The 56,245-nt window shown below is 66.2% G+C and carries 54 protein-coding genes, 1 tRNA gene and 1 riboswitch; of the genes, 36 read left to right on the top strand and 19 right to left on the bottom strand.

Features of this window, described 5'->3' with window-relative positions; all coding sequences use genetic code 11:
- The first annotated feature begins 193 nt into the window (after positions 1-193).
- Complete coding sequence (locus tag PCK14_RS08845; RefSeq protein WP_269938116.1) at positions 194-739, top strand: DUF6560 family protein; 546 nt, start codon at positions 194-196, stop codon at positions 737-739.
- Between the two features lie 107 nt (positions 740-846).
- Here PCK14_RS08845 and PCK14_RS08850 read toward each other — a convergent pair whose 3' ends face one another.
- A complete protein-coding gene (locus PCK14_RS08850; RefSeq protein WP_442864689.1) occupies positions 847-1,944 on the bottom strand; it encodes a Gfo/Idh/MocA family protein in 1,098 nt (365 codons plus the stop codon).
- 160 nt (positions 1,945-2,104) lie between these two features.
- Between PCK14_RS08850 and PCK14_RS08855 the strand changes: the two genes are divergently transcribed.
- Positions 2,105-2,752 carry a DNA alkylation repair protein gene (locus tag PCK14_RS08855; protein WP_269938309.1) on the top strand — a complete coding sequence of 216 codons (648 nt, stop codon included), beginning with the start codon at positions 2,105-2,107 and terminating at the stop codon, positions 2,750-2,752.
- A gap of 7 nt (positions 2,753-2,759) precedes the next feature.
- Complete coding sequence (locus tag PCK14_RS08860; RefSeq protein WP_269938117.1) at positions 2,760-2,993, top strand: hypothetical protein; 234 nt, start codon at positions 2,760-2,762, stop codon at positions 2,991-2,993.
- A gap of 109 nt (positions 2,994-3,102) precedes the next feature.
- On the opposite strand, the gene PCK14_RS08865 is transcribed toward PCK14_RS08860, so the two are convergent.
- The 5 genes from PCK14_RS08865 to PCK14_RS08885 form a co-directional block, all read right to left on the bottom strand.
- Positions 3,103-3,945, bottom strand: coding sequence for a carbohydrate ABC transporter permease (locus tag PCK14_RS08865; protein WP_269938310.1), 843 nt, complete (start codon positions 3,943-3,945; stop codon positions 3,103-3,105).
- A gap of 50 nt (positions 3,946-3,995) precedes the next feature.
- Entirely contained in the window at positions 3,996-4,901 is a 906-nt protein-coding gene (locus tag PCK14_RS08870) for a carbohydrate ABC transporter permease (protein WP_269938118.1), read from the bottom strand.
- A gap of 93 nt (positions 4,902-4,994) precedes the next feature.
- Positions 4,995-6,284, bottom strand: coding sequence for an ABC transporter substrate-binding protein (locus tag PCK14_RS08875; RefSeq protein WP_269938119.1), 1,290 nt, complete (start codon positions 6,282-6,284; stop codon positions 4,995-4,997).
- Positions 6,285-6,503: 219 nt separating this feature from the next.
- Complete coding sequence (locus PCK14_RS08880; RefSeq protein WP_269938120.1) at positions 6,504-7,697, bottom strand: ROK family transcriptional regulator; 1,194 nt, start codon at positions 7,695-7,697, stop codon at positions 6,504-6,506.
- 249 nt (positions 7,698-7,946) lie between these two features.
- Positions 7,947-8,465: a gamma carbonic anhydrase family protein gene (locus PCK14_RS08885; RefSeq protein ID WP_269938121.1), complete on the bottom strand. Its 519-nt coding sequence runs from the start codon at positions 8,463-8,465 to the stop codon at positions 7,947-7,949.
- A gap of 317 nt (positions 8,466-8,782) precedes the next feature.
- Between PCK14_RS08885 and PCK14_RS08890 the strand changes: the two genes are divergently transcribed.
- Positions 8,783-10,213 carry an amino acid permease gene (locus tag PCK14_RS08890; RefSeq protein WP_269938311.1) on the top strand — a complete coding sequence of 477 codons (1,431 nt, stop codon included), beginning with the start codon at positions 8,783-8,785 and terminating at the stop codon, positions 10,211-10,213.
- 30 nt (positions 10,214-10,243) lie between these two features.
- Here the strand turns inward: PCK14_RS08890 and PCK14_RS08895 are convergent, their stop codons facing one another.
- Both PCK14_RS08895 and PCK14_RS08900 read right to left on the bottom strand, forming a co-directional pair.
- Positions 10,244-11,239 (bottom strand): aldo/keto reductase, encoded by a 996-nt coding sequence (locus PCK14_RS08895; RefSeq protein ID WP_269938122.1) that lies wholly within the window; start codon positions 11,237-11,239, stop codon positions 10,244-10,246.
- Positions 11,240-11,298: 59 nt separating this feature from the next.
- Positions 11,299-12,192 carry a LysR family transcriptional regulator gene (locus PCK14_RS08900; protein WP_269938123.1) on the bottom strand — a complete coding sequence of 298 codons (894 nt, stop codon included), beginning with the start codon at positions 12,190-12,192 and terminating at the stop codon, positions 11,299-11,301.
- A 127-nt stretch (positions 12,193-12,319) separates the two neighbouring features.
- On the opposite strand from PCK14_RS08900, the gene PCK14_RS08905 reads away from it, so the two are divergent.
- Positions 12,320-13,297: a YeiH family protein gene (locus tag PCK14_RS08905; protein WP_269938124.1), complete on the top strand. Its 978-nt coding sequence runs from the start codon at positions 12,320-12,322 to the stop codon at positions 13,295-13,297.
- 103 nt (positions 13,298-13,400) lie between these two features.
- Here PCK14_RS08905 and purU read toward each other — a convergent pair whose 3' ends face one another.
- The gene (gene purU, locus PCK14_RS08910; protein ID WP_269938312.1) at positions 13,401-14,276 is read right to left on the bottom strand and encodes a formyltetrahydrofolate deformylase; all 876 of its coding nucleotides are present in this window, start codon (positions 14,274-14,276) and stop codon (positions 13,401-13,403) included.
- Positions 14,277-14,324: 48 nt separating this feature from the next.
- Positions 14,325-14,413, top strand: a riboswitch (ZMP/ZTP riboswitch).
- A gap of 81 nt (positions 14,414-14,494) precedes the next feature.
- Between purU and glyA the strand changes: the two genes are divergently transcribed.
- Both glyA and PCK14_RS08920 read left to right on the top strand, forming a co-directional pair.
- Positions 14,495-15,781: a serine hydroxymethyltransferase gene (glyA, locus tag PCK14_RS08915; RefSeq protein WP_269938125.1), complete on the top strand. Its 1,287-nt coding sequence runs from the start codon at positions 14,495-14,497 to the stop codon at positions 15,779-15,781.
- A gap of 5 nt (positions 15,782-15,786) precedes the next feature.
- The gene (locus PCK14_RS08920) at positions 15,787-16,659 is read left to right on the top strand and encodes a bifunctional methylenetetrahydrofolate dehydrogenase/methenyltetrahydrofolate cyclohydrolase (RefSeq protein WP_442864690.1); all 873 of its coding nucleotides are present in this window, start codon (positions 15,787-15,789) and stop codon (positions 16,657-16,659) included.
- 143 nt (positions 16,660-16,802) lie between these two features.
- On the opposite strand, the gene PCK14_RS08925 is transcribed toward PCK14_RS08920, so the two are convergent.
- Both PCK14_RS08925 and PCK14_RS08930 read right to left on the bottom strand, forming a co-directional pair.
- Positions 16,803-17,114, bottom strand: a complete 312-nt coding sequence (locus tag PCK14_RS08925) for a protealysin inhibitor emfourin (RefSeq protein WP_269938127.1) — start codon at positions 17,112-17,114, stop codon at positions 16,803-16,805.
- Entirely contained in the window at positions 17,111-18,181 is a 1,071-nt protein-coding gene (locus PCK14_RS08930) for a M4 family metallopeptidase (RefSeq protein WP_269938128.1), read from the bottom strand. The genes PCK14_RS08925 and PCK14_RS08930 overlap by 4 nt, the downstream gene beginning before the upstream one ends.
- A gap of 245 nt (positions 18,182-18,426) precedes the next feature.
- Between PCK14_RS08930 and PCK14_RS08935 the strand changes: the two genes are divergently transcribed.
- The 9 genes from PCK14_RS08935 (at position 18,427) to PCK14_RS08975 (ending at position 26,888) form a co-directional block, all read left to right on the top strand.
- Positions 18,427-19,572, top strand: a complete 1,146-nt coding sequence (locus PCK14_RS08935; protein ID WP_269938129.1) for a sensor histidine kinase — start codon at positions 18,427-18,429, stop codon at positions 19,570-19,572.
- Positions 19,569-20,234: a response regulator transcription factor gene (locus PCK14_RS08940; protein ID WP_269938130.1), complete on the top strand. Its 666-nt coding sequence runs from the start codon at positions 19,569-19,571 to the stop codon at positions 20,232-20,234. Before PCK14_RS08935 ends, PCK14_RS08940 begins: the two co-directional genes overlap by 4 nt.
- A gap of 201 nt (positions 20,235-20,435) precedes the next feature.
- Positions 20,436-20,732: an SHOCT domain-containing protein gene (locus PCK14_RS08945; protein ID WP_269938131.1), complete on the top strand. Its 297-nt coding sequence runs from the start codon at positions 20,436-20,438 to the stop codon at positions 20,730-20,732.
- Positions 20,733-20,885: 153 nt separating this feature from the next.
- Entirely contained in the window at positions 20,886-21,488 is a 603-nt protein-coding gene (locus tag PCK14_RS08950) for a hypothetical protein (RefSeq protein WP_269938132.1), read from the top strand.
- A gap of 66 nt (positions 21,489-21,554) precedes the next feature.
- A complete protein-coding gene (locus tag PCK14_RS08955) occupies positions 21,555-22,385 on the top strand; it encodes an exodeoxyribonuclease III (RefSeq protein WP_269938313.1) in 831 nt (276 codons plus the stop codon).
- A 17-nt stretch (positions 22,386-22,402) separates the two neighbouring features.
- The gene (gene trpS, locus PCK14_RS08960; protein WP_269938133.1) at positions 22,403-23,431 is read left to right on the top strand and encodes a tryptophan--tRNA ligase; all 1,029 of its coding nucleotides are present in this window, start codon (positions 22,403-22,405) and stop codon (positions 23,429-23,431) included.
- A gap of 2 nt (positions 23,432-23,433) precedes the next feature.
- Positions 23,434-23,991, top strand: coding sequence for a 2'-5' RNA ligase family protein (locus PCK14_RS08965; protein ID WP_269938134.1), 558 nt, complete (start codon positions 23,434-23,436; stop codon positions 23,989-23,991).
- A complete protein-coding gene (locus PCK14_RS08970; protein WP_269938135.1) occupies positions 23,969-25,132 on the top strand; it encodes a YihY/virulence factor BrkB family protein in 1,164 nt (387 codons plus the stop codon). Before PCK14_RS08965 ends, PCK14_RS08970 begins: the two co-directional genes overlap by 23 nt.
- A 241-nt stretch (positions 25,133-25,373) precedes the next feature.
- Entirely contained in the window at positions 25,374-26,888 is a 1,515-nt protein-coding gene (locus PCK14_RS08975) for a S53 family peptidase (protein ID WP_269938136.1), read from the top strand.
- A 107-nt stretch (positions 26,889-26,995) separates the two neighbouring features.
- Here the strand turns inward: PCK14_RS08975 and PCK14_RS08980 are convergent, their stop codons facing one another.
- The 5 genes from PCK14_RS08980 to sdhC all read right to left on the bottom strand — a co-directional run bounded on the left by PCK14_RS08980 (position 26,996) and on the right by sdhC (position 31,811).
- On the bottom strand, positions 26,996-28,000 hold the full coding sequence (locus PCK14_RS08980) for a type IV toxin-antitoxin system AbiEi family antitoxin domain-containing protein (RefSeq protein ID WP_269938137.1): 1,005 nt from the start codon (positions 27,998-28,000) through the stop codon (positions 26,996-26,998).
- A 278-nt stretch (positions 28,001-28,278) separates the two neighbouring features.
- Positions 28,279-29,070, bottom strand: coding sequence for a succinate dehydrogenase iron-sulfur subunit (locus tag PCK14_RS08985; RefSeq protein ID WP_269938138.1), 792 nt, complete (start codon positions 29,068-29,070; stop codon positions 28,279-28,281).
- Positions 29,070-30,869, bottom strand: coding sequence for a succinate dehydrogenase flavoprotein subunit (gene sdhA / locus PCK14_RS08990; protein WP_269938139.1), 1,800 nt, complete (start codon positions 30,867-30,869; stop codon positions 29,070-29,072). Before sdhA ends, PCK14_RS08985 begins: the two co-directional genes overlap by 1 nt.
- Positions 30,870-30,956: 87 nt before the next feature.
- Positions 30,957-31,418: a succinate dehydrogenase hydrophobic membrane anchor subunit gene (locus tag PCK14_RS08995; protein ID WP_269938140.1), complete on the bottom strand. Its 462-nt coding sequence runs from the start codon at positions 31,416-31,418 to the stop codon at positions 30,957-30,959.
- The gene (sdhC, locus tag PCK14_RS09000) at positions 31,419-31,811 is read right to left on the bottom strand and encodes a succinate dehydrogenase, cytochrome b556 subunit (RefSeq protein WP_269938141.1); all 393 of its coding nucleotides are present in this window, start codon (positions 31,809-31,811) and stop codon (positions 31,419-31,421) included.
- 313 nt (positions 31,812-32,124) lie between these two features.
- On the opposite strand from sdhC, the gene PCK14_RS09005 reads away from it, so the two are divergent.
- The 8 genes from PCK14_RS09005 to PCK14_RS09040 all read left to right on the top strand — a co-directional run bounded on the left by PCK14_RS09005 (position 32,125) and on the right by PCK14_RS09040 (position 42,238).
- A complete protein-coding gene (locus PCK14_RS09005; RefSeq protein ID WP_269938142.1) occupies positions 32,125-33,270 on the top strand; it encodes a mannose-1-phosphate guanylyltransferase in 1,146 nt (381 codons plus the stop codon).
- 176 nt (positions 33,271-33,446) lie between these two features.
- Positions 33,447-34,655: an amidohydrolase gene (locus PCK14_RS09010; protein WP_269938143.1), complete on the top strand. Its 1,209-nt coding sequence runs from the start codon at positions 33,447-33,449 to the stop codon at positions 34,653-34,655.
- 491 nt (positions 34,656-35,146) lie between these two features.
- Complete coding sequence (locus tag PCK14_RS09015) at positions 35,147-36,259, top strand: BMP family lipoprotein (RefSeq protein WP_442864691.1); 1,113 nt, start codon at positions 35,147-35,149, stop codon at positions 36,257-36,259.
- A gap of 93 nt (positions 36,260-36,352) precedes the next feature.
- Positions 36,353-37,930 carry an ABC transporter ATP-binding protein gene (locus PCK14_RS09020; protein WP_269938144.1) on the top strand — a complete coding sequence of 526 codons (1,578 nt, stop codon included), beginning with the start codon at positions 36,353-36,355 and terminating at the stop codon, positions 37,928-37,930.
- Complete coding sequence (locus PCK14_RS09025; protein WP_269938145.1) at positions 37,927-39,180, top strand: ABC transporter permease; 1,254 nt, start codon at positions 37,927-37,929, stop codon at positions 39,178-39,180. The genes PCK14_RS09020 and PCK14_RS09025 overlap by 4 nt, the downstream gene beginning before the upstream one ends.
- Positions 39,177-40,472 carry an ABC transporter permease gene (locus tag PCK14_RS09030; RefSeq protein WP_269938146.1) on the top strand — a complete coding sequence of 432 codons (1,296 nt, stop codon included), beginning with the start codon at positions 39,177-39,179 and terminating at the stop codon, positions 40,470-40,472. Before PCK14_RS09025 ends, PCK14_RS09030 begins: the two co-directional genes overlap by 4 nt.
- Positions 40,473-40,488: 16 nt before the next feature.
- Positions 40,489-40,905, top strand: coding sequence for a cytidine deaminase (locus PCK14_RS09035; protein ID WP_269938315.1), 417 nt, complete (start codon positions 40,489-40,491; stop codon positions 40,903-40,905).
- A 10-nt stretch (positions 40,906-40,915) separates the two neighbouring features.
- The gene (locus tag PCK14_RS09040; RefSeq protein ID WP_269938147.1) at positions 40,916-42,238 is read left to right on the top strand and encodes a thymidine phosphorylase; all 1,323 of its coding nucleotides are present in this window, start codon (positions 40,916-40,918) and stop codon (positions 42,236-42,238) included.
- 65 nt (positions 42,239-42,303) lie between these two features.
- Here PCK14_RS09040 and PCK14_RS09045 read toward each other — a convergent pair whose 3' ends face one another.
- Together PCK14_RS09045 and PCK14_RS09050 are read right to left on the bottom strand one after the other, a co-directional pair.
- Complete coding sequence (locus PCK14_RS09045; RefSeq protein ID WP_269938148.1) at positions 42,304-42,669, bottom strand: iron chaperone; 366 nt, start codon at positions 42,667-42,669, stop codon at positions 42,304-42,306.
- A gap of 74 nt (positions 42,670-42,743) precedes the next feature.
- Positions 42,744-42,980: a hypothetical protein gene (locus PCK14_RS09050; RefSeq protein ID WP_269938149.1), complete on the bottom strand. Its 237-nt coding sequence runs from the start codon at positions 42,978-42,980 to the stop codon at positions 42,744-42,746.
- A 360-nt stretch (positions 42,981-43,340) separates the two neighbouring features.
- Here PCK14_RS09050 and PCK14_RS09055 point away from each other — a divergent pair, with 360 nt between their 5' ends.
- From PCK14_RS09055 to PCK14_RS09065, 3 genes are all read left to right on the top strand, one after another.
- On the top strand, positions 43,341-44,213 hold the full coding sequence (locus PCK14_RS09055) for a DedA family protein (RefSeq protein ID WP_269938150.1): 873 nt from the start codon (positions 43,341-43,343) through the stop codon (positions 44,211-44,213).
- Between the two features lie 122 nt (positions 44,214-44,335).
- The gene (locus PCK14_RS09060) at positions 44,336-45,550 is read left to right on the top strand and encodes an adenosine deaminase (protein WP_269938151.1); all 1,215 of its coding nucleotides are present in this window, start codon (positions 44,336-44,338) and stop codon (positions 45,548-45,550) included.
- 23 nt (positions 45,551-45,573) lie between these two features.
- Positions 45,574-46,281 carry a MazG nucleotide pyrophosphohydrolase domain-containing protein gene (locus PCK14_RS09065; protein ID WP_269938152.1) on the top strand — a complete coding sequence of 236 codons (708 nt, stop codon included), beginning with the start codon at positions 45,574-45,576 and terminating at the stop codon, positions 46,279-46,281.
- A 16-nt stretch (positions 46,282-46,297) separates the two neighbouring features.
- On the opposite strand, the gene PCK14_RS09070 is transcribed toward PCK14_RS09065, so the two are convergent.
- Positions 46,298-47,044: a PadR family transcriptional regulator gene (locus tag PCK14_RS09070; protein ID WP_269938153.1), complete on the bottom strand. Its 747-nt coding sequence runs from the start codon at positions 47,042-47,044 to the stop codon at positions 46,298-46,300.
- A 332-nt stretch (positions 47,045-47,376) separates the two neighbouring features.
- Between PCK14_RS09070 and eno the strand changes: the two genes are divergently transcribed.
- From eno to PCK14_RS09115, 9 genes are all read left to right on the top strand, one after another.
- A complete protein-coding gene (gene eno, locus PCK14_RS09075; RefSeq protein ID WP_269938154.1) occupies positions 47,377-48,657 on the top strand; it encodes a phosphopyruvate hydratase in 1,281 nt (426 codons plus the stop codon).
- 229 nt (positions 48,658-48,886) lie between these two features.
- Positions 48,887-49,666: an FtsB family cell division protein gene (locus tag PCK14_RS09080; protein ID WP_269938155.1), complete on the top strand. Its 780-nt coding sequence runs from the start codon at positions 48,887-48,889 to the stop codon at positions 49,664-49,666.
- Positions 49,667-49,755: 89 nt separating this feature from the next.
- Positions 49,756-50,403 carry a DUF501 domain-containing protein gene (locus PCK14_RS09085; RefSeq protein WP_269938156.1) on the top strand — a complete coding sequence of 216 codons (648 nt, stop codon included), beginning with the start codon at positions 49,756-49,758 and terminating at the stop codon, positions 50,401-50,403.
- A 4-nt stretch (positions 50,404-50,407) separates the two neighbouring features.
- Positions 50,408-51,364 (top strand): Ppx/GppA phosphatase family protein, encoded by a 957-nt coding sequence (locus tag PCK14_RS09090; RefSeq protein WP_269938157.1) that lies wholly within the window; start codon positions 50,408-50,410, stop codon positions 51,362-51,364.
- Positions 51,365-51,395: 31 nt separating this feature from the next.
- The gene (locus PCK14_RS09095) at positions 51,396-52,871 is read left to right on the top strand and encodes a S8 family peptidase (RefSeq protein ID WP_269938158.1); all 1,476 of its coding nucleotides are present in this window, start codon (positions 51,396-51,398) and stop codon (positions 52,869-52,871) included.
- A gap of 104 nt (positions 52,872-52,975) precedes the next feature.
- The gene (locus PCK14_RS09100; RefSeq protein ID WP_269938159.1) at positions 52,976-54,418 is read left to right on the top strand and encodes an NAD(P)/FAD-dependent oxidoreductase; all 1,443 of its coding nucleotides are present in this window, start codon (positions 52,976-52,978) and stop codon (positions 54,416-54,418) included.
- Positions 54,419-54,518: 100 nt separating this feature from the next.
- A complete protein-coding gene (locus PCK14_RS09105) occupies positions 54,519-55,019 on the top strand; it encodes a GNAT family N-acetyltransferase (RefSeq protein ID WP_269938160.1) in 501 nt (166 codons plus the stop codon).
- A 67-nt stretch (positions 55,020-55,086) separates the two neighbouring features.
- Positions 55,087-55,162: transfer RNA gene (locus PCK14_RS09110), tRNA-Leu, on the top strand.
- 173 nt (positions 55,163-55,335) lie between these two features.
- Positions 55,336-56,178 (top strand): Bax inhibitor-1/YccA family protein, encoded by an 843-nt coding sequence (locus PCK14_RS09115; RefSeq protein ID WP_269938161.1) that lies wholly within the window; start codon positions 55,336-55,338, stop codon positions 56,176-56,178.
- Positions 56,179-56,245 lie beyond the last annotated feature (67 nt).

Below are 56,245 nucleotides of genomic sequence, written 5' to 3' on the forward strand. Positions count from 1 at the left end.
CCCCCCCCCACCGGCGTTTAACTCGACCACCGGCATTTAAGGGTGGCTCCCCGCAACACCCCTGCCCGAAATCCCGGCTTTCCGGCGCAATGGCTGTTCAATGGTAGGCGAAGAAATGCGTGTTGCAGGCGGCAGTGGAGTGGTCCATCGCCTGAGGATCGCTCCCCGAAAACTGCCTGGAAGGACGTTGGCCATGGATAACCCCGTGCTGCGTTATGTTCTCATTTTCTCCGTGATCGCCGTGATCACTTTTCTGGTATCCATGCTTGCCGTGTGGTTCAAGAAGCATCCCAACCGTTCCAAGGGGAACAAGCGGCGGATCCGCATGCCGAAAATCATTCCCATCCTTGCCTGGCCCGTGCTGGTTGTCGGGCTGATCGGCTTGCTGGCCTCCTTCGCTGCCCCGGCCGAAGACGCTGTTGCCATGCCGATCGCCTTTGGCGTTGTGACGCTGTTTGGCGGGTACCTCTTGTTCATCTACCGCAATTGGTACGTTGACGCAGGTGACGACGAAATGGAGTTCAGGACCACCTTCGGCAAGGAGCACACGCTCGGCTACCACGAGATCGCCAGCTACTCCTTCCGCGACCAGGGCTTCCAGAAGTTCTTGACCGTCCGTGGGCCCAAGGGGGAAAAGCTCGACTTCAGCATCTCCCAGTACAACCTGCCGCCCCTGATGGCCGCCATCGACTTCCACTCCAAGAACGGCCGTTGGCCGGTGCCCGGGGAGCCGCGCTAGGGGCCACAACCGCTGCCCTTCAAGTGACGGCGTGCCAAAGTTGAGGGGGCCCATGAAATTTCATGGGCCCCCTCAACTTTGGCACGCCGTCGGCGTTTGCCGATGAGTTAGATGTCGGTGCGGGTGTCGTTCCAGTAGTGCACGCCCATCTGGCGGCGGGCCTCGTCGAACAGTTCCATGATGGCCAGGGAATCATCCAGCGGCATGGTGGCGCTCTCGGTCAGGCCGGCCTGGACGCAGCGGGTCACCTCGCGCAGCTGGTAGGTGTAGCCGCGGCCCGGGTACTCGAACATTTCGGTGCGTTCGCTGTCCCAGCCCACACTGATTTTCAGGCCCTTGGGGTTGTTGACGGAGCCAACGGTCTCAATGTAGCCCAGGGAGCCTGCAACGGAAGCAGTGCGGGGCCCCTGTGCGCCGAGGTAGCTGATGAGCTGGGCTTGGGCGCCGTTGGCGTAGCTAAGCGAGAGGGCGTTCTGGGCGTCCACACCAAGATCTGTCAGCTTGGCCGCTGCGTGCAGGCTGTCCGGGCGGCCCAGGGTTCCCCAGGCCCACAGCAGCGGGTAGACGCTGATGTCCAGGAGTGCGCCGCCGCCGTCGGCCGGGGCCCAGATGCGGGCCGAGTCATCGAGCGGGGCGGGGAAGCCCAGGTCCGCACGAACCCACTGGACCTCGCCAATCTCACCGGATTCAATGATCTCCAGGGCGCGCTGGAAGCCGGGCACAAAACGGGCCCAGACTGCCTCCATGAGGAACAGCTGCTTCTCGCGGGCCAGGGCAATGAGCGTGCGGGCCTCGGCGGCCGTGATGGTGAGCGCCTTCTCGCACAGGACATGCTTGCCGTTTTCCAGGGCGGCCCGCGCAATGTCGTAGTGCTGGGCATGCGGGGTGGCGATATAGACCACGTCGACGTCGGGATCCGCCACGAGCTGCAGGTAGCCGGCACCGGCCGAGCCGTCGGGGCCGCCGTCGAAGTAGTGGGCGGCAAAGCCAAAGTCCTGCGCAAATGCGGCGGCGCTGGCCTGGCCGCGGGAGCTGACCGACTGCAGCACGGCATCCTCAAGGAGCGCCAGGTCGCTGGTGACGGTGCGGGCGATGCTGCCGGTGGCCACCACACCCCAGCGCAGGGGAGTGCCGGTGGCGGCGAGGGTTTCTGGATTGAACGTGGTGTACCAGTCGGGCCGGCCGACGAAACGTTGGATTGTCATGGCGCAATTCTGCCAGCAAGGCTGCGCTGTTCCGGCAGGCGCTGCCGAACATGACGCGGCCTGTGGCATCCCGCCTTCCGGGGCAGGCGGGTAGGCTTTTCCCACAAGCCAAGGACAGGAGCATGTGGTGGCTGAAACAAAGGAAACAGTGGCCGGGCTGATGGCCGAGCTGGCGGCGCTGGAGGACCCGAAAATGCGGGCCGTCAACGAGAAACACGGCGACGACCACGGTGTGAACCTGGGCAAGCTGCGGGCCATTGCGAAGCGGCTCAAGACCCAGCAGGAACTCTCCGTCGAACTCTGGGACACGGGCGACACTGCCGCCCGCCTGCTCGCACTGTTGATCTGCCGGCCCAAGGTGTTCACGGCGGGGGAGCTGGACACCATGCTGCGCGAGGCTCCCGTGCCCAAGGTCAACGACTGGCTGGTGAACTATGTGGTCAAGAAGAGCACCCATGCCGAGGAGCTGCGGCAGGCATGGTTCTTCGACCCCGACCCCGTGGTGGCCGCCTCGGGCTGGGCCCTAACCAGCGAGCGGGTGGTCAAGAAGCCGGAGGGGCTGGACCTGCCGGGCCTGCTGGACATCATCGAGGCACAGATGAAGCCCGCCCCGGAGCGACTGCAGTGGGCCATGAACTTCGCCCTGGCCCAGATCGGGATCGAGAACCCGGAACTGCGCGCCCGGGCACTGGAGATCGGCGAACGTCTCGAGGTGCTCAAGGACTACCCGACCCCGCCCAATTGCACCTCTCCGTTCGCGCCCGCCTGGATCAATGAGATCGTCAGGCGCCGGGAACTGGTGGGGTAACGGAACCATGTTGGCGCTGTGGCACCGCATGGGCGCCGGCCGGCGTGTCCTTGTGCTGATCATCGCCGCCTTGCTTGTGGCGGGCCTGGCCGTGTCCGCCATGACGTGGGTGGCCACCCCTCACGGCTCGGACGCGTTCAACGCCGGCTTTGCCTGGGGCAGGATCCTGCTGCAGCTTGCTGCGGCCACGGGCATCGTGGGGCTGCTGGTCATAGTCTCCCGGCCGAAGAAGCGCCGCTGAGGCTCCCCTCCTGCAGGTGGGGGACATGCGAAAGGCCCCTGGATCTCGCGGGCTCGACCACCGGTGGTCGAGCCCGTCGAGACCCAGAGGCCCAACGTGCGCTGTGGAGCTAGCCCTTGACGGAACCGCTCATCAGGCCGCCCACAAAGTACTTGCCCAACAGGATGTAGACAATGAGCGTGGGGACGGAGGCGATGAGTGCGCCGGCCATGGAGGCGGCGTAGTCGGTGAGCTGGCCGCCGGCCAGGAAGGACAGGGCGATCGTGACGGGACCGTTGCGGCCCGAGGAGAAGAACGCCGCGAAGAGGTAGTCGTTCCAGGCGGAGGTGAACTGCCAGATCAGCACCACAACAAAGCCGGGCATGGACACGGGCAGGATGACCGAGCCGTAGGTGCGCAGGATGCCTGCACCGTCCATGCGTGCCGCCTCGATGAGTTCATCGGGGACCGACGCGTAGTAGTTGCGGAAAATCAACGTGCAGATCGGCAGGCCGTACACAATGTGCAGCAGCATCAGGGACGGGATGCCCTGGGGCACGCCCAGGTCGCTGACCAGCTGCGTCAACGGGATCATGACTGCCTGGTAGGGGATGAACATGCCGAACAGGATCAACGTGAAGACAATGTTCGAGCCGGGGAACTTCCACTTGGAGAGCACGTAGCCGTTGATGGAACCCAGGAACGCCGAGACCAGCGCCGAGGGGACCACCAGCAGGACAGTGCGGCCCAGCGAGGGGGCCAGCGTGGTCCACGCCTTGACCCAGCCGTCGGTCTCCCATGCCTGGGGGAGGTACCAGGCGCGCGAGGGGTCGGCGTCGGCCGTTCCCTTGAAGCTGGTGATGATCAGCACATAGGCCGGCAGCAGAACTACGACGACGAAGAAGATCAGCAGGGCGTACTTCAGCGTGCGGTTGATGCGGCGCTTGGTGGTGCGCTTGGAATCGGACAACATGTCCTGCGCGGAACGGGCGCGGTTCTTGTTGTTTGCCATGGCGGTAGTCATTATCGCTTCTCCGCTCGTGAGGTGTACATCAGGTAGGGGATGACCACCAGGGCCACCAGCACCAGCAGGATGGTGCCGATTGCGGCGGCGTCGGCGTAGTCGCTGCCGATGTACTTGACCCACATCAACGTCGCGGGAACCTGGACGTCATAGGTGTTGGCGTCGGGGACGATGGCGCGAATGAGGTCGAAGAGCTTCAGTGACATGTGGCCGATGATGATCACGGCGGAGAGCATCACGGGGCTCAGCTGCGGGAAGATCACGTGGCGGTACAGCTTCCACTCGGTGCAGCCGTCAATGCGGGCTGCTTCGCGGAGCTCGTCCGGGATGCCGCGGAAACCGGCAAGGAACAAGGCCATGACGTAGCCCGAGAGCTGCCAGATGGCCGGAACGGCAATGGCGGCAATGCCCCATGTGGGGTTGGACCACCAGTCGTTTTGCAGTGCTCCCAGGCCTACGCTGTCCAGCAGGCGGTTCAGGCCAGTGGTGCGTTCGCCGCCGGGCTGGGTGGTCTGCAGGCTTGAGAGCAGCCAGCGCCAGACAACACCCGAGGCGATGAAGGAGATTGACATGGGGAACAGGTAGACCGAGCGGAAGAAGCCCTCGCCCTTGGCCGGCTGCTCGAGGATCCAGGCCCAGAGGAAGCCGAAGATCAGGGTGCCACCGAGGAACACGATGGTCAGGATCAGCAGGTTCCACAGCGAGTGCTGGAAGTTGGGGTCTGCCAGGAGGTTGGAGTAGTTCTGGAAGCCAACATATTTGTTGCTGGGCTTCGCCGTGTGCTGGTTGGTCAAGCTGACACGGAAGTTTTCAATGATGAGCCAGTAGACGAAGACGCCGACAAGGATCATGGTGGGAGCCAGGAGCAGTACGCCCGGGCCCCATGATTTTGCACGTTTTAACATGATTTGCCTCCTTCCGAAGAAAATCGGTACAGCATGGCTTGGGGGCGGCGCAACATCTCTGTCGCGGCCGCCCCCAGGCTCAATGCGTTGGTATTACTTGGCGAACTTCGCCGCAATGTCTGCAGCGGAGCCCTGCAGCGTTTCAACATTCTTGTCGCCGCCGAACTTGCTGACGGCAGTGCTCAGGTCGTTCAGCCAGGCAACGGGCACTGCTGCACCGTGTGCGAGGGAGGAAACGATCTTGTCCTGGCCGAAGTCCTTGATGGCGCTCTTCTGGTACTCAGAGAAGTCATCCGTCTTGGCGGTGGTGTTGGCCGGGATGGAACCCTTGACCTTGTTGAAGGCAGCCTGGCCCTCGGCGGAGCCGATCGTGGTCAGCCATGCCTTGGCGCCGGCCGGGTTCGGTGCGCCCTTGGGGAGGGTGAAGGAGTCAGCCAGGAAGTCGAAGGTGCCCGCGGTGCCCGGTGTCGGGAAGTACACGTAGTCAACGCCCGGCTTGTCGCCGTCCTGTGCAAACTTGGCTTCCGCCCAGTCACCCATGACGTTGTAGGCGGCTGCGCCGTCCTGGACCAGCTGCGTGGCCGGAGCCCAGTCGCTGAGGGAGTCGCGGTCGGTGTTGGTGTACGTCAGGGCCTTTTCGTAGGCCTTGATGGCCTTCGTGACGTCGGCGCCCTTCCAGTCAGTCTTGCCATCCCACAGGCCGTTGTAGCCGTCGGTGCCGAGGCTGGAAAGCAGGATGTTCTCGAACAGCTGGACCTGGGTCCAGGAGCCGGCAACTGCCAGGGGGATCTTGCCGGTGGCCTTGATCTTGTCCATGTCGGCGAACCAGGCATCGAGGTCTGCGGCAGGCTTCTTCGGGTCAACGCCGGCCTTGGTGAGAACCTCAACGTTTGCCCACACCACGTTGGCGCGGTGGATGTTGGAGGGCACGGAGTAAATCTTGCCGTCGACTGTCAGGCGGTCAACGAGGTCCTTGGGGAACTGGGCCGTGAGGTCGTTGTCCTTGTAGAAGCCGCTGAGGTCTTCGAGCTGGTCTGCGTCGATGTAGTCCTGCAGCTCGGCACCTGCGTGGGCCTGGAAGGAATCCGGCGGGTTGCCGGCCTTGAGCTGGGCTGCCAAGACGCTCTTGGCCTGTGAACCGGCGCCGCCGGCAACGGCCAGGTTGTCAAAGGTGACGTTCGGGTAGTCGGTGCCGAACACCTTGACCAGGGCATCCAGGCCGGCCTTCTCGGAACCGTCGGCCCACCAGGTGAACACGCCGACCTTGCCGGTTGCATCCTGGGCGTTGCCGTTGTCGGCAGGGGTATCGCCGCCGCCGCCGCAGGCGGCCAGGGTCAGACCCAGCGCTGCAACTCCGGCGAGCAAGGAAATGCGACGTCGCATGTGAATCCTCCGTGAAAAATTGTGCGGAAATGATGATTTGTGGGGGGAATGGAAATCCCCGCTATGGAAAAGTTACCTTCATCACTAGTTGCCGTCAACTATTTAACGCAACGTGTTGGTAACGGTCGGAACTCGTTCGTGTTGTCAGTCGTTGCGGCATGCGCCTTTGGGCTGCCCGGGCAGGCAAATTGGTGGCGGAAACTTCGCCGTCCGCGTGAATCAGTGGTTCCAGTGCCTGCTGCGGCTCAGGGCCAATGAGATGCCGCCGAGGGCCTCGGCGCGGTCGCCCAGCGAGGACATGACCACCGTGGTGCCCTCGCCAATGGCGGGGACCGCATGGCGCACCAGGCCCCGCCGGATGGGTGCCAGCAGTGTTTCACCCAGCGGCGCCAGCGGGCCGCCCACCACCACGATCTCGGGGTTGATCAGGTTGGCGACGTTGGCCACGGCGCGACCTACGGCCATGCCGGCGTCGTCAATCACGCGCAGTGTGGCCGAGTCCCCGGACTGGGCGCGGGCGATGATGTCCGGCACAGTCAGCTGGACGGGCTCGCCCCGGCTGAGGAGTTCCACCATGATGGCGGTGGAGGCCACAGTTTCCAGGCAGCCGCGGTTGCCGCACCGGCACACCAGGCCCTGGTCGAAGATCGTGGCGTGGCCAATTTCCCCCGTGATTCCGGTGTGCCCGTAGTACGGGGCGCCATTGAGGATCAGGCCGGCGCCGATGCCGCTGCCGATCTTCAGGAACACCAGATCCTTCACGGAGCGGTGCTCACCCCAGGTCACCTGCGCCAGTGCCCCGAGGTTGGCGTCATTGTCCGCGAAAACGGGCATGCCCAGGGCGTCCTCCAGCTGGGCCACGATGTTCACGCCCACCCACTCCGGCAGGATGGCGCCGCGGATGACTGTGCCGGTGCTGTGGTCGATGGGTCCCGGCACGCCAACGCCCGCACCCACCACGTGGCTGCGCTCGATGCCGGATTCGGCCAGAAGTTCGTTGAGCATGGCTGCAGCGACCGCGATGCTTTCGGCGGCGAGGTGGCCCACGGCGAGATTGGCCTGCCGCTCGGCCAGGACCTTGAATCCCGGGCTGGCCAGGATGATGCGCACGTGGCTGCGGCCAAAGTCGATTCCCGCGGCAACTTCCGGTGTTTCCAGCAGGGAAACGGCCAGCGCGCGGCGGCCGGAGCTTGTGGTGGGGTGGGTCTCGGCCAGCCCCTGGGCCGCCATGGCCTTGACGATGTTGGAGATGGTGGCGGTGGACAATCCGGTGCTGCGGGCCAGCTCGGCCTGGGACAGGGACCCTTGTTCGCGCAGCGTGGCCGTAATGAGCTGCTCATTGCGCCGGCGCAGGGCGGACTGCGATCCCGGCCGGGGTGCGGGGCCGGAGTGTGGGGATTGTTCGTCACTCATGTGTAGTAGCGTGCATCACATTTGCCCCTGCGGTCAAACTGTAAACGCAAAATCCGAGCTTTGATTCATTTTCAAGCAAAGGAAAAAACACAGGGCCCATGCAATCGGTTGCGTTTGCATGGGCCTGCGGGGCTGCGGCGGGCTTGTTCCTGCCCCTGATCCCGCCATATTGTGTCAAAAGTATTGAATTTGTTGGTTTTTGCGGTTCCTTGGGCGGTTATGGGCGAGGTGCGCGAGGTCCGCGCTTGATCAGTTCCCCAGGGCCTTGTGCTTGGCGGCCAAAACCACGTAGTTGGCAGCATTTTCACGCACGCCCTGCAATTCCCCATTCGCCAACTCCCGGCGCACCTTGGCCGGGACGCCCGCCACGAGCGACCCGGGCGGAATGACGGCGCCTTCCAGCACCACGGCCCCGCCCGCCACAAGGGAGCCTGCCCCGATGACTGCGCCGTTCATGATGGTTGCCCCCATGCCCACCAGGCAGTCATCCTCCACGGTGCAGCCGTGCACCACGGCGCCGTGCCCCACGCTGACGCCGTCGCCAATGGTGGTGGGGAAGCCGGGGTCTGCGTGCAGCACCACGTTGTCCTGCAGATTGGTGCCGGCACCGACAGTGATGGAGTTGGTGTCGGCGCGGACCACAACCCCGTAGAACGCGCTTGATCCCGCCCCGAGCGAGGCCTTGCCGATCAGCACGGCCGTGGGCGCCACGAAGGCGCTTTCATCAACTGCGGGGGTGTTGCCGTCAAAAGTGATCAATTGCTGCATTGCGGGTCCATTTCCGGGAGTGGTTGGTGTGAATCGGCCCAGGCGGTGACACAGTCCACCAGGTGTTCCACCGATGCTACCCATGGCTGGCTGTTGTGGCACGGTAAACTTGTGTGTCGCTCGGCGCGATGGCCGCCGCATGGAACGTGAGATAGCAAGGATGGCATCCGCACCTGCCGTCCGAGGCAACACAGAATGGATACCTTGGCATGACAGCTTCAGATGGACCGGGCGCCCCGAAGGCCGCCCGCCGCGGCGGTTCCGCTCCGCCGCTGGGGCTCGGGCAGCAGTTGCTGCGGCGCAAGCCACTTGGGCAAATGGTCCAGGAGGCCGGAAGCGGCACCGGGGACCGCAAGCTGGTTCGGAGCTTTGGTGTCCTGCAGCTGACCATGATCAGCGTCGGCGCAACCCTGGGCACCGGCATCTTTGTGATCCTTGGCGACTCCGTCCCCATGGCCGGGCCCGCCATCTTCATTTCCTTCCTGATCGCCGGCGTTGCGGCGCTGCTTTCGGCCATCTCCTACGCAGAAATGGCCGGCATGGTGCCGGTTTCCGGATCCAGCTATTCCTACACCTACGCCACGCTGGGGGAAGGCATGGCCTGGATCTGTGGCTGGTGCCTGGTGCTGGAATATGCGGTGTCCGTGGCGGCCGTGGCAGTCGGTGCAGGCCAGTACATCAATGAATCCGTGGCAGGCCTGGGGTGGGGGCTGCCTGACTTCATTTCCCAGCCGCCCGGCTCCGGCGGCGCCATGAACCTGCCTGCCATGGCCATCGTGCTGCTGTCCATGGTGCTGCTCATGCGCGGCGCCAGGGAGAGTGCCTGGGTCAACACAGCCATCGTGCTCGTCAAGATCGTGATCCTGCTGTTCTTTTGCGCCGTGGCCTTCACGGCGTTCAATGCCGGCAACTTCGAACCGCTCATGCCCATGGGCGCGGCCGGCGTCTCGGCTGCGGCCTCCCGGGTTTTCTTCTCCTACATTGGCTTCGACGCGGCATCCACAGCGGGTGAGGAGGCAAGGAACCCGCAGCGGGACCTTCCCCGTGCCATCATGCTCTCCATGGTGATCGTGACCACCGTTTACGTCCTGGTGGCCGTTGCGGCCATTGGCGCCCGCGAGTGGACCTGGTTCGACGGCACCGAGGCGGCCCTGGTCCAGATCCTGCTGGAAGTCACCAACCAGCCATGGATTGCCGTGGTGTTCGCCGTCGGCGCGGTGCTGGCCATCACCAGCGTTGTGCTGGCCGTTCTCTATGGCCAGACCCGGATCCTGGTCTCCATGTCACGCGACGGCCTGGTGCCCAAGGTGTTCGGCAGGATTTCAGCCAAGCGCGGCACACCGGTGGCGGGAACCTTGATCGTTGGTGTTGCCGTTGCACTGACGGCCGGCCTGGTGCCATTGGGCGCCTTGGCCGACGCAACCAGCATTGGGACCTTGTTCGCCTTTGCCCTGGTCAACATTGCCGTCATCTACTTGCGCCGCAACCGCCCCGACCTCAAGCGAAGCTACCGGGTTGCGTTCTACCCCGTGACGCCGATTCTGGGCGCGCTCATGTGCGTGTACCTGATGGTCAACCTCGGGGGCCTGACCTGGCTGGTGTTCGTGCTGTGGATGATGGTGGGCATGGCCGCCTACTTTGCCTACGGCCGCCGCAACTCGAGGGTCGCAGCCCTGTCCCAGCTTGACTACGAGACGCTCTCCGCCGCCCCCGTCGAGCCGGCGTTGCCCGCCCGCGAGGGCCGCTGAGCATCAGCTGAACCGCGGCCGCGGAGGTTGCTACCAGCGCGGGTGGATGTCGGCGCGGAGGAATTCGTCGTAGATGCCGCGCACACTGGCCGTGAAGGCCCCGCCGAGATCGGGCAGCGATCCGGCCGCCGCATTGGCCACGGCTTGTTCGGCGGAGCGGGCGCCCGGAATCACTGTGGAGACCCCGTCCAGCTGCGCCACCCAGGCCAGTGCAGCCTGCGCAGTGGTGGCGGTGAAGTCCAGGCCGGCGGCCAGGTCAGCAAAACGGCCGGCGGCCTCCAGCCCCACGGAGTAGTCCACCCCGGAGAAGGTTTCGCCGACGTCGAAGTGGCTGCCGTCGCGGTTGTAGTTGCGGTGGTCATCTCCTGCAAAGGTGGTGGCAGCCGTGTACTTTCCGCTGAGCAGCCCGCTGGCAAGGGGAACACGGGCAATGATGCCCACGCCGGCCTCGCGTGCTGCCGGCAAGACCTCATCCAGCGGCTTCAGGCGGAAGGCGTTGAGGATGATTTGGACGGTTGCCACATTGGGCCGGGCGATGGCGGCCAGGGCCTGCCCGCAGGTCTCCACGCTCAGGCCGTACGCCGCGATCGCGCCCTCGGCGACCAGGGTGTCCAGGGCGTCGTAGACCTCGCCGGAGGTGACTGTTGCCGAGGGCGGGCAGTGCAGCTGCACCAGGTCCAGGGTGTCCGTGCCCAGGTTCTTTCTTGAGCGGTCGGTCCACGCCCGGAAGTTCTCCATGACGTAGTTCTCGGGGACCTGCTCCATGCGCCGCCCCATCTTCGTGGCGACCGTGATGCCGTGGCCGTCCCCGCGGCTGCGGAGGAAGGCGCCGATGGCCTGCTCGCTGCGGCCGTCGCCGTACACGTCTGCCGTGTCAAGGAACGTGACGCCGGCGTCCTCCGACGCAGCCAGCACGGCCAGGGCGTCAGACTCGCTGACATTGCCCCAGTCGGCGCCAAGCTGCCAGGTGCCAAGCCCGACGGCGGACACGGTGCGGTTGGTCTTGCCCAGAATGGTTTGCTCCATGGCACCAGCCTAGCGAAAGGTGAGGGGGCCGCCGTCGGACGTCACTGCAGGCATGGATTTCACTTGCCGGCAGCCACTGCGACCAGGACGGCGGCCGCTCCCGTGAGCCTTTGCGGTCCCGCCCACACGGCCGTCAGTGGGCGCGTGATGCCCTGGCCCTCGAAGGGGACGCGCAGCAGTTCCCCGCTGGCCAGCTGTGCCCGCAGTGCAAGGCGGCTGAGCACGGCCGGGCCCGCGCCGGAGGCCACGGCAACCCGCACGGCGGCGTTGCTGCCCAGGGCCTGGACCGGCTCGGCGGCGGGGAGCCCGGCCAGCACCTCCGCCAGGGCCTCGCGGGTGCCGGAGCCTGCCTCCCTGACCACGAGCGGCGTCTGTGCGAGTTCCTGCAGGCTGATCCGGCCGGCGCGGCCGGCCCACTCGTGGTGAGGGGAGACCACCAGCAGCAGTTCGTCCTCCTCGACCACCATGGCATTCAGGCGCACGGGTACATGCGGGGTTTCCACAAATCCAAGCTGCAGCGTGCCCTGCTGCACCGCGTGCATCACCTGGGCGGAATTAAGCACCTGCACATCCACGCGGAGCTGCGGCAGCCGGCGCCTGGTCTCTGCCAGCCAGGCCGGCAGCAGGGTTTCGGCAATGGTCATGCTGGCGCCGACACGGAGTTCAATGGTGCCGTTGCCGCTGCGGGATGCCAGCCAGTCGTTGAAGCGCTGGGCGGCGTCGAGCAGTTCACGGGCCTGGTCCGCGAGTGCAAGCCCGGCCGCTGTGGGTGTGGAGCCGCGCGGGCTGCGCTCCAGCAGTGCTGTCTTCATCCCGGTCTCCAGCTCCGCAAGAGACCGGCTGGCATTGGGTTGGGCCACGCCAACCTTGCGCGCACCGGCGCCCACGCTGCCGCCGTCCACCACGGCAACGAACAGTTCCAGGACGTTGAGGTTGGGCCAGGCTTCAGTCATATCAAGACTATATAGCCCGGTGCGGAAGTCGCGTCTACCGGCGCCCGGTGGCCGCTGGCAGCATGAAAACATGTCAACCCGTACACAGCAGGCCCCATCCGCAGCAGTTCAATCCAGCGTCCAGACCATGGCGATTTATGCCCCGGGGTTGCTGCTGTGTGCCGCGGCCGTTGCGGTGGCCATGGCGGCCGGGGCATTCCTTCCCGGCGTCAGTCCGCTCATCATTGCGATCGTTCTCGGGATCACGCTGACCAACGTGGTCCGCCTGCCTGCCGCCATGGCACCGGGCATCACCTTCGCCGCCAAGAAGTTGCTCCGGCTGGGCATCGTCTTCCTGGGGCTGCAGCTGGTGCTGTCAGACATTGTTTCGCTGGGGGCGCCAATGCTGGTGGTGATTGTTTGCATTGTTGCCGGAGGGATTTTCGGCACACTGCTCATGGGGCGGCTGCTGAAGATGCGCCGGGCCCAGGTTCTGCTCATAGCGTGCGGCTTTTCCATTTGCGGTGCGGCCGCCGTGGCGGGGGTGGAGGGAGTGACCGACGCCGAGGAGGAGGACGTGGTCACGGCCGTGGCCCTGGTGGTCATTTTCGGCACGCTGATGATCCCGGCCATCCCGCTGGCGGGGAGCTTGCTGGGCATGGACCCGGAACTCAACGGCATGTGGGCCGGCGGCTCCATCCACGAGATCGCCCAGGTGGTTGCCGCCGGCGGCATCATCGGGGGAGGGGCGCTGGGTGCGGCCGTGGTGGTCAAGTTGGCCCGCATCCTGCTGCTGGCCCCGGTGGTTGCCATCCTGAGCCTGCGCCAACGCCGCTGCGGCAATGCCAGGCCCGGGGAAAAGCGCCCGCCCATTGTGCCACTGTTCATCGTCGGCTTCCTGGCCATGGTGCTGCTGAGGTCCACGATTGACCTGCCCGACACCCTGGTTCAGGCGGGCGGCCTGGCACAGACGGCGCTGCTATCCGCTGCCATGTTCGCCCTGGGCTGCGGGGTCAAGATCCGCAACCTCATGGGCGTCGGGGTGCGCCCCTTCATCCTGGCCGCGGCCTCAACCGTGCTGGTGTCGGGCATTGCCCTGGCCGGCATCGAGCTGGTCCAGGCTTGATCGTCCCTGCGGCTGCGCACGGTTGACGGGTCAACGGTGCGCCACTTCTGGAGCTGCGCGTGGTTGACGCGAAACCATGCGCAGCTCCAGGGAGCCGGCGGAGCTAGTTGAAGACGACCGTGCGGTGCCCGTCCAGCAGGACGCGGTGCTCGGCGTGCCACTGCACGGCCTGGGCCAGCGTGCGGGCCTCGACGGCTCGGCCCATGGAGACAAACTGCTCCACCGAGTGGCCGTGGTCCACGCGGATGACTTCCTGCTCAATGATGGGGCCCTCGTCCAGGACGGCCGTGACGTAGTGGGCCGTGGCGCCAATGATCTTCACGCCGCGGGCGTGTGCCTGGTGGTACGGCTTGGCACCCTTGAAGGAGGGGAGGAAGGAGTGGTGGATGTTGATGGCCCGGCCGGCCAGCTTGGTGCACAGGTCATCGGAGAGCACCTGCATGTAGCGGGCCAGGACTACCAGTTCCACATCGAGCTCGGCCACGAGCTCCAGCAGCGCGGCCTCGGCCTGCGCCTTGGTGTCCGGGGTGACCGGGATGTAGTGGAAGGGGATGCCGTAGAAATCCGCGAGCGGCTTCAGGTCCATGTGGTTGGAGACGATGGCCGGGATTTCCACGGGCAGGGTGCCCGAACGCTGCAGGAACAGCAGGTCGTTGAGGCAGTGGGCGGCCTTGGATGCCAGGATCAGCGTGCGGATCGGGGCGCCGGCGCGGTGCAGGGTCCACTTGAGCTCGAAGCGGTCGGCCACCGCGTCGAGGTGCTCGCGCAGCAGGCTAAATGACATGGTGGTTTCCACCGCGACCCGCATGAAGAACGTGCCCGTGTCCGGGTTGCCGTACTGCTGGGAGTCGGTGATGTTGCAGCCGGCCTCCAGCAGGGAGCCGGAGACGGCGTGGACAATGCCGGGCTGGTCTGCGCAGGAGAGCGTCAGGACGTAGCCGTGCTGGCTGGCGGGGGCGGAAGCTGCGGGGAAGTTCATCTCAGTCACCCGTCCAAGGTTACCGCCCCCTGCACCCCTGTATTACAATTGGGGAGTTGCAACTGGCGATGAGGTGGGCCACCACCGGGGAGCAGCACGAAAGAAGACCAAAGCGATCGTACGCCTGGGACGCAAAGGTCACGAAAAGCCAACACCTACGTGTTTGGCGATAACCTTTTCGAAGAAGTTTTTTCGTGCCGCCCATCCAGGAGTCTGTAGTGACCTTCACCCCCACCCAGTCCGTGACCAACGCCCCGCTCTCTGAGCTGGACCCGGAAATCGCAGCCGTCTTGAAGGACGAGCTCGCACGCCAGCGCGACACGCTGGAAATGATTGCATCCGAAAACTTCGCCCCCCGCGCCGTCCTGGAAGCCCAGGGTTCCGTGCTGACCAACAAGTACGCCGAGGGCTACCCGGGCCGCCGCTACTACGGCGGCTGCGAAGCCGTTGACGTGGCCGAGAACCTGGCCATCCAGCGCGTCAAGGACCTCTTCGGCGCCGAATACGCCAACGTCCAGCCGCACTCCGGCGCCCAGGCAAACGCCGCAGCGCTCGCAGCCATGATCAAGCCGGGCGACAAGATCATGGGCCTGTCCCTGGCCCACGGTGGCCACCTGACCCACGGCATGAAGCTGAACTTCTCCGGCAAGCTGTACGAGGTTGCCGCCTACGAAGTTGAGCCCGACACCTTCCGCATCGACATGGACAAGCTGCGCGCCCAGGCCATCGCCGAGAAGCCCCAGGTCATCATCGCCGGCTGGTCCGCCTACCCGCGCCAGCTGGACTTTGCCGCGTTCCGTGCCATCGCCGATGAAGTTGGCGCCCTGCTCTGGACTGACATGGCCCACTTCGCCGGCTTGGTAGCTGCCGGCCTGCACCCGAACCCGGTGCCCTACTCCGACATCGTCACCTCCACGGTGCACAAGACCCTCTCCGGCCCGCGCTCCGGCGTGATCCTGGCCAAGCAGGAGTGGGCCAAGAAGCTCAACTCCTCCGTGTTCCCGGGACAGCAGGGCGGCCCGCTCATGCACGTCATCGCCGCCAAGGCCGTGGCCTTCAAGGTTGCTGCCGGTGAAGAATTCAAGGAACGCCAGGCCCGTGTGCTCGAAGGCGCCAAGATCATCGCCGAGCGCCTGAACGCCCCCGACGTTGCTGAAGCCGGCGTGTCCGTGCTGACCGGTGGCACCGATGTCCACCTGGTGCTGGTTGACCTGCGCAACTCCGTACTGGACGGCCAGCAGGCCGAAGACCTCCTGCACAGCGTTGGCATCACCGTGAACCGCAACGCCGTTCCGTTCGACCCCCGCCCCCCGATGGTCACCTCCGGCCTGCGCATCGGCACCCCGGCACTGGCCACCCGTGGCTTCGGCGCCCCGGAATTCACCGAAGTTGCCGAGATCATCGCAACAGCCCTCAAGGGTGGTGCCGACGTGGACGCCCTCAGCGCCCGCGTCAAGGCGCTGGCAGCGAACTTCCCGCTGTACCCCGGTCAGGAAGAATGGTAAACAGCATGACTGCGCAAATTCTTGACGGCAAGGCTACAGCCGCTGCCATCAAATCCGAGTTGACGCAACGCGTTGCCGCCCTCGCGGCCCGTGGCGTCACCCCGGGCCTGGGCACCATCCTTGTCGGCTCGGATCCGGGCTCGCAGTGGTACGTGGGCGGCAAGCACAAGGACTGTGCCGAGGTTGGCATCAAGTCCATCCGCATCGACCTGCTCGAGACGGCCACCCAGGATGAAGTCCTGGCTGCCGTCCGCCAGCTCAACGAGGACCCGTCCTGCACCGGCTACATTGTCCAGCTGCCGCTCCCGAAGCACATTGACCAGGACGTGGTTCTCGAAGCCATTGACCCGGCCAAGGATGCCGACGGCCTACACCCCATGAACCTGGGGCGCCTGGTGGCCAATGTGAACCGTCCCATGACGTCCCCGCTGCCGTGCACGCCCAAGGGCTGCATTGTGCTGCTGGAACGCCATGGCATCACGCTGGATGGCAAGCGGGTCCTGGTGGTTGGCCGCGGCGTGACCATTGGCCGGCCCATGGGCCTGCTGCTGACCCGCCGCGACATCAACGCCACAGTGGTCCTGGCACACACCGGGACCCGTGACCTGGCCGCCGAGCTGCGCGACGCCGACGTGGTGGTTGCCGCCGCCGGCGTGCCGCACATGATCAAGGCAGCGGACCTGAAGCCGGGTGCGGTTGTCCTGGACGTTGGCGTCAGCCGCGTGGACGACGGCAACGGCAAGGCAGTGGTCACCGGGGATGTGGAGCCTGCGGCAGCGGAAGTTGCCAGCTGGATCTCCCCGAACCCGGGCGGCGTTGGTCCCATGACCCGCGCCATGCTGCTGGCCAACGTGGTTGAGGCCGCCGAGCGCGCCTAAGCGACGCGGTGGTTGGGCTGCTCGAATCCCAGGATCTCGACAAGCTCGATCACCGGCCGACAAGCCCGATCACCGGCAAGGGAGGCCGACGGCGGAACGCACGTTCCGCCGTCGGCCTCCCCTTTGCGTTGCTGGGCGCGGCCCTACATTTCGATTGATTCCACCCGTTCGGGGCGGCTGTCCACCCAGGCCACGAGGAGCCGGACGTCCTCGGGCATGCTGTCGTCCGTGTAGCGGACAGTGATGGTGGGGCCGGAGCGCACCAGGTTGATCTCATACAGCTGCGCGTCCGGTGTGGGGGCCTTGGCAGGGGGAGCGGGCTGCTCGTCCAGGTTGGCACGGGCAACTTCCCCGGCAAACGCCTGCGCCGCCGATTTGGGCAGGGCCTTGGTGTCCAGCTCGGTCCGGGCAATGATTCCGGCTATGCCGCCGGCCCTGATGATGGTCAGCTTCATGAAAGGACGCCAACCTCCTTCCACGCGTTGTGCACGGCTTCCTGTTCGGCCGCGCCGAAGAGCGTCCCGGCGACGTCCACCGTGGCATGGGCGGCGGCGTCGAACTGCGTTGTGGGGCGCAGCTTGGTGGTCAGCACCTCAAACCAGATCCGGCCTGCCTTCTCCCAGGCGTAGCCGCCCAGGGCCGTGGCCGCAAGTGCGAAGGCGCGGTTGGGGATGCCGGAGTTGATGTGCACCCCGCCGTTGTCGTTGCGGGGGTCGTTGTCGTCTGGCAGGTCCACGTAGTCGTCCATGTGCCCTGGCTGGCGGTCCCCGGAATGGGATGTGCCGGGGTGGGCCATGTTGCGCAGGGCCGCGCCCAGGCCGGGGACCAGGATTCCCTCGCCAATGAGCCAGTTGGCTTCCGCTGCGGTCTGGTTGAGGCCGTGCTGCTTGACCAGGGAGCCGAACACGTCCGAGAAGGACTCATTCAGCGCCCCCGACTGCTTGCTGTAGACCAGCCCGGCCGTGAACTCGGTGATGCCGTGTGTGAGCTCGTGGGCAATGACGTCGATGGCCCGGGTCAGGCCGCCAACCTGGAAGATGCGGCCGCTGCCGTCCCCGTAGACCATCTGCGAGCCGTCCCAGAAGGCGTTGTCGAAGGCGACGCCGTAGTGGACGGTGGAGATGAGTTCCATCCCTGCCCCGTCCAGGGAGCTGCGGCCGAACAGGTCGCGGTAGAACTCGTACGTGGCATTGCTGCCGTCGTAGGCCTGGTTGACGGCTTCGTCCTCCACCGGCGGCTTTTCCCAGCCCCGCACCAGAACGCCGGGCAGGAAAGGCCGCCCGTGCTTTTCGTTGTCATAGACGCTCAGCCGCTCGCCCGTGTCCAGGGCCGCCCCCATCAAGGCCCCCGTGTGGACGTTGAGCCGGCGGCTCAGCTGCCCCATCACGGCGCGCTGGGAGCGCATGGCGGCGGAGGTGGCCAGGGCCCTCACCGCGGCCTCGCGCTGCTTGGGGCTGCCCTCCAGCGCCAACCAGCCAAGCAGGTCCGGCGGCGCAATGGTGCACAGCGCAGAATTCAACATTTCCGGCATGATCCTTGTCCCTTCCCCAGTGGCAGCGCAGCGGGCCCCGTCCCGGCCGTGGTGCCTTCCCCCGGCCATGATTGCGCCGTTGCAACCATGATGCGCTTGATGCCGGCCGGCGGCAAGCACTGGGCTGCCGGTGTCTGGGCGGCGCCGCTGGTGGTGCCGCGTACTCCCGCAGGAGTATGCCTGCCTGCCCGCACGGGGTGATGTGCGCTTTGCGGCTGCGGGGCTACGCTCATTGCATGAGAGCTGCGCACCGCCGTGGGCCAATGGTGGGCCTTGCCATCCTTGCCGCCGCGGTGCAACTGGCCGGCACGCATTTCGCGGCGGCCCGGCAGCCCCTGGCGCACCCGCTGGACGGCTTCGGCGTCGTGCTTCTGCTGGCCGGCCCCGCCCTGCTGTTGCTGCACCGCCGCGCCCCCGAGGTGATGCTTGCCGGTGCCGTGGCGGTGACGGCCGCCTACCTGGCTCTGCGCTACCCGTGGGGCCCGGTGCCGATGTCACTGGCGCTGGCCGTGGTCCTGGCCACGGCGGCCGGGCGTCGCGTGTTCAGCTGGTCCGTGGCAGGGGTGCTGGTGGCTGCGCTGTTCACCTGGGCCGCGGTGCGAGGGGCACAGTTCGACCTGGTCAGGGCCTCGGCCGTGTCCGGCTGGCTCGTGATCCTGGTGCTCATCGGCGAGGGCCTGCGGCTGCGCCTGGACCGGGCGGCCGAGCGGCGGGCCAAGGCACGTGAGGACAAGCTGCGCGCCGAGGACGAGTACCGGCTGGCGCTGGCCCGCGACATCCACGACGTCGTGGCCCATTCCCTGTCCATGATCAACGTGCGCGCCTCCGTTGCCCTGCACCTGGCCGACCGCGACCCCGCCCAGCTCAAGCCTGCGCTGGAGGCCATCAAGGAGGGCAGCAAGGAGTCGCTGGACCAGGTCCGGGAACTGCTGGGTGTGCTGCGCCAGGACGCCCCGCGCCGCCCCGGCCTGTCCCTCGAGGGGATTCCCGCCCTCGTGGAGGATGCCAGGCTGGGCGGCCTGGCTGCGAGCCTGCAGTACGACGGCGACCCCTCCCTGGTGCGCGGGCGCCTCGGCCCGGAGGGGGAGACCGTGGCCTACCGGGTGGTGCAGGAGGCCGTGACGAACGCAGTGCGACACGCCGGCGCCACGACGCTCGCGGTGCGGATCGGGCCGGCCGCGGACGGGCGGCTGCGCATCGACGTGGACGACGACGGCTCCGGGCTGGGCAACCGTGCCGAGGGCAACGGCCTGCGCGGAATGCGCGAGCGCCTGGCCGGGGTGGGCGGTGCCGTGGAGCTGGTGGAGCTGCATCCCGGGCTGGGCGTGCGCGCCACCCTGCCGCTGCACCCCGGCGTTCCCGCACCAGGAGGCCGGCCATGATCCGCATCCTCATCGCCGACGACCAGACACTCATCCGCGCCGGCTTCCGCGCCCTCCTGGACGCCGAACCCGACATGGCGGTGGTCGGGGAGTCCGGCACCGGCGCCGGCACAGTGGCCCAGGCCCGGGAGCTCAAGCCCGACGTGATACTCATGGACATCCGCATGCCCGACGGCGACGGGCTCACCGCCGGTGCCGCCATCCTGGCGGACCCTGCGCTCGCCGGCACGCACATCCTGGTGCTGACCACCTTTGAACTCGATGAGTACATTGTCGAGGCTGTGCAAATGGGCGCCGCCGGCTTCCTGGTCAAGGACACCGAACCGGCCGAACTGATCCGTGCCGTGCGCGTGGTGAACGACGGCGACGCCCTCCTGTCGCCGTCCGTGACCCGCCGGCTCATGGCGGCCATGGCCCATGTGTCGCGCAACGTGGCACAGCCCCCGGAACTGGGCCAGGTCACGGCGCGTGAACGCGAGGTGCTGGCGCTTGTGGGGGAGGGGCTGAACAACGCCGAGATCGCCGAACGCCTCTTCATCACCCCCTTGACGGCCAAGACCCACGTCTCACGCATCATGCTCAAGCTCGGGGCACGCGACCGCGTGCAGCTCGTGGTCACCGCCTACGAATCCGGCCTGGTCCGCCCCGGCTGGAACGTTTAGTCCCCACGCCCTCCCTCGCCTCGTGCCTCGGCCAGGGAACCCTCGGGCGCGTGGGCCCTTGCGAGGACCAGGGCGCCTGTATCCCGGGGGAGTACTGCACACGGCCAAAGAGCCTCCCTGCGGCAGACGCCGTCGAACGCCCCAAACGGAAGAGTTGAACCACAGCCGAACGACGGCTGGGAACAACCCAAGGGGAACACCATGTTTGCAGCACTCGGCACAACGGCAATGGGCGCACAGGCTGCGCTCGCAGCACACGCCATGAACCACGGCGTTGGATGGGGGCCGGGGCCTTGGTTCCTGCTCATCCCGCTGTTCTGGATTGTGGTGATCGGCCTGTTCATCTTCCTCGGCCCGCGCCGGTGGCGCCGCAGCCGCGAATGGCACCAGCACCAGGGCGCCGAGTCCGTGCTGCGGGAGCGCTACGCCCGCGGCGAGGTGGACGAGACCGAATACCGCCAGCGCCTGGAGGTGCTGCGCAGCCAGGGAAAGCAGTAGCCGCGGGCGGCCCGCCCGCAACGTGACCATTCCATCGAAACTGCAGCACATGCCGTTTTCGCCCCGCAAAGCGGCATGTGCTGCAGTTTGGAATATGTTCGCCGCTGGTGGAAGCCGGTCCGCAGGACGCCGGGCGTTTGAGAGAATGGATGCATGACTTCTCTTGGAACCGGCAAAATGTCCAAACCCGGCAAGTTCTCTGGCCTTGGCACCATTGTGCTGGCGATTGTATTCCTGGTTGCCCTTGTTTTTGCAGCCAACAACAGCACGGTGCTGGGCTGGATCATCGCAGTGATCGCACTGGGCTGGCTGGTCCTCTCCACGTTCGTGTACATCGGCGTGCACAAGGCCGCGGCCTTCGGCGCCCGGCAGGTGGCGCTGGCCCAGGCACAGATGGCGCAGCAGAACAGCAGCAATGCCGGCTCCGACGGCGGCACGCGCCTGGTCTCGCAGGATTCCGGTTCACGCACGGCCGAGAAGGCGCGCGACATGAAGCTGGACCACTCCTTCAAGATCATCACCGTCCAGGTCGGCGTGGTCAACGAATACCTGGGCAAGGACCCCGAAATGGTGGCCCGGGCACTGGAAACCATTGAAATCACCGCCACCAACGGCCGCGGCATGATCAACCCCAACTGGGAGGCCCAGGAAGCCAAGATGGACGCCGCCATGGCCAAGAAAAACGCCGAACGCGCCCAGGAGGCACAGGGCACCGACGGCGGGGACGAGCCCGTCAGCGGCGTCGTCATCGACTAGCCGGGGCGTCGGCAATCAAGGCATCAGCGGACTCCTGCGGGTAAGGTGGAACAAGTGAGCAACGGTATGGAAAACGGTCGATTGAGGATCGCAAGCGTCAACGTCAACGGCATTCGCGCCGCATACAAGAACGGCATGGGCCCCTGGCTCGCCGAACGCGATGTGGACATCCTGTGCCTGCAGGAAGTGCGCGCACCCGATGCGATCGTCGAGGGCTTCCTGGGCGAGGACTGGCACTTGCTCCACGCCGAGGCAGAGGCCAAGGGCCGTGCCGGTGTGCTGATCGCCACCCGCAAGGACCGCCTGGAACCCGTTGCCACCCGCATCGGCATCGGCGAGGACTACTTCGCCACCACGGGCCGCTGGGTCGAGGCGGACTACGCCCTCACCGGCTCCGATGGAACGCCCACCACCCTGACGGTGGTCAGCGCCTACGTCCACTCCGGCGAGGTGGGCACCCCCAAGCAGGACGACAAGTTCCGTTTCCTGGACACAATGATCGGCCGCCTGCCCGCGCTGGCCGGCGCAAGCGACCACGCCCTGGTGGTTGGCGACTTGAACGTGGGCCACAAGACCCTGGACATCAAGAACTGGAAGGGCAACGTCAAGCGTGCCGGCTTCCTGCCCGAGGAACGCGCCTACTTTGACCGCTTCTTCGGCGAGGAAATCGGCTGGAAGGACGTGGCCCGCGAGCTCGCCGGCGAGGTCGAAGGACCCTACACCTGGTGGTCCAACCGGGGACAGGCATTCACCAACGACACCGGTTGGCGCATCGACTACCACATGGCCACCCCCGGCCTGCTGGCCAAGGCCGAGAGCTGCGTCGTGGACCGTGCCGAATCGTACGAGGCACGCTTCTCCGACCACGCCCCGCTCGTCGTCGACTACAAGTTCTAAGAGGACCCTACAAATCCATGAGTGAAATTTCCGCACGCCCCCGCGTGCTCTCGGGCATGCAGCCCTCCGGGGACTCCCTGCACCTGGGCAACTACCTTGGCGCACTGGTCAACTGGGTCAAGACCCAGGATGACTACCAAACACTGTTCTTCATCCCCGACATGCACGCCATCACCGTCACCCAGGACCCGGCGGAGCTGCGCGCCCGCACCCGCAAGACGGCGGCCCAGTACATTGCCGGCGGCATCGACACTGAAAAGTCCACACTGTTTGTGCAGTCCCATGTGCCCGAGCACGCCCAGCTGGCCTGGGTGCTGAACTGCATCACCGGGTTCGGCGAAGCGTCCCGCATGACCCAGTTCAAGGACAAGTCCGCCAAGGGCGGGGCCGACATGGCCAGCGTCGGCCTGTTCACGTACCCCGTGCTCATGGCCGCCGACATCCTCCTGTACCGCCCCGAGGGCGTGCCGGTGGGCGATGACCAGCGCCAGCACGTGGAGCTTGCCCGCGACCTGGCCAAGCGCTTCAACCACCGCTTTGGCGACACCTTTGTGGTCCCGGAGGCCTTCATCCAGAAGGAAGGCGCCCGAATCTACGACCTGCAGAATCCGACGGCGAAAATGTCCAAGTCCGCTTCGGGCCCCAACGGGCTCATCAACATCCTGGACGAGCCGAAGGTCACCGCCAAGCGCATCAAGTCGGCAGTGACCGACGCCGGAACCGTGGTTGCACACGACCGCGAGAACAAGCCCGGCGTCACCAACCTGCTGGAGATCCTGTCCACGCTGACCGAAAAGCCGGTGGACACGCTCGTGGCAGAGTACGAAGGCAAGATGTACGGGCACCTGAAGGTGGACGTTGCCGACGCCGTCGTGGACCGCCTGGACCCCATCCGCAAGCGCACCCTGGAACTGCTGGACGACCCCGCCGAGCTGGACACGCTGCTGGCGCACGGCGCGGCCAAGGCCCGCGAAATTGCCTCGGCAACGCTGGCCGACGTCTACGCCAAGGTCGGCTTCCTGCCTCCCCTCGGGACGGTCGGATAGCCATGCCGGGCATTGGTCAAAGCGGGGCTTCCCCGGCCCCGCACGCCGACAGCCTGGGAGTCATCATCTCCCTGCCGCAGGCCCTCGCGGACGGGCTCGGCGCAAAGCGGGCCGCCTACGCAGGTCCGGATGCCGCCGTCGTGCCTCCGCACATCACCCTGGTCTCGGGCCGCGCCCGCGGATCCTGGGAAGAGGCGGCCGAGCACGTGCGCAAGGTGGCCGCGGCGGGCAAGCCGTTCGTCATCTCGCTGCGCGGCACGGGAACCTTTGAGCCGGTGTCGCCTGTGGTGTTCCTGAACGTTTCCGAGGGTGCCGCGGAGTGCGAACGGCTGCACGAGGAACTCCTTGAGGGCCCGCTGGAACACCTCCTGGAGTTCGACTTCCACCCCCACCTGACAGTTGCCCACGATCTCGACGCGCCCAACATGGCCCGCGCCAAGGCCGAAATGGCCGGCTATGAGGCAGACTTTGAAGTGACAAGCATCGGCCTGTTCGACCATTTGGCGGGCGAGTGGGCCCTGCGTGAGGAGTTGCAGCTTGGGGGACCGGGAGAGCGCTGAGGCCGCGAAGGCCACCATCCCTGCGCCCGTCCCCGCGCGCGACGCCGGGTACTTCCCGGGCGCCGTGGCCCCCGGCGTGAAGGCCAAGCGCCCCATCGCCGGTCCCGCCAAGGCCCCGCCCAGCCCCCTGGACCGCACGGTCCTTGCCAGCTGGGCAGCCAGCCGGCGCGCGGAGCTCGACGAGGCCCGCAGGCAGGGAGGCCCGCTCCGGCAGCTCCCGGCCCTCATGCAGTGGCTCAACGCCTGGGCGGCCCAGTTCTTCCCCGTGCGTGTCTGGAACCTGTACACCCGCCGCCGCGGGCCCCTGCTGGCCGCCGGCAACGCCTATCTCATGTTCTTTTCCGTCGGTGCCATGCTGGTGGCCGGCTTCGCCATTTTCGGCATCATTGCCGCCGGCAACCAGGTGCTGCGTGACGCCGTGATCGACCTCGTGGCCGAAAGCACGCCGGGCCTGATAAACACCGGCGACGGCCGCGGCGGCCTGGCCACGCCCGAGCAGCTCCTGGGCAAGGGCGGCTTCACCACGACGCTGCTGGTCTCGCTCACAGCCTTGATCATCACGTCCCTGGGATGGATCAACGGGCTGCGGGAGGGCATCCGCTCCATCCTGGGCCTGGCCCGGGACCGCACCAACCCCGTGCTGTCCAAGGTGCGCGACGCCGGTACCCTGCTGGTCCTGGCCGTGGCACTCGTCCTCACGAGCGCCCTGGGCGTGCTCAGCACAGCCGCCATGGGCACCATCAGCGAGGCGCTGGGCTGGGGCACGTTCCTGACCGGCGCCACTGCCCGGCTGAGCTCCATTGTGCTCATGTTCGTCCTGGACGTGGCGGTGGCCATGGTCATGTTCAGCCTTGCCTCCCGCGTGCAGATGCCGCGCCGCGTGCTGCTCGTGGCCGCGATTTTCTCCGGCGCCGGTGCCACGGTGCTGCGCTCCTTCAGCGCCCTTCTGCTCAACGGCATCACGGGCAACGCCCTCCTGGCACCGTTCGCGGTGATCCTGGGGCTCTTCGTCTGGTTCTTCCTGCTCAGCCAGGTGTACTTGATCTCGGCCGCGATTGCCGCGGTCCTCTCCGCCGACCTCCGCCCGCACGCACCGCACCGGCTCTCCGCGGCCGCCTCAGCCTCGGTTCACCGGGACTGACGGAGCACGGCGCCGCCCCGCGGCCCGGATGCGTCGAGTCTGACGGAGCGCTGCAGGGGCGACGTTGCGCAACGTCTCCCCTGGCACCTCTCCGTCAGACTCGGCGCGAAGGGCCCGTGCCCTTGACACGGGAACCGTCCAGGGCATAGACCGGGTGGTGGCCTTCGACCTTTTTGGGGTGGCCAGGATGGCAACGACGCCGTTCGCGAAGGCCACATTGCGATGCAATACGGAGGTTAAGATGAAATCTCGCGCCGTGACCCGGCTCCTTTCACTGGCCGGAGGCGCCGCCCTGGTGGCGGCAAGCTGCGTGGCAGCGGTCCCCGCGGCGCCGCCGCCCGGCACAGCCTTTCCCGATGTCCACCCCGCCGTGAGCGATTTTGTCCAGATCAACAACTCCGCCACCCCGCCCACCGAGGCCCAGTGCGCCTCTGCCGGCAGGCGTTGTTTCACCCCGGCGTCCACACGCGCCGCATACAACGTGGGCCCCCTGTACGCGGGCGGCTTTGACGGTACCGGTGTCACGATCGCCATCGTGGATTCGTACGGCAGCGACACCATGGCCCACGACCTGCACGTCTACAACCAGGCATTCAACCTGCCGCCCATGTGCGGGGAGGAGGCCGTGGTGTGCACGCCAGGGATGCCAACGTTTAGCGTGTTGCACCTGCAGGGCTCGCCGGCCACCAAGGCCCCGCCTGCCAAGAGCAAGGGAACGGGCCAGGAAGACAAGTCCGCCTGGGCCCTTGAGGTGGCGCTCGACGTCGAGACCGCACACGCCATGGCGCCGGGCGCCAACATCCTGCTCGTGGCCACCCCCACCGCCGAAACTCTCGGCGTCCAGGGGCTGCCTCAGATGATGGCCGCAGAGCAGTACGTGGTGGACCACCACCTGGCCCAGGTCATCTCGCAGAGCTTCGCCACGGCCGAGGACGCGTTCCACAACCCGAACTCGCTGACAAACCTGCGCCATGCCTTCATTTCAGCGGCGCAGAACGGTGTCACGGTGCTCGGTTCCTCGGGCGACGGCGGTTCGGCCAACCCTCCGAAGGCACCCGTGGCAGGGCCCAAGGCCGGAGCGCCGTTCCCCTTCCCGACCGTTGAGTGGCCCGCCTCCGACCCGCTGGTGACAGGGGTGGGAGGCACCTACCTGTGCACCGATCCCACGGCCACCTCCGGGCGAACCGTTGACAGCCTGGTGCCCCCGGCTGCATGCCAAAACAACCCCGGCCAGGCCGAGGTGGGCTGGACCTTCTCCGGGGGCGGATTCAGCCACGTCTTTGCCCGTCCCGGCTACCAGTCGGCATTGCCCGCCGGCAGCACTCCCATCGGTGCCATGCGCGGTGTTCCCGACATCGGCCTGCAGGCCAGCGCCGGCACAGGGGCCCTGGTGTACCTGAGCCTTCCCCCGGACGGGCAGGGCGGCCTGATGTGTGGCAGCGTTCCCTGCAGCACCGGCTGGTACGACATCGGCGGAACATCGCTGTCCTGTCCCCAGTGGGCGGGACTGGTTGCCATCGCCGCCCAGATGAACGGGGGAGGGCTGGGACTGATCAACCCGGCGCTCTACAAGCTCGGTGCCAACCCGGCAACTTACGCCAGCGACTTCTTTGACGTGACCACGGGCAACAACACGGCAGATCCCACAGTCGCCGGCTACCCGGCGACAACTGGCTGGGACCCGGTGACCGGGCTTGGCACCCCGAATGCGGCGTCCCTGTTGCCGGACCTGGTGGCCGCTGTGCGGGCCGGTTGACAGCCCGCTGCGCCGAGTCTGACGGAGCGCTGCAGGGGAGACGTTGCGCAACGTCTCTGCGGGCACCTCTCCGTCAGACTCGGCGCCATGGGGCCGGGCCGTGGGGGTCAGTGGGCCAGTGCAGCGAGGATTCTGTGCTTGAACGCAGCCTCGTTGAACAGGTCCTTCCACTCGATGCGCAGCACAGTCCAACCTGCCTCGATGAGCGCAGCCTCCCGCTTGCGCTCCCGGTACACAGCCTCGTCGGTGGGGCGGTACTGGAAATACTTGCGCTTTCCGTCAAACTCCAACACCACCTTCTGCCGCACCCAGGCGAAATCCGCCCGGAACTGGCCCAGCCGGGTGTCGATCCAGTGCTGCAGCTCGGGCATTTCAATGAGCAGCTCCCGCATGAGGTCACGCGTCAGTGTCTCACCGGGGGACTCCGAGAGGGCATCGGCAAAGCGCAGCACCTTGCGCAGCGTCCTGATGCCCCGGTGCCTGCCCAGGCTGTCCGCCACGGCGAGCATCTTCGGCAAGGACGCGCCCAACCGCAAGGCGTGGTCGGCAATGATGAGGGCCTGCTTGTAGGGCAGGGTGAGTGCGCAGTCCACCACTGTCCGTTCCAGGGACGTCACCTTGGTGCGGTTGACCTCCACAATGTCGCCAGGGGCCAGCGTGCAGACGTGGACCGCAGTGTCCTTGCCACATCCATCCTTTGACGGCTTGCCTGGTTGGGTCACGTGGACCAAGTCATCCACATTCCACAGGTGGAGGCCGTGCATGATCGCGGCAGAGGTGTGGCTGTACACATACCCCCTGGCGGAAGTGGTCCGTGTGGCGAAGCTGTGCAGGCGCACTCGGTACAGTCGTTGCGCGTCGATTGACAGCCCGGCCCACCAAGAGGCGAGCACATAGCATCCTGGGCGCAATCGCATCAGTGTGCCGTCCTCGACCAGGCGCCGGATGGAGCGGGAGCCAAACCCTGCTTCACGCAGTTCGGCGGTGCGGTATGCCACCTTGCGGGTGGAGAAGGCTGCCTTCAGCCGGGCCCGTGCGGGAGAAGTGTCCGCGGCATGGCCGCCCGGGGTGGTGCCGGCGTCGAACGCTGGGGGAGTGAAGTGCGGCTTCATGCATCAAGCCTGCGCCTCCAAACCCCCGAATAGCGGGGCCTGGGGCAATCTGTGGAAAACCCTGGATTCGCCGAGTCTGACGGAGCGCTGCCGCGGGGGCGGTGGGGCCCCGCTCCGCCGGGCACACGACGGCCGCCACGGCGGGCGCTGCCGCGGAGACGTTGCGCACCGTCTCCGCGGGCAACTCTCCGTCAGACTCGGCGAAGCGGGCGGCGAAGCGGGAACGCAAAAGCGCCGCCCCCGTCAAAGGGAGCGGCGCTTGAGCTGAAAAGGGAAAGCTAGATCTTGCGGGCCAGGATGGCCTGCTTGACCTCGGCAATTGCCTGGGTCACCTGGATGCCGCGGGGGCATGCTTCCGAGCAGTTGAAGGTGGTGCGGCAGCGCCACACGCCTTCCTTGTCGTTGAGGATTTCCAGGCGCATGTCGCCGGCATCGTCGCGGGAGTCAAAGATGAAGCGGTGCGCGTTCACAATGGCTGCCGGGCCGAAGTACTGGCCGTCGGTCCAGAACACGGGGCAGGATGACGTGCACGCGGCGCACAGGATGCACTTGGTGGTGTCGTCAAAACGCTCGCGGTCCTCGGCGGACTGCAGGCGCTCCTTGGCGGGCTCGTGGCCGCGGTTGACCAGGAAGGGCATGACCTCGCGGAAGGACTGGAAGAACGGCTCCATGTCCACGATGAGGTCCTTCTCAACGGGCAGGCCCTTGATGGGCTCAACCGTGATGGGCTTGGACGTGTCCAGGTCCTTCAGCAGGGTCTTGCAGGCCAGGCGGTTGCGGCCGTTGATGCGCATGGCATCGGAACCGCAAACACCGTGCGCGCAGGAGCGGCGGAAGGTCAGCGACCCGTCCTGCTCCCACTTGACCTTGTGCAGGGCATCCAACACGCGGTCGGTGCCGTACATGGTCATGGTGAAGTCTTCCCACGTGGACTCTTCCGAGACCTCGGGGTTGTAGCGGCGCACGCGCAGGGTGACGTTGAACGTGGGGATTTCCCCGCCGCCGCCCAGGTGTGCCGGAATTTCAATCTTGGATGCGGGCTCCGGCAGTTCAGCTTCTACGGCGCTCATTAGTACTTCCTCACCATCGGCTGGTAGCGGGTAACGACAACAGGCTTGGTTTCCAGGCGGATGCCGGCGATGTGCTCCTGGGAGCTCTCCGCGGTCACGCCTGAATCCAGGTATGCCATGGAGTGCTTCATGAAGTTCTCATCGTCGCGGTCCGGGAAGTCCTCGCGGTAGTGGCCGCCACGGGATTCTTCGCGGTGCAGGGCTGCAACGGTCATGACCTTGGCCAGTTCCAGCAGGAAGCCCAGCTCCACGGCCTCCAGGAGGTCAAGGTTGAAACGCTTGCCCTTGTCCTGGACGGTGATGCGCGTGTAGCGCTCCTCGAAGACCTCAATGTCGGCCAGCACCTTGTTCAGGGAGTCCTTGGTGCGGAACACCTGCATGTTGGCATCCATGGTGTCCTGCAGGTCCTTGCGGATCAGCGCAACCTTCTCGCCGCCGTCGGACGTGCGGACATGCTCCAGCATTGCCACGGTGTCGGCTTCCGGGTTCTCCGGCAGCTCAACGAAATCGGCAGTCTTGGCGTACTCAGCCGCGGCAACGCCGGCACGCTTGCCGAACACGTTGATGTCCAGCAGCGAGTTGGTGCCCAGGCGGTTGGAGCCGTGGACGGACACGCAGGCAACCTCGCCGGCTGCGAACAGGCCGGGGATCACCGTGTTGTTGTCCTGGAGAACCTCTGTGGTGATGTTCGTGGGAACACCGCCCATGGCGTAGTGCGCCGTGGGGAACACGGGGACGGGCTCCGTGTACGGCTCCACACCCAGGTAGGTGCGGGCGAACTCGGTGATGTCCGGGAGCTTGGCGTCAATGTGCGCCGGTTCCAGGTGCGTCAGGTCAAGGAGGACGTAGTCCTTGTTCGGGCCGCAGCCGCGGCCTTCACGGACCTCGTTGGCCATGGAGCGGGCCACGATGTCGCGGGGCGCCAGGTCCTTGATGGTGGGGGCGTAGCGCTCCATGAAGCGCTCACCGTCCGAGTTGCGCAGGATCGCACCTTCACCGCGGGCGGCCTCGGACAGGAGGATGCCCAGGCCCGCAAGGCCTGTCGGATGGAACTGGAAGAACTCCATGTCTTCCAGCGGGATGCCCTTGCGGAACGCGATGCCCATGCCGTCGCCGGTCAGGGTGTGTGCGTTGGAGGTGGTCTTGAAGACCTTGCCCGCACCGCCCGTTGCCAGGACCACTGACTTGGCCTGGAAAATGTGCAGTTCGCCGGTGGCCAGGTCGTAGGAGACCACGCCTGCGGTCTTCTTCTGCAGGTAGACGGTGCCGTCCTCGCGGGTGGCTTCCTCTTCAACCGTCAGCAGGTCCAGGACGTAGTACTCGTTGTAGAACTCAACGTTGTGCTTGACGCAGTTTTGGTACAGGGTCTGCAGGATCATGTGTCCGGTGCGGTCCGCTGCGTAGCAGGCACGGCGCACGGGCGCCTTGCCGTGGTCGCGGGTGTGGCCGCCGAAGCGTCGCTGGTCAATGCGTCCCTCGGGCGTGCGGTTGAACGGCAGGCCCATCTTTTCCAGGTCGATCACGGCGTCGATGGCTTCCTTGGCCATGACCTCCGCGGCGTCCTGGTCCACCAAGTAGTCGCCACCCTTGACGGTGTCAAAGGTGTGCCACTCCCAGTTGTCCTCTTCGACGTTGGCCAGGGCTGCGCACATGCCGCCCTGGGCAGCGCCGGTGTGGGAGCGGGTGGGGTAGAGCTTGGTCAGGACAGCGGTGTGGGCGCGCTGGCCGGATTCAATGGCGGCACGCATTCCTGCGCCACCGGCCCCGACGATAACGACGTCGTATTTGTGGACCTGCATACTGGATGCTCTTTCTCTCATTTACTGCGCAAAATACTGGTGTTCACTTCTGCCCCGCCAGGCATGCCCGGCGGTGTCCTTCAAAAGTTAGGGAACGGGGCAGAAGGACGGAAGGTCAATGACGGCGCCCGGGGGGCACGGGTCAAAGGTGAAGATGACCAGGGTGCCCAGCACGATGATCACGGCCGAGGCAATGTACAGGACCGTCTTGAGGGTCATGCGTGTGCCTGCGCGCTCGGCGTAGTCGTTGATGATGGTGCGCACACCGTTGGTGCCGTGCAGCATGGCGAGCCACAGCATGGCCAGGTCCCAGACCTGCCAGAAGGGATCGGCCCACTTGCCGGCAACGAAGCCGAAGTCGATGGCGTGGATGCCCTCGCCAACCATGAGGTTCACGAACAGGTGGCCGAAGATCAGCACGATCAGGACGACGCCGGAGAGGCGCATGAACAGCCAGGCGGCCATTTCAAAGCTGGAGCCTGAGCTCTTGCCGCGCTTGTACTTGGGCGACTGGGCGCTGTTGGAGCGCGGTGCAGCGATGGTGCTCATTTAGTGCCCCCCGAAGAAATTTGAGAAGACAATGGTGAGGTGGCGGATCAGGAACGGGATCATCGTCACGGCCCACAGTGCGAGCACGCCCCAGAGCAGCTGGCGCTGGTACTTGGGACCCTTCTTCCAGAAGTCGATCGCGATGATGCGCAGGCCGTTGAAGGCGTGGAACACGATTGCGGCGACGAGGGCAGCTTCACCCAGGCCCATGATGGGGTTCTTGTAGGCCCCAATGACTGCTGTGTACGCCTCCGGAGACACCCTCACCAAGGAGGTGTCAAGGACGTGCACCAACAAGAATATAAAAATCACTACACCGGTAATCCGGTGTCCCACCCAGGACCACATGCCTTCTCGGCCGCGGTACAGAGTGCCAGCTGGTTTTGTCGGCACTGATTAAACCTTCCCTGCATCACCGATGCGCTGGCGTGGTTCCACGCGGGGAAACGCACTCGGCGTAAGCACTCATACTTGCTGCCTAAATTTAGGCTTCGCTAACAGCATATTCAACTTAGGCACTCCTTGCTCTATGCGGCAAGTCACAGGGGTGTTGCGCGCCGTTGGGCCCGTGCCCGGCGGCCAGTGCCGGAATTCGCTTTCCCAAGAACGACGGCGGCGGGCCCGGCCTCCGCCCGTGGGTGGAAGTTTCGCGGAAAATGGCCCCGGAACGCCAGTCGCACCAGCCCCATCGCATAGGGTGGAGGTGATGAATACGCAAAATTTGGTTGACCCCGGACACCCCGCAGCGGACCCGCTGGACAGGTTCTATGCAGTGATCCCGGCCGGCGGCGTCGGCACCCGGCTGTGGCCGCTGTCCCGGGCCGCGGCCCCGAAGTTCCTCCATGACCTGACAGGCAGCGGCAGCACGCTGATCCGCGCCACCTACGACAGGCTGGAACCGCTCAGCGGCAAGAACGTCCTGCTGGTCACCGGCGAGGCGCACCGCGAGGCCGTGTGCTCCCAGCTGCCCGAAATTGCCGACGAGAACCTGGTCCTGGAAACGGAGCCGAAGGATTCCGGCGCAGCGATCGGGCTGGCCGCGGCCATCCTGTTCACCCGCGACCCCTCCACCATCATGGGTTCCTTCGCCGCCGACCAGGTCATCAGCCCCGTGGATTCCTTCCAGGACGCCGTGCGGGAGGCCATCCACACCGCGGCCACGGGCAAGATCGTCACGATCGGCATCAAGCCGACCCACCCCTCCACCGGCTTCGGCTACATCCGGATGGGTGAGCCGCTCTCCGTGGCCGGCGCCCCCAGCGCCCATGCCGTGGCAAAGTTCGTGGAGAAGCCCAACGAGGCAGTCGCCGAGCAGTACCTGGCCAGCGGCGAATACAGCTGGAACGCCGGCATGTTCGTCGCCCCGGTTGAGCTCATGCTGCGCCACCTCAAGGCCAACGAGCCCGCCCTGTATGAAGGCCTGATGGAGATTGCGCTGGCCTGGGACACCCCGGAGCGGATCGCGGTGAAGAACCGCGTCTGGCCCACCCTGCCCAAGATCGCCATCGACTACGCCGTGGCCGAACCCGCCGCCGACGCCGGCGACGTCGCCGTCATCCCCGCCGACTTCAGCTGGGACGACGTGGGCGACTTTGCCGCCATTGCCCGGCTGAGCAGCGCCAAGGAAAACAAGAACGTCAAGGTCATCGGCGAAGGCGCCCGCGTGTTCACCGACGACAGCACCGGCATTGTTGTCACCGACACCACCCGCGTCATTGCCCTGATCGGCATCCAGGACGTGGTGGTGGTGGACACCCCCGACGCACTTCTGGTCACCACCCGTGCCCACTCCCAGCTGGTCAAGCGCGCCGTGGACGGGCTGAAGGCACAGGGCGACACCGACGTCCTCTAATCCCCAACTCCTCCCCATTTCCAGCCGCTGGCGCGTCTGAAATTGGGGCCCCTCGGAGTTGTGGGCCCATCCGCACCCTCCCGTGCGCGCCGTGGCGGCGCCGCCGTCACGGCGCATTGTGTAACGCGGGGCCGTCAATGCTGCCACTGCCCGGGGACATGGTTAGAGTTTGGACTGTGCGCAATTACTCGCTGGAAACAGAACCGACGGAACTTGTAGGCCCCTGGCTGGAACCCCTGCTTGCGGAAGTCATTGAGTTCCGCCGTGACCTCCATGCCCACCCGGAGTTGTCGTTCCAGGAGTTCCGCACCTCCGGCAAGATCTACGACCGCCTTGTTGAGGCAGGGCTGTCGCCGCGCCGGCTGGAGGGAACAGGGGTCATTGTCGACGTCGGCGAGGGCCCCATTGCCACGGCGCTGCGCGGGGACATCGATGCCCTTCCCATTGTTGAGGAAACCGGGCTTCCGTTCGCCTCACGCAACCATGGTGTCACCCACGGCTGCGGCCACGACTTCCACACAGCCTCCATGCTCGGCATTGCGCTGGTGCTGGCCAAGATGCACCAGGACACCCCGCTGGGCGGGCGCATCAGGATCATCTTCCAGCCTGCCGAGGAAACCATGCCCGGTGGCGCCCTGTCCTGCATTGAGCAGGGGGCGCTCGACGGCGTCCCGCGGATCCTGGCGCTGCACTGCGACCCGCGCGTTGAAGTGGGCAAGATCGGCACCCGCATCGGGCCCATCACCAGCGCCTCCGACACCATCAAGATTGAGCTGTCCGGGCGCGGCGGCCACACCTCCCGCCCGCACCTGACCGAGGACCTGGTGTTCGCCCTGGCCCAGATCGCCATTGGCGTTCCGGCCGTGCTGTCCCGCCGCGTCGACGTGCGCAGCGGTGTATCAGTTGTCTGGGGCCAGATCAGCGCCGGCTCCGCACCCAACGCCATTCCCGGCAGCGGCATGATGAGCGGCACCATGCGCTGCCTGGACCGCGAAGCCTGGCACGCGGCCGGCGAGCTGCTGGATGACGTGGTGCAGCAGGTCGCGGCCCCCTTCGGCGTGGACGTGCACCTGGAGCACACCCGCGGCGTGCCACCCGTGGTCAACTCCGAACACGAGACGGCCGTCATCGAGGCCGCCGCCCGCGCCGAACTCGGCGAGGACTCCGTGGTCCTGGCCCCGCAGTCCATGGGCGGGGAGGACTTCGCCTGGTTCCTGCAGGGCATCCCCGGTTCCCTCATGCGCCTGGGCACCCACGTTCCCGGCGGCGAGGAATACGACCTCCACCGCGGCGACTACATCGTCGACGAACGCGCACTCTCCGTCGGCATCCGGGTCCTGTGCGCCGCCGCGCTGCGCACCCTCCGTACGCCCGCCGAAGGCTGAGCCGCCCGGCGGCATGCGGCCCGCCACGCTTCCACACACATTGCACCCGAGCGCCGTCGTCCCGGCGTGCCTATTGGCGTGCCCTCCCGCAGGGCGCCGCCGACCCGCCGGGGCGCCCCTCAGGATGCCCTCCGAAACCCCTCCCGGCGCCCTCTGGCCGGCGCCTGCCCGACTGCCCTGACCGGCCAGCGAACTACGCCGCAAACAGTGGCTTCAAGCGCTTGACGCAGACCGAAAAAAGTGCTGCTATTGGGTCTCTGGAAGCCCTTGTGTAACGGTTCCCCAACGATGGTGTTCGGGTTCCCCTCCTGCACTACCTACGAGTAGCAAAAGGACACTAGTGTGTTCCATAGCACCGCGACGCAGGGGTGCGCCAAGGCACGCGGGTTCGCTCCGCCGTCCGGCCCACACAGAGGGCCGAACAAAGGGGCAGGCCCGCGCTGGCATGTGGCGCCATTCCTTGCCAGCGGCCTTACACCCATGGAGGAACCTTGAAAAACCTGCTTCTCAAGACCGCAAAGCGCGGCGCAATTGTAGGCACTGTTGCCGTGAGCGCCGTGGCGCTCATGCTCACCGGCTGTGGCGAAGCGCCGCCGGCACCGGGTGGCAGCGGTTCGGCCAACCCGGCCGCAGCCGACTTCCTGGGCTGCATCGTCTCCGACTCCGGCGGATTCGACGACCAGTCCTTCAACCAGTCCTCCTACGAGGGCATGAAGAAGGCCCAGGCCGACCTCGGCATCCAGATGAAGGAAGCCCAGTCCGCCAGCACGGCAGACTTCGCCCCGAACCTGAGCACCATGGCCAGCGCAGGCTGCAACCTCACCGTCACTGTCGGCTTCCTGCTGGCCGAGGCCACCAAGACTGCGGCAGCGGACAACCCGGACCTGCACTACGCGATCATTGACGACAGCAGCATCAAGGCACCCAACGTCAAGCCCGTTGTGTACGACACCGCCCAGGCCGCCTTCATGGCGGGCTACGCATCGGCAGCCGTCTCCAAGACCGGCAAGGTCGGCACCTTCGGCGGCATCAACATCCCCACCGTCACCATCTTCATGGACGGCTTTGCCGACGGCGTGAAGTACTTCAACGAGAAGCAGGGCAAGAACGTCCAGCTCCTTGGCTGGAACAAGGACACCCAGCAGGGCTCCTTCGCCAACACCTTCGAGATCATCCAGGAGGGCACCAAGATCACCAACAACCTGCTCTCCGAAGGTGCCGACGTGATCATGCCCGTTGCCGGCCCGCTCGGCAAGGGTGCAGGCGACGCCGTCCTGGCCGCCAACAAGACCGGCAAGGACGCCAAGCTGGTCTGGGTTGACTCCGACGGCTTCCTCACCGCACCCACCTACAAGTCCGTCCTGCTGACCTCGGTCATCAAGACCATGGGCGAGGCTGTTGAAACCATCGTCAAGGAAGACCTCGACGGCAAGTTCGACCCGGCCCCGTACATCGGAACCCTGGACAACGGCGGCGTCTCGCTGGCACCGTTCCACGACCTGGATTCCGCCGTCAGCGCCGACACGAAGACCCAGCTTGACGAGATCAAGAAGGGCATCATCGACGGTTCCATCAAGGTGGAGTCGAAGGCCAGCCCCAAGTAATACCCGCGCACGGGCGTTGCGGGCCGCAGCAAGCGGCCCGCAGCGCCCGTTCTGCAGCTTTTCGAACCAACAATCCTCACGACGGGCTAAACGTTGAAACTAGAACTTCGGGGCATCACCAAGAGCTTTGGCACGCTGGTGGCGAACGACCACATCGACCTGGTGGTCGAATCCGGGCAGATCCACAGCCTCCTGGGGGAGAACGGTGCGGGCAAGTCCACCCTCATGAACGTGCTGTACGGCCTCTACGAGCCCACGGCCGGCGAGATCCTCGTCGATGACAAGCCTGTTCGCTTCTCCGGGCCCTCGGACGCCATGGCCGCAGGAATTGGCATGGTGCACCAGCACTTCATGCTGGTCCCTGTCTTCACCGTGGCCGAGAACGTGGCGCTTGGCGCCGAATCCACCACCTTTGGCGGAGTCCTCAACCTCGAGGAAACGCGCAAGCGGATCCGCGAAATCTCGACCAAGTTCGGCTTCGACGTTGACCCCGACGCGCTCGTGGAGGATCTCCCCGTGGGCGTCCAGCAGCGCGTGGAAATCATCAAGGCCCTGGTCCGCAACTCCAAGATCCTGATCCTGGATGAGCCCACAGCCGTGCTCACGCCGCAGGAAACCGACGAGCTCATGGACATCATGGGCCAGCTGCGCGACGGCGGCACCTCCATCGTCTTCATCTCGCACAAGCTGCGCGAGGTCAAGGCCATCTCGGACACCATCACAGTGATCCGCCGCGGCAAGGTGGTGGGCTCGGCCCTGCCCTCTGCCTCCACCACGGAACTGGCCGCCCTCATGGTGGGCCGCGCCGTGAACCTGAACCTGAACAAGGCCGACGCCACCCCCGGCGAGGTCACCTTCAAGGTCAACAACCTCACAGTCATGAACGACGCCGGGCACCGCCTCCTGGACGACGTCACCCTGAGCGTGGCCAAGGGCGAGATCCTCGCCGTCGCCGGTGTGCAGGGCAATGGCCAGACCGAGCTGACGGAAGCCGTGCTGGGCCTGCACAAGCATGTGCTCGGCTCCATCACCCTCGAGGGCAAGGAACTGGTGGGCCGCACTGTCCGCCAGGTCCTGGACTCGGGCGTCGGCTTTGTCCCCGAGGACCGGCAGGACGATGGCCTGGTTGGCGAGTTCTCCATCGCCGAGAACCTGGTCCTGGACCTGTACAAGCACGCACCCTACTCGCGTGGCGGAACCTTGAACCGCTCCGTCATTGCCAAAAATGCGGTGGAGAAGGTGGCCGAATACGATGTCCGGGCACAGTCGTCCCAGGACGCCGCCGACACCCTCTCCGGCGGAAACCAGCAAAAAGTGGTGCTGGCGCGGGAACTGTCCCGCCCCCTGAAACTCTTCATTGCCTCCCAGCCAACCCGCGGCGTGGACGTTGGATCCATTGAGTTCCTGCACAAACGCATCGTGGCCGAACGGGATGCCGGCACCCCCGTGGTGATCGTCTCCACTGAACTCGACGAGGTCTTGGAACTCGCAGACCGGATAGCCGTGCTCTTTGCGGGCCGGCTCATGGGCATCGTCCCCGGAAAATCGAGCCGCGCACTGCTCGGCCTCATGATGGCCGGGCTCCCCGCGGCAGAAGCACAGGAACAAATGGACTCACAGCAGGACCCCGGCACCACCGGGGCAGACAGCGGCGAAGGGGTGCAGCCATGAGCGAGGCGGACATGAACAAGCCAGCCGGGGAAACCCCGGCACCGCCGGCACCGCCGGCCAAGGAAGGCCCGGCCAAGGCGGCCAAGGAAAGCAACGGCACCCAGTTGGTGCGCGAGATCATGAGCGGCAACGCCATGATCTCCGTCCTGGCCGTTGTGGTGGCCCTCGTGATCGGCGGCATCCTCATTGCCGTCACCGATCCCCGGGTGACCACGGCATTCGGCTACTTCTTTGGCGACCCCAGCGCAACATTCAAGGCCATCTGGGCCTCCGTCTCGGACGCCTACGGGGCGCTGCTGCGCGGGGCAACCTATGACCCCAACGCCCGCACCTGGCAGGGCCGGCTAGGCATCTTTGAGACCCTGACCTTCGCTACCCCGCTGATCCTCTCCGGCCTGGCCGTGACGCTCGCCTTCCGGGTGGGACTGTTCAACATTGGTGCCAAGGGCCAGATCATCCTCGGTGCCACCTTTGCCGGCGTCGTCGGATTCCTCATCGAGCTGCCCCCGGGCATCCATCTCATTGCCGTCATCCTGGCCGGCGCATTGGGCGGCGCGCTGTGGGGCGGCATCGCCGGATTCCTGAAGGCCCGCACAGGCGCCCACGAGGTGATCGTGACGATCATGCTCAACTACATCGCCGTTTCCCTGGTCCTGTACCTGCTCAAAAACCAGCTGCGCGACCCCAACAGCAGCAACCCCATCAGCCCGCGCATGCACGAGAGTGCCATGTTCCCGCTGCTCCTTGGCCCGAACTTCCGCGTCCACGCAGGGCTGATACTGGCCGTGCTGGCCGTGATTGGCGTGTCCTGGCTGCTGAACCGTTCCACCATGGGCTTTGAATTCCGGGCCATCGGCGCCAACCCGCGCGCAGCCCGCACCGCCGGCATGAACGTCTCCCGCGGCTACATCACCGTCATGCTGATCTCCGGCGCCCTGGCCGGCCTGGCCGGCGTGACCCAGCTGGCCGGAACGGAAAAAATACTTGATGCCGACATTGCCGGCAGCATCGGCTTTGACGCCATCACCGTGGCGCTGCTGGGACGCTCCAAACCCTGGGGGACGTTCTTTGCCGCCATCCTGTTCGGCGCGTTCAAGGCAGGCGGCACCTCCATGGCCGTCAACGCCGACGTTTCCATTGACATTGTGGCGGTGGTCCAGTCGCTGATCGTGTTGTTCATCGCCGCCCCGCCGCTGATCCGCTCCATCTTCCGGATCAAGGCCGTCAGCCGTGAAGGAGTAGCAGCATGAGCATCACAGCCAAGGGAGAGGCGCCCCACGTCTCCGACGCCGTAGCCGTCCGCAGCTGGAAGCTGCCCATCCTGCTCGGCGTCCTGGCCCTGTTCGCCGTCGTTGTCTTCATCCTGCTGGGCCCCAGCGGCACGGCAACGTTCCGCATCTCCCAGGACGGGGACGCCTGGCAGGTCCCGGACCTCGTATTGCCCTCCAAGGCCATCGGCGTGATCGTCTCCATCATCTGCGTGGGGCTGGCCTACCTGTCCTGGCGGCAGACCAAGGCCACCGGCAAGATCGCCAAGTGGGTCATCATGACCTTCGCCGTGGCGTTCGTGGTGGGCATCATGGTGTGGATCATCGGCGGCACCACGTCGCAGAACATCACGCTCGTGGGCCTGTTCACGGGTGCCATGCTCATCACTACCCCTCTCGTGTTCGGTTCCATGTCCGGTGTGCTCTCGGAGCGTGCCGGCGTGGTCAACATTGCCATTGAGGGCCAGCTGCTGGCCGGAGCGTTCACAGCGGCCCTGGTTGCCTCCATCACGCACAACGCCTTTGCCGGGTTGCTTGCCGCGGCCGTGGCCGGTGTTGCCGTCTCGGCCATGTTGGCCCTGTTCAGCATCAAGTACGTGGTCAACCAGATTATCGTCGGCGTGGTGTTGAACGTGCTGGTCTCCGGCCTGACGGGCTTCCTGTTTGAAAAGGTCATGAAGACCAAGGTCAACGGCGAGACCATCTACAACCAGCCCGCGCACCTGCCCAACCTGCCCATCCCGGTGCTGTCGGAAATCCCCATCATCGGGCCCACCTTGTTCCGGCAGTCGCTCATTGGCTACTTCATGCTGGTGCTTGTAGTGGCTCTCTGGTTTGGCTTGTTCCGCACCCGCTGGGGCCTGCGCGTGCGTGCCGTGGGCGAGCACCCCAAGGCCGCCGACACCGTGGGCATCAACGTCAACCGCACCCGTGTCATGAACGTGCTGGCCGGCGGCGCCGTGGCCGGCATTGGTGGCGCCTACTTCACGCTGGTTGCCGTCAGCAGCTTCAGCAAGGACATGACAGGCGGCCTGGGCTTCATTGCCCTGGCGGCGCTGATCTTTGGCCGCTGGAACCCGATCGGCGCGGCCCTGGCGGCCCTGCTGTTCGGCGTGGCCGGCAACCTGCAGTCCATCCTGTCGCTGGCTGGCACGCCCATCGACGGGCAGTTCCTGGCCATGCTGCCATACGCGCTGACCATCCTGGCCGTGTCCGGGTTCGTGGGCAAGGCCATGGCCCCCGCGGCCGACGGCGAACCCTACGTCAAGGAGTAGTTGCGTGGAAACTGACATGTCCGACGGCGGCTGGGAGCCACTGCGCCTGGCCGCCACCGCGGCACTCGCCCATGCGTACGCGCCGTATTCGCATTTCCCCGTGGGTGCCGCGGCACGCCTTGAGGACGGCAGCATCGTCACCGGCTGCAACGTGGAGAACGCCAGCTACGGGCTGACGCTGTGCGCCGAATGCACCATGGTCGGGGCGGCCCGCATGAACGGCGGCGGCCTCATCACGGAGTTCTACTGCGTGGATGGCCAGGGTGCCATCCTCATGCCGTGCGGGCGCTGCCGCCAGCTACTGTTCGAATTCAGCACGGCGGGGACGCGCATCATGACGTCCTCCGGCGTGAAAACCATGGACCAGGTTCTCCCGGACGCCTTCGGGCCCCGCGACCTGGACCGCACCGCAGCCACGCCACCTAAGGAATAGGGAAACACTCATGAACCGTGCAGCCTACACCGGCCCGGCCTTTGACGCCGTGGACATCATCAGGACCAAGCGGGACAAGGGCACGCTGAGCCCCGAGCAGATTACCTGGACCATTGACGCGTACACGCGCGGAACCATTGCCGACGAGCAGATGGCTGCACTGAACATGGCGATCCTGCTCAACGGCATGGACAGGGCGGAGATCTCCCAGTGGACGGCGGCCATGATTGCCTCGGGGGAGCGCATGGACTTCTCCGGGCTTCGCACCCCGGCCGGGGCGGCCATGGCCACCACTGACAAGCACTCCACGGGAGGGGTGGGCGACAAGATCACCCTGCCCCTGGCGCCCCTGGTTGCTGTCTTTGGTGCGGCCGTGCCGCAGCTTTCCGGCAGGGGACTGGGCCACACGGGCGGCACCCTGGACAAGCTCGAGGCCATTCCCGGCTGGCGCGCCAGCCTGAGCAACGAGGAGATGATGCGACAGCTCTCCGAGGTGGGCGCCGTGATCTGCGCCGCCGGCGCCGGGCTGGCCCCGGCCGACAAGAAGCTGTACGCCCTGCGCGATGTCACCGGCACGGTCGAGGCCATCCCGCTCATCGCTTCCTCCATCATGAGCAAGAAGATTGCCGAGGGCACCGGGGCGCTGGTGCTTGACGTCAAGGTGGGTTCGGGTGCCTTCATGAAGAACATTGACATGGCCCGCGAACTGGCCCAGACCATGGTGGCCCTGGGCAAGGACGCCGGCGTGAACACCGTGGCGCTGCTGACCGACATGTCCACGCCGCTGGGCCTGACGGCCGGCAACGCCATTGAGGTTGAGGAGTCCGTGGAGGTGCTGGCCGGCGGCGGCCCGGAAGACGTGGTGGAGCTGACGGTCAAGCTCGCCGAGGAGATGCTGGAGGCCGCCGGGATCCACGGCGCCGACCCCGCGGCTGCCCTGAAGGATGGGCGCGCCATGGACGTGTGGCGGCGCATGATTTCCGCCCAGGGCGGCGACCCCGATGCGGCACTGCCCGTGGCGAAGGAGTCGGAAACCTTCTACGCCCCGGCCGACGGCGTGCTCGTGGGCCTGGACGCCATGGCCGTGGGAGTGGCCGCATGGCGACTAGGCGCCGGCCGTGCCCGCAAGGAGGACATTGTCCAGGCCGGGGCCGGCGTGCGCATGCATGCCAAGCCCGGCGCCGTGGTGCGCGCCGGCGAGCCGCTCATGACGCTGCTGACGGACACCCCAGAGAAGTTCGAGCGGGCCAGGGAGGCACTTGAAGGCGCCGTCACCATCGCCCCGGAGGGTTCCCGCCCGGCCAACCAGCTCATCATCGACCGCATCGCCTAAGCGACGCCGCATCACACAACGTCCCCTTTTCCCCGACGCCGCACCACAACATGCGGCGTCGGGGACTACTTCTGCCTGTTGGCGTCAATTTCACGCACATGCACGCGAACAAGGTCTTCGACGAGGCCGCTGGGCAGGGGCTTGTCCAAGGTGAATTGGATCGCGTGTTCTGTGGTCGCATAGTCCTTGAGCCGGTCCTTCAGCTCCTGGATTGCCCATGAGGAGGGGTAGAAGCTCATGTGCTTCTTGGACGCGGTGAAGTACACCAACGCCCGGTTCTTGTATTTGAGCGTCGGCATCCCGTAGCTTATGGACTCTTCAACGTCCGGCACGAGCTGCTTTACCAGCGCGCGGATCCGTTCGAGTTCTGCCCGGTTCGCGGGGTCGAGCGCATTGAGATATTCTTCGACGCTTTTCGCTTTTTCAGCCATGGCATGAGCATAACTCTCTGTAAGTTCCGGCTCGCCGCTGGTGGGTTCCACGTTGAACTTATGGTGTCCCGCAGTCATGAGGCCAAGCAGAGAAGAATCGCGAAGCCCAATGCTGCGAAGGCAACGCCGGCCAGGAGCGCCGCAACTGCCCTGACCCGGCGGTTGGGCCACCAGGGAACGACGAAGACGGGCAGCCCGATCAGGAATGGAATCGGGGCAAGCTTGCCAATCGTGCCGCCCACATCGCGGCTGATGCCGTATCCGGCCCCGGTGCATCCGTTGATACCGCAGAATTCCCACAGTGCACTCACCAGCAGCACCAAGCTCACAAACACGGGAATCGGAAGCGCCCACAGCAGGTGGATCCAAGGACGCGGCTGGCGTCCGGCATTTGCATCCTTGTGACTCGTGAAAACTGCACCCACCCGCTCCCGTAGTGACCGCTGCGACCCTTTGAAACTAACAGGTGCAGCCAACAATGCCGAGGACTACTTGATGCGGAACCCGAATCAAGCCAGAGCGGATCGAGCCAATCCCGCGGGCCTTCCGGGCCTCCCCGACGAAGGTTGCACAAGCGCGCTTTCGATCTAGTCCTGCGGGTGGATGCAGCCATGCCCACACACGTGGGAAACTAAGCTGAGACAACCACCACAGGAGAGGAAACGCCGAGGGTGGATTTTTTGCACATCGTCGATCAGCTAAACGTTTTGATCGAGCATTCCGCTGCCCAATGGTGGGTCATTCCGCTGGTCAGCCTTTTCTGCCTGATCGACGGCTTCTTCCTGTTCCTGCCCAGCGAGACGGCCATTGTTGCCCTGGCCTCAATTGCCACCCGCACCGGCCTGCCGAACATTTGGCTGCTGATCCTTGGGGCGTCCATTGGCGCAATCATTGGCGACAACATTGCCTACTTCATGGGCCGCAGCCTGGGCACCACACGGTTCCGCTGGATGCGCCGGCCCCGCGGGGCCAAGGCATTCGCCTGGGCCGGCAAGGAACTGGAAAAACGCGGCGCCATCTTGATCTTCACTGCCCGCTACATTCCGATCGGCCGCATCGCCGTCAACTTCACGGCCGGTGCCACCTACTTCCCGTGGCGGCGCTTTGTCATCCTGGACGGCATCGCCGTGGTCACCTGGGCCGGATACTCGGTGGCCGTTGGCACCTTCGCCGGCCGGTGGGTCCATGACAACCCGCTGCTGGGCGTGGGCATCGCCATCACCTTTGCCATTGTGATTGGCTTCGTCGTGGACCACGCGATGAAACTGCTGCACCACGCACTCGAGAAGCGCGGCAAGCTGGCGCCGCGTCCCGAACCGGGCCTTGTGGCCGCACAGCATGCCGCCGCAGTGCAGGCGGCAGCGGCGGCCGAGCGTCTCGCCGCCGAACGCCTCGCCGCCGAACGCCCGGCACCGGAAGAAGCCGCCGCAACCGCCCCGGAGGGGGCCGCACCGGCCCCGGCTGCTGCGCCCACGGCGAACGCCACCCAGGCACCTGCCGGCGCGCCCGGCGTCGGATATTCCCAGGCCGGCCCCGCCGCGTAGGGTCCAACACGGGCTGCGGCGTTGCTGCCGCTGCCCGCGCGGCCCGGCCCGGCCGTTGCCACGGAGCCCAACCGTTCGCGGGACAACTAGCGCACGGCCGGACTCATCCCTAGAGTGGGTTTGTGACTAACCCAACTTCAGAGACAGCAGCCCCGTCCATCCCCGTGGTGGACCTCAAATCGCTGCCCAAGGTATCCCTTCATGACCATCTGGACGGCGGTTTGCGTCCCCAAACCATCATTGACCTCGCCGCGGAGGTGGGCCACGAACTGCCCGCCACCGACGCCGAGGAGCTGCGCGCCTGGTTCCAGGAGTCGGCCAATTCCGGCTCGCTCGAGCGCTACCTGGAAACCTTTGACCACACCATCGCCGTCATGCAGACCCACGACGCCCTGGTGCGCGTGGCCCGCGAATTCGTCGAGGACCTGGCTGAAGACGGCGTGGTCTACGGCGAGGTGCGCTGGGCCCCCGAACAGCACTTGACCGCTGGACTCACGCTCGACGAGGTTGTCGAGGCCGTCCAGGAAGGCCTGGAGGAGGGCATGGACCTCGTGGACGAGGCCGGCGGCTACATTGAGGTGGGCCAGCTGGTCACCGCGATGCGCCACGCCGACCGCGGCTCCGAAATTGCCCAGCTGGCAGTGCGCCACCGCGACAATGGCGTGGTGGGCTTCGACATCGCCGGCGCCGAAAACGGCTTCCTGCCCTCGCGCTTCACCGAGGCCTTCACCTACCTGGCCGAGAACAACTTCCCCGCAACGGTCCACGCCGGCGAGGCCGCCGGTCTCGAGAGCATCCAGGACGCACTGGTCCACGGCCGCGCCCTGCGCCTGGGCCACGGCGTGCGCATCGCCGAGGACATCCACCTGGATGTCCAGGAGGAAGACGGGCGCGACGTCGGCACGGTCACCCTGGGCGACCTGGCCCAGTGGGTCCGTGACCGCCAGATTCCGCTGGAGCTGTGCCCCTCCTCCAACCTGCAGACCGGGGCCATTGCCCAGTTCGGCACCACCATTTCCGAGCACCCGATCGACCTGCTGTACCAGCTGGGCTTCAACGTCACTGTCAACACCGACAACCGCCTCATGAGCGGCGTGACGCTGACGGGCGAGTTCGGGCTGCTCGTGGAGACGTTCGGCTACGGCCTGGACACGGTCCTGGAGTTCACGCTCAACGCCGTCCACGCATCGTTCCTGCCCATTGAGTCCCGCGAAAAGCTGGCCGACTTCATCATTGAGCACTACGAGGACGTCATGGAGGACATGGAAGAGTTCGAGGACTCCGAGGAGTTCGAGGCGTTCGACGAATCCGACCTGGACGACACCGACCAGGGCTGATCCGCAGCTTGAATCAGGCAAACATGAACGGCAACGACGGGCGGGCCACCTCCACAGAGCTGGAGGTGGCCCGCCTTGTCGGCGTCATAGCCGCCCTGCGCGAACACTGCCTGTGGACGGCGGCGCTGACCCACGATTCCCTCACCACCTACCTGCTGGAGGAATCGCACGAGCTCATCGAGGCCATTGAATCGGGCCACGGCGAAGACATCGCCGGGGAACTCGGCGACATCCTGCTGCAGGTGGTGCTCCACGCCCGACTCGCGGAGGAGGCGGGCAGCTTCAACTTGGCCGATGTGGCGCGCGGGCTCAGCGAGAAAATGATCCGGCGCAGCCCGCACGTGTTCCGTCCCGACGGGACCCTGCAGGACAGTTTCCCCGCATCCCTGGCCGAAATCGAGGCCACCTGGGAACGGATCAAGGCCGAAGAGCGGGCCGCCGCCAGCGGGACTGAGGGGGTTGCCGCGCCGGACAGCCCGTTCGCCGGCATTGCCGCATCGCTGCCCGCCCTGGCCATGGCCCAAAAGTCCGTGGAGCGTGCCCAGCGGGCCGGACTTGGCATTCCCGAAACCGGCAGGGCCGAAACCGAAGGTGCCGCTGCCGGCCCCATCGATTCGGAAGACGAGCTCGGAAAGGTGCTGTTCGGCGTCGTGCTGCAGGCAGAAAGGCGCGGCCTGGACGCAGAGCGGGCCCTGCGGGCCGCCGTGCGGGAGTTCCAGGACCGCGCCTGATTTCGGCTGCTGGGCGTCAGTCCGCCAACAGCTTGTAAATGGTGCGGCGGGCAGTGTCCAGCGCCTCCGTGGCCGTGGTGAGCTGTTCCTCGGTGCCGGCCAGGCCAATCTGCTCAACCGCACCGGCGAGCTTGCCCATGGCCAGGCGCAGCTCCGTTCCGGCCCCAGCCTCCTGGTTGACGTCGGCCCAGACCTGCGCCATTTCCTGGACATTCTCGGCCACATAGGCCTTGCCGGCCTCGGTCAGGGCAAATTCAGTGCGCTTGCCATCGCCCGAAGCCTCGATCAGGCCTTCGGACTGGAGGGCGGCCAGCGCCGGGTAAATCGAGCCGGGACTCGGGCGCCAGGCGCCGTCCGTGTGTGCCGCGATGGCACCGATCATGCCGTAGCCGTTGTAGCTGTGCTGGCTCAGCAGCGAGAGGATGGCGCTGCGGACATTGCCCTTGCGCACCCGCCCGCCGCGGCCAAATCCGGCCCGGAAGCCGGGCCCGCGTGGCCCGCCTGGGCCCGGGCCAAAGCCGCCGGGGCCGCCGAATCCCGGACCGCCGGGGCCGCCGAAGCCGGGGCCAAAGCCGCCGCGCCCGAACCCCGGCCCGCCGGGGCCAAAGCCCCTGCGGCCGCGGCCTTCATCCGGTGTCCAATCCTTGCTGGGGCCCTCAAAGTCGCCGTTGCCGGTGGGGGAGTGGCCCTCGTGGTGGCGGCGCAGCCCGTGCGGGCGGCGGCCGGATTTGCGTGGTTCCTGGGGAAAAGTGAAGTTGTTCATGGTTTTCTTGCCTGTTCGTAAAAGAAGTTGTTGGTGTTGGGGTCCGGGGCGGGAATCGAAGAATGATTGGCGCTGCCGGGCCGGATGCGGGGAGCACTGGAGGCTGCCGCTGCTGGATTCACAGACGCGATCGGAACATCGCGATAGTTAACGATATATCGCTATATTCGTCTTGACAAGGGGTGGCCCGGAAATTTCTGCACGGGACCCGTGTTGCGGCCCGGATTGCGGCCCAGGGCGTAGCAATGAGTGCCCCGTCACCCCGTCGGCTACGATTGAGGCGACAGCGTGGTCGACATTTACTACACAAAGCTGACTATTAGGAGCAATACGTGGCACTTATTGAAGCCATTCATGCACGCGAAATTCTGGATTCCCGCGGAAACCCGACCGTTGAGGTTGAGGTTCTCCTGACGGACGGTGCCATGGGCCGCGCAGGCGTTCCCTCCGGCGCATCCACCGGTGCTTTTGAGGCAGTGGAGCTCCGTGACGGCGACAAGGGCCGTTACCAGGGCAAGGGTGTCCTGCAGGCAGTCGAGGCTGTCCTGGAAGTCATCGCCCCCGAGCTCGAGGGCGTCGACGCCACCGACCAGCGCATGATCGATGCCATGATGATCGAACTGGACGCCACCCCCAACAAGGGCAAGCTGGGCGCCAACGCGATCCTCGGCGTCTCCCTGGCCGTGGCCAGCGCCGCAGCCGAGTCCGCCGGCCTGCCGCTGTACCGCTACCTGGGCGGCCCCAACGCGCACGTCCTGCCCGTGCCGCTGATGAACATCCTCAACGGCGGCTCGCACGCCGACTCCGACGTCGACATCCAGGAATTCATGGTTGTCCCGCTCGGCGCTGCAACCTTCTCCGAGGGCCTGCGCTGGGGCGTTGAGGTCTACCACAACCTCAAGGCCGTGCTGCAGGAAAAGGGCCTCTCCACCGGCCTGGGCGACGAGGGCGGCTTCGCACCGAACCTCCCGTCCAACCGTGCTGCCCTGGACCTGATCCTGGAAGCCATCAAGCGCGCAGGCTACGAGCCCGGCAAGGACGTTGCCCTGGCCCTGGACGTTGCCTCCTCCGAGTTCTTCAAGGACGGCGCCTACCAGTTCGAAGGCAAGGCACTCTCCGCCGCCGACATGAGCGCGTACTACGCAGAGCTCGTTGCCGACTACCCGCTGGTCTCCATCGAGGATCCCCTGGATGAGGACGACTGGGAAGGCTGGAAGACCCTGACCGACGCCATTGGCGACAAGGTCCAGATCGTTGGCGATGACCTGTTCGTCACCAACCCCGAGCGCCTCTCCCGCGGCATCGAGGCGGCAACCGCCAACTCGCTGCTCGTGAAGGTCAACCAGATCGGTTCGCTCACCGAGACCCTGGACGCAGTGTCCATGGCCCAGCGCGCCGGCTACACCACCATCACCTCGCACCGCTCCGGCGAGACCGAGGACACCACCATTGCTGACATCTGCGTTGCCACCAACGCAGGCCAGATCAAGACCGGTGCCCCGGCCCGCTCCGAGCGCGTTGCCAAGTACAACCAGCTCCTGCGCATCGAAGAGGAACTCGACGACGCAGCACGCTACGCAGGCCGCAGCGCCTTCCCGCGTTTCAAGGGCTAAATAGCGCTCCAAGCCGCGGAGGCTGGCTAAGGTGGAACACACACCCGGCCGGCTTCCGCGGCTTCTTGCTTTTAAGCACCGGGCGCACAGCTGCCTCAAGGATTCGCCAAACTGTCAGGGAGCTGCGATAGCGTTGGCCAAAACCCGGCCATCGCTGCGATATGGTTTCCGGGCGTGGAGTTGCACCAGCGCCGGCACGCAGCTGCCGGCAGAAGTTCTTAGGAGAAGCATGGCCACACGACGGCCCTCAGTGCCTAAAGCCCAGTTCGCCGCCGGCATCAGCAGCGCCGCGGGAAAGCCCGCCAAGGAATCAGCTGTCCCGGGCACGACGCCGGAACCCGGCCCGTCCGCCGACCCCACCGTTGGCGGTGGTCAGCCCGGCACCGGGAAAGCCGCGAAGCCGGGCAACGGCAAGGACGGCAAGGCCAAGGAACGCCGCCCGGCCTCCGCGCCGCTTGGCCGCAGCCACGAGGACGGCGTCATCCATGCCGCGGGCAACAGCCCCGTTCCGGCACGCTCATTCTCCGGCCGGCTGCTGGTGCTGGGCCTGGCCATGGGTGCCGTTACATTGCTCCTGGCCCCCAACGTCCACACCTTCCTGGAACAACGCGCAGAAATTTCGGCCCTCCGCGAGGACATTGCCGCCAAGGAGATCCAGCAGGGCGCCTACAAGTCCGAGCTGGCCCGTTGGGACGACCCCGCGTACATCAAGCAACAGGCACGCGACCGGGTGAGCATGCTCATGCCGGGCGAAACAGGCTACTGGGTCTACGGTGCCAACGGCGTTGAAGGCATCCCGGAAACCGGTAATTCCGTGGAGGCGGCAAAGGCAGCGGCCGCCAGCGCCGCGACCGCCAAAAACGCGAGTTCCATCACCGTGGAGCCCTGGGTTGAAAGCCTGTGGGACGCGGTGCAGAAGTCGGCACAGGTGCAGGCCAAACCGCCGGCGCCCACAGCTCCGGCATCAGCGCCGGCCTCCCCGGCACCCGCCACCGAGCCCGCACCCTGACAGTTCACCCCTCCCCGGCACGCTAAAATGGCTGGTTGAACCGGCCCCATCGCCGGTGCATGACAGACAGATCCAAGAAAGGCCATCCCGTGCCCGCAACCGAAAGCTCCGCCCCCGGCGGGCCCGTGAGCAGCCAGTCCACCGCCGCGAACCGCACCCCCACGCAGCACGACCTGGACACGCTCAGCCGCCAGCTCAACCGGCCGGTCCGCGACGTCGTGGAAATTCCTGCCCGCTGCGTCTGCGGAAACCCGCTCGTCGCCGCCACGGCCCCGCGCCTGAGCAACGGGATCCCGTTCCCCACCACCTACTACCTGACGCACCCCGTGCTGACGGCCGCCGCCTCCCGCCTCGAGGCAGCCGGGCTCATGAACGAGATGACCGACCGCCTCGGCACCGACACCGAGCTGGCCGCCCAGTACCAGAAGGCCCACGAAAGCTACATTGCCGCGCGGGAAGCCATTGGCGAGCGTGCGGGCACAGGCCCCGTCCCGGAGATCTCCGGCATCTCCGCCGGCGGCATGCCCACCCGCGTCAAGTGCCTCCACGTGCTGATCGGGCACTCGCTGGCGGCCGGACCCGGCGTCAACCCCCTGGGCGACGAGGCACTTGCCGCCGTCTCGCCGTGGTGGACCGCCGAGACCTGCACCTGTGAGGGCGCCTGGGATGATTCGGCCCCCGTCCCCAACAAGGACCTCAGCCGCCACGTCAAGCACCTGAACCAGCAGGGGAGCTGAACCCATGCGCGTGGCAGCCATTGACTGCGGAACCAACTCCATCCGCCTGCTCATCGCAGACGTTGTCCCCGTCGGGGACAACGGTGCGCAGCAGCTCACCGACGTGCACCGCGAAATGCGCGTGGTCCGGCTCGGTCAGGGCGTGGATGTCACAGGAATGCTGGCCGAGGAGGCGCTTGTGCGCACCTTCGCCGCAGTCGACGACTACGCCGCGCTGATCCGCGAATCCGGGGCAGAGCGCATCCGCTTTGTGGCCACCAGTGCCACCCGGGATGCCGGCAACCGCGACGTGTTTGCCGCCGGCATCAAGTCGCGCCTGGGCATCGAGCCCGAGGTAGTCAGCGGGAACGAGGAAGCCGCGCTTTCCTACGCGGGCGCCGCCAGCGTGTTGCCGCCCGCCGAGGGCCGCAACGTCCTTGTGGTGGACCTGGGCGGCGGAAGCACCGAATTTGTCATGGGCAGCTCCGCCGGCGTCACGGGCGGGCTCAGCACCGACATGGGCTGCGTCCGCTTCACCGAGCGCTACCTGCGATCCGACCCGCCCACGGCGGCTGAAATCGCCGCGGCCGAGGCCGCCATTGTCGAAAAGTTGGACGAGGTCCAGGCGGTGCTGCCGCTGGACACAGTGGACAACGTGGTGGGCGTTGCCGGCACGGTCACCACCATCACGGCCCACGCCCTCGGTTTGGCGAGCTACCAGCGAGAGTCGATTCATGCCGCCGTCGTGCCGCTTGAAAAGATGGACGCCGCGGCAAGCGAACTGCTGGCCATGAGCCGTGACGAACGGGCCGCGCTGGGCTTCATGCACCCCGGCCGGGTGGATGTGATTGGCGCCGGTGCACTCATCTGGCGCACCGTGCTGCGGCGCCTTGCGGCCCTCACGGACGGCCGGCTCGAATCGGCAACCACCAGCGAACACGATATTCTTGACGGAATTGCCCTGGGCGCAGCGCATCGCTGAGTTCCAGACACCCCACCGGAAGAGAGCCTTGATGTTGCTGGTCCCACGGTTGCAGTCGATCGGCGCCGCGTTGCTGGCACTTGCCCTGGCAGGCTCGCTTGCCGTGGTGGCTGCCCCCGCGGCGCACGCCGACGACATCCGCGGCCGCGAGTACTGGCTGGACCAAAGCGGCATCAAAAAAGCCTGGGCACAATCGCAGGGTGAAGGCGTCAAAGTTGCCATCATCGACAGCGGCATCGACAAGTCCCACAAGGACCTCAAGGGCGCCATTGCCGGCGGCACCGACATGTCCGGGGCAGGCAATTCCGACGGCAGCAAGGGGATTGGTGCCGAACCCGAGCACGGCACCCTCGTGGCCACCATGCTGGCAGGCCGCGGCCACAGCAACAGCACCGCCTCGCCCAGCAAGGGCGCCACGAGCACGGCCAAGCCGGCTCCCGGCGCCGGCCCGGACGGCGTCATCGGCGTGGCCCCCAAGGCGGAACTGTTGAGCGTTTCCGTGTGGCTGGGCAGTGAGAACCCGGCCGGCAAGAACGTTGACGATCAGATTCCCGCCGCCGTGAAATGGGCCGTGGACCATGGCGCCGAGGTCATCAACATGTCCCTGGGCAGCACCTCCACGTCCTGGCCGCAGAGCTGGGACGATGCCTTCGCCTACGCGGAAGCCAAGGACGTGGTCATTGTGGCCGCCGCCGGCAACCGCAAGTCCGGCAGCGAACAGGTCGGTGCGCCGGCCACCATCCCCGGTGTCCTGGCGGTTGGCGGACTGGACAAGGACGGCGCTGCCAGCGTGGATTCCTCCTCGCAGGGCATCAGCATTGGCGTCAGTGCGCCGGCCGAGGACCTGGCCGGCGGCCTGCCGGGCGGGGGATACGCCCAGTGGAACGGCACCAGCGGCGCCACGCCCATCGTGGCCGGAGTCGCTGCCCTGATCCGCTCCAAGTACCCGGACATGAGTGCGGCCCAGGTCATCAACCGGATCATCAGCACGGCGAAGCCCAAGGGCGAGGGGACGCCCAACGCCATCTACGGATATGGAATTCTCGACGCCGAGGCCGCCCTGACGGCCGACGTGCCGGAGGTCAAGGCCAACCCGCTGGGCAGCATCGCCGACTGGATCCACGTCCACCGCCGCGGCGTCGTCACGCCTCCGGCCGTCAATGGCACCCCACCCACCACCGTCCCGCAGCCGAGGCCGACCTTGGTCGATGCCGCGGCGCCCGTGCCCATTGCCATGGCGCAGGCCAGCGGGCCGCTCCCGCCGGCGCTGGTGCTGGGCTCGCTGGGCCTGCTGGTGCTCGTGGCGGCAGGCGGCACTGCCCACCTGGTCGTTGCGCGGCGACGGCTGGCGGGTGCCGCAGTCGACCCCGAGACGGGTCCCATGCCGGTCAGCCCGGACGCCAAGGCCGTGCCGGCCAGCCCGGGGGCAGACAATGCTGAATCCGGTGACTCCGCGGCGAAGGAGCCCGGGACGCCCGGCCACCGGAAAACGGGCCACAAACACTAGTGGCGCGCCTGCCCCGCCGCCTGCCGGGCGGGGCGGCGCAAGACCGTTACGCCGTCGAGTAACAGGCTAGTGAATGTTTTCACAAAGAGCGGTATTATGGAGCCATGGCAATCACTCCCACCTTTTCAGCACGACCGCGCGTCCTCGTAGTTGGCGGCGGCTACGTCGGCTTCTACACGGCGCTTAAACTGCAGAAGAAGATCGCGAAGTCCGGTGGCATCGTCACCCTCGTTGATCCCCTGCCCTACATGACGTACCAGCCGTTCCTGCCCGAGGTGGCCGGCGGCAACATCGAAGCCCGCCACGCAGTGGTCTCGCACCGCATGCACCTGAAGGACACCGAGCTCATCCAGGGTTCCGTGACCAACATCGACCACGAAAACCGCACGGCAGTCATTGCCCCGGTTGACGGTGGCGCCCCGATCGAGCTGGCGTACCACGACGTGGTCATCGCAGCCGGTGCCGTAACCCGCACCTTCCCCATCAAGGGCCTGGCCGAAGCCGGCATCGGCCTGAAGACCATTGAAGAGGCCGTTGCCCTGCGCAACCAGGTTCTCTCCCTCATCGAGCTGGCCTCCACGGAGACCGATCCCGAGCTGCGCAAGCGCCACCTGACGTTCGTTGTGGTTGGTGGCGGCTTCGCCGGCATCGAGACCATCGCCGAGCTCGAGGACATGGCCCGCGCCGCCGTCAAGCTCAACAACCGCGTGGAGCAGTCCGAACTGCGCTTCGTCCTGGTTGAGGCCATGGGCCGCATCATGCCCGAGGTCACCGAGAAGCAGGCACTGTGGGTTGTGGAGCACCTGCGCAGCCGCGGCGTCGAAGTTCTTTTGAACACGTCGCTGGACAACGCCGAGAACAACAACCTCAAGCTCATCAACCTGCCGGACAAGTCCGTTGCGCAGGAATTTGATGCTGACACCCTCATCTGGACGGCCGGCGTCATGGCCAACCCGATGGTCCGCTCCACCGACTTCCCGCTCGAGCCCCGCGGCCGCGTCTCGGTCAACGTCAACCTGCAGATCAACGGCGAATTCGGTGTCATCCCGAACGCCTGGGCTGCCGGCGACGTCGCAGCTGTTCCGGATGTCACCGGCGGCCTGCCGGACGGCACCTGCGTCCCTAACGCCCAGCACGCCCTGCGCCAGGCCAAGCGCCTTGCAAAGAACCTGTGGGCCAGCCGCTTCAACAAGCCGCTGACCGGCTACAAGCACAAGAACCTGGGTGCCGTTGCCGGCTTCGGCGAGTGGAAGGGCGTTGCCAAGGTCATGGGCGTCCAGCTCAAGGGCCCCCTGGCCTGGCTGATGCACCGCGGCTACCACGGCCTGGCCATGCCCACCGTGGAGCGCAAGTTCCGCGTGCTCATGGACTGGTTCGTGGCCTTCTTCGCCGGCCGCGACCTGGCCCAGCTGGAATTCCTTGACAACCCGCGCCGCGCGTTCGTCACGGCAGCCACCCCGGCCCCGAAGCCTGCTGCCAAGCCGGCTGAGGCGCCTGCCGCCGAAGCCCCCAAGGCTGAAGCCAAGGAAGAAGCCAACGCCAAGTAGCGCCACTTCACCACGCACGACGGCGGCCCTCCCCATTGCGGGGCGGGCCGCCGTCGGCCGTTAAGGGCAAGGAAGATGTCTGCGCCAGTAGACTGGGGCCATGATCATTCGACGTGAAACGCCTGCAGACCGGCCCGAAATCCTGGCTGTGGTTCAGGCCGCGTTTCCCGAGCCCGTCGAGGCCAGGCTGCTCCGGGAGCTGTTTGCCGCCCGCGAGTACATTCCTGAACTGTCGCTCGTGGCGGAGACGGAGCAGGGCGAGATCATTGGTCACGTCATCACCACCCGCGGCTGGGTGGGGGAGTCCAAGTCCCTGGGCCTGGGCCCCATCGCCGTGCTGCCCGCCTACCAGCGGCAGGGTGTGGGTTCCGCCCTCATGCGCGCCACGATTGATGCGGCAAACCTGATGGGGGAGTCCACCCTGGTTCTGCTGGGCAGCACCGAGTACTACCCGCGGTTTGGTTTTGTGCCGGCCGATTCCCTGGGCATCACCTCGCCGGACCCGTCGTGGGGCTCGCACTTCATGGCGCTGCCGCTGGCCGCCCACGTGTCCGGCAGCCACGGCCGTTTCAGGTACGCCGAACCGTTCAACAGCCTGTAGGGGGCAGTTTCCTCCGGGGCCGCAGCGTCCAGTAATGTTGACCGGAGCCGGAGGTCCTTCCGGCAGTGCCCCCGTAGCCCAATGGCAGAGGCAACCGACTTAAAATCGGTACAGTGTCGGTTCGAGTCCGACCGGGGGTACCAAAATAAGTCAGAGCCGGGTGGTCGCTTTAGCCCGTTAAAGCCACGTTTTAGTGAATGTTTGCTGGGAATGGGCTGACAATGCTGGGCTGCGGGAACAATTCCGCCGTTCCGCGCGTCTGTATTGGTAGAGTTGAAAATACTTTTCCACCCCCTATCTTGGAGGCATCAGCACCATGGCACTTGGTGGCAATCCGGTTTTTGCGAACAACAAGAACTTCAAGGACACCCCGGCCACGCGCGGCAACGTCTACGGCGGTGCCGACACCATGGCCGCCCAGGCGCAGCTTTCAGCGCAGCAGCTGCAGGACCTGTACAACAAGCCCTCGGCCAACGCCAACCAGACGGGCCGGATGACGTACGACGACGTCATCATGAAGACCGTCATGACCCTTGGCTTGGTGCTGGTTGGTGCCGCCCTGGGCTGGTTCGTTCCCGTGCTCCTGTTCCCGGGCATGATTGTGGGCCTGGTGCTTGGCCTGGTGAACTCCTTCAAGAAGGAACCCTCGCCTGCACTCATCCTGGCCTACGCCGTGTTCGAGGGCATGTTCCTTGGTGCCCTGACGGGTGTGCTTGAAGCGCAATTCCCGGGCATTGCCATCCAGGCCCTCCTGGGCACGCTCAGCGTTTTCCTGGTGACACTGGTTCTGTTCCGCAACGCCAAGGTCCGCGCCACCCCGAAGATGACGCGCTTCTTCATGATCGCCCTGGGCGGTTACGCACTGTTCTCGCTGGTGAACTTCTTCCTCATGATCTTCAACGTCACCACCACCCCGTGGGGCATGAACGGCATGGACATCCCCGGAACCAACATCCCCTTCGGCGTCGTGATTGGCCTGCTGGCCATAGGCCTGGCAGCCTTCTCGCTGATCGTGGACTTCACTTCCATCGAGCAGGGTGTCGAGCGCGGCCTGCCCACCAAGTACTCCTGGACGGCTGCCTTTGGCCTGACAGTGACGCTCGTGTGGCTGTACGTGGAGATCCTGCGCCTGCTGGCGATCCTCCGGGGCAACGACTAATCCTGGAAAAACTTCTGGTTCACAGCAGTGCCCGGCCCGCATGGACCGGGCACTGCTGGCATGTCAC

Source organism: Arthrobacter sp. HY1533 (assembly GCF_027568515.1).
Classification (GTDB): domain Bacteria; phylum Actinomycetota; class Actinomycetes; order Actinomycetales; family Micrococcaceae; genus Specibacter.

Coding starts and splice junctions, on each gene's coding strand:
- PCK14_RS08845 (WP_269938116.1), top strand. CDS start 194: ATGGATAACCCCGTGCTGCGTTATGTTCTCATTTTCTCCGTGATCGCC.
- PCK14_RS08850 (WP_442864689.1), bottom strand. CDS start 1,944: ATGACAATCCAACGTTTCGTCGGCCGGCCCGACTGGTACACCACGTTC.
- PCK14_RS08855 (WP_269938309.1), top strand. CDS start 2,105: ATGGCCGAGCTGGCGGCGCTGGAGGACCCGAAAATGCGGGCCGTCAAC.
- PCK14_RS08860 (WP_269938117.1), top strand. CDS start 2,760: ATGTTGGCGCTGTGGCACCGCATGGGCGCCGGCCGGCGTGTCCTTGTG.
- PCK14_RS08865 (WP_269938310.1), bottom strand. CDS start 3,945: ATGTTGTCCGATTCCAAGCGCACCACCAAGCGCCGCATCAACCGCACG.
- PCK14_RS08870 (WP_269938118.1), bottom strand. CDS start 4,901: ATGTTAAAACGTGCAAAATCATGGGGCCCGGGCGTACTGCTCCTGGCT.
- PCK14_RS08875 (WP_269938119.1), bottom strand. CDS start 6,284: ATGCGACGTCGCATTTCCTTGCTCGCCGGAGTTGCAGCGCTGGGTCTG.
- PCK14_RS08880 (WP_269938120.1), bottom strand. CDS start 7,697: ATGAGTGACGAACAATCCCCACACTCCGGCCCCGCACCCCGGCCGGGA.
- PCK14_RS08885 (WP_269938121.1), bottom strand. CDS start 8,465: ATGCAGCAATTGATCACTTTTGACGGCAACACCCCCGCAGTTGATGAA.
- PCK14_RS08890 (WP_269938311.1), top strand. CDS start 8,783: ATGGTCCAGGAGGCCGGAAGCGGCACCGGGGACCGCAAGCTGGTTCGG.
- PCK14_RS08895 (WP_269938122.1), bottom strand. CDS start 11,239: ATGGAGCAAACCATTCTGGGCAAGACCAACCGCACCGTGTCCGCCGTC.
- PCK14_RS08900 (WP_269938123.1), bottom strand. CDS start 12,192: ATGACTGAAGCCTGGCCCAACCTCAACGTCCTGGAACTGTTCGTTGCC.
- PCK14_RS08905 (WP_269938124.1), top strand. CDS start 12,320: ATGGCGATTTATGCCCCGGGGTTGCTGCTGTGTGCCGCGGCCGTTGCG.
- purU (WP_269938312.1), bottom strand. CDS start 14,276: ATGAACTTCCCCGCAGCTTCCGCCCCCGCCAGCCAGCACGGCTACGTC.
- PCK14_RS08920 (WP_442864690.1), top strand. CDS start 15,787: ATGACTGCGCAAATTCTTGACGGCAAGGCTACAGCCGCTGCCATCAAA.
- PCK14_RS08925 (WP_269938127.1), bottom strand. CDS start 17,114: ATGAAGCTGACCATCATCAGGGCCGGCGGCATAGCCGGAATCATTGCC.
- PCK14_RS08930 (WP_269938128.1), bottom strand. CDS start 18,181: ATGTTGAATTCTGCGCTGTGCACCATTGCGCCGCCGGACCTGCTTGGC.
- PCK14_RS08935 (WP_269938129.1), top strand. CDS start 18,427: ATGAGAGCTGCGCACCGCCGTGGGCCAATGGTGGGCCTTGCCATCCTT.
- PCK14_RS08940 (WP_269938130.1), top strand. CDS start 19,569: ATGATCCGCATCCTCATCGCCGACGACCAGACACTCATCCGCGCCGGC.
- PCK14_RS08945 (WP_269938131.1), top strand. CDS start 20,436: ATGTTTGCAGCACTCGGCACAACGGCAATGGGCGCACAGGCTGCGCTC.
- PCK14_RS08950 (WP_269938132.1), top strand. CDS start 20,886: ATGACTTCTCTTGGAACCGGCAAAATGTCCAAACCCGGCAAGTTCTCT.
- PCK14_RS08955 (WP_269938313.1), top strand. CDS start 21,555: ATGGAAAACGGTCGATTGAGGATCGCAAGCGTCAACGTCAACGGCATT.
- trpS (WP_269938133.1), top strand. CDS start 22,403: ATGAGTGAAATTTCCGCACGCCCCCGCGTGCTCTCGGGCATGCAGCCC.
- PCK14_RS08965 (WP_269938134.1), top strand. CDS start 23,434: ATGCCGGGCATTGGTCAAAGCGGGGCTTCCCCGGCCCCGCACGCCGAC.
- PCK14_RS08975 (WP_269938136.1), top strand. CDS start 25,374: ATGAAATCTCGCGCCGTGACCCGGCTCCTTTCACTGGCCGGAGGCGCC.
- PCK14_RS08980 (WP_269938137.1), bottom strand. CDS start 28,000: ATGAAGCCGCACTTCACTCCCCCAGCGTTCGACGCCGGCACCACCCCG.
- PCK14_RS08985 (WP_269938138.1), bottom strand. CDS start 29,070: ATGAGCGCCGTAGAAGCTGAACTGCCGGAGCCCGCATCCAAGATTGAA.
- sdhA (WP_269938139.1), bottom strand. CDS start 30,869: ATGCAGGTCCACAAATACGACGTCGTTATCGTCGGGGCCGGTGGCGCA.
- PCK14_RS08995 (WP_269938140.1), bottom strand. CDS start 31,418: ATGAGCACCATCGCTGCACCGCGCTCCAACAGCGCCCAGTCGCCCAAG.
- PCK14_RS09005 (WP_269938142.1), top strand. CDS start 32,125: ATGAATACGCAAAATTTGGTTGACCCCGGACACCCCGCAGCGGACCCG.
- PCK14_RS09025 (WP_269938145.1), top strand. CDS start 37,927: ATGAGCGAGGCGGACATGAACAAGCCAGCCGGGGAAACCCCGGCACCG.
- PCK14_RS09030 (WP_269938146.1), top strand. CDS start 39,177: ATGAGCATCACAGCCAAGGGAGAGGCGCCCCACGTCTCCGACGCCGTA.
- PCK14_RS09035 (WP_269938315.1), top strand. CDS start 40,489: ATGTCCGACGGCGGCTGGGAGCCACTGCGCCTGGCCGCCACCGCGGCA.
- PCK14_RS09040 (WP_269938147.1), top strand. CDS start 40,916: ATGAACCGTGCAGCCTACACCGGCCCGGCCTTTGACGCCGTGGACATC.
- PCK14_RS09045 (WP_269938148.1), bottom strand. CDS start 42,669: ATGGCTGAAAAAGCGAAAAGCGTCGAAGAATATCTCAATGCGCTCGAC.
- PCK14_RS09065 (WP_269938152.1), top strand. CDS start 45,574: ATGAACGGCAACGACGGGCGGGCCACCTCCACAGAGCTGGAGGTGGCC.
- PCK14_RS09070 (WP_269938153.1), bottom strand. CDS start 47,044: ATGAACAACTTCACTTTTCCCCAGGAACCACGCAAATCCGGCCGCCGC.
- PCK14_RS09080 (WP_269938155.1), top strand. CDS start 48,887: ATGGCCACACGACGGCCCTCAGTGCCTAAAGCCCAGTTCGCCGCCGGC.
- PCK14_RS09090 (WP_269938157.1), top strand. CDS start 50,408: ATGCGCGTGGCAGCCATTGACTGCGGAACCAACTCCATCCGCCTGCTC.
- PCK14_RS09095 (WP_269938158.1), top strand. CDS start 51,396: ATGTTGCTGGTCCCACGGTTGCAGTCGATCGGCGCCGCGTTGCTGGCA.
- PCK14_RS09100 (WP_269938159.1), top strand. CDS start 52,976: ATGGCAATCACTCCCACCTTTTCAGCACGACCGCGCGTCCTCGTAGTT.
- PCK14_RS09105 (WP_269938160.1), top strand. CDS start 54,519: ATGATCATTCGACGTGAAACGCCTGCAGACCGGCCCGAAATCCTGGCT.
- PCK14_RS09115 (WP_269938161.1), top strand. CDS start 55,336: ATGGCACTTGGTGGCAATCCGGTTTTTGCGAACAACAAGAACTTCAAG.